Consider the following 57671-nt stretch of genomic DNA (forward strand, 5'->3'; position numbering starts at 1 on the left):
TACACCCGCACCGGGGGCGCGGCCTGGTCCTGGCCCTCGGCGAATTCTGCCAGTTGCTGAAGGTAGGCCGGTGGGAAGCAGGCAATGTCGATGCGTTGCTCGTGCAGCACCTGCCAGGTTTCTTCTGCCGTCCACAGACGGTTTTCACGCACCACCAGACAGCCACCGGATGACAAGGTCGACAGCCAGCGTTCCTGGGCACCGTCGAAGGCGAATGACATGAACAGCAACTCGCGGGTGGTTAGATCCATGTCATACAGCGAGGCAATGGCCTGGCAGTGCATGCGGATCTGCTCGTGGCTGACCGCTACCCCTTTGGGCTTGCCGGTAGAGCCAGAGGTATAGATGAGGTAGACCAGGTTGTCCGGCTGCAGGTTCACTTGCGGCGGCGTCAGCGGCGAGGCGTCGAGTACCTGGGTGTCCAGCTCGACACAACACTGCACCTGGGCGAAACGCGGCCTGAGCTCGCGGGTGGTGATCAGCGCATGCATGCCGGCGTCAGCGACGATCCATTGCAGGCGCTCCTGGGGGTAATCGATGTCCAGCGGGACATAGGCCGCACCGGTCTTCATCACGGCGAGGAACGCCACGATGACCTCGACCGAACGCTCCAGGGCGATGCCGACGGTGGCCTCTGGCCGCGCCCCCAGGGCGATGAGCCGATGCGCCAGGCGATTGGCCCTTTCCTCCAGCTCGCGATAGGTCAATTGCTGCCCTGCGCAGACCACCGCGACGGCATCGGGGCAAGCCGTGGCATGTACGGCAATCTGCTCGGCCAGCAGCGGCTCACGCTGCGGGCTGCCGGCCAGGCGGTTACGCGTGGCGGCCTGTTGCAACTGCGCCGGGGTCAGCATATCCAGGCTACCGAGCGTAGCCTGCGGGTCATCCAGCATCGCATTCAACAAGCGCTCGAAGCTACCACGCAATGCCTCGGTGGCGGCCTCGCTGAAGCAGCTGCGCAGGTACATGAACTCCACCACCAGGGTGTTGCCCAGCTCCACGCACAAGTCCATGGCGTAGTTGGTAACGCCGCGCGCACTGACCTCACCGAACTGCAGGGAGTCGCTACTGTTTTCCGCCAGGCGCTCATCGACCGGGAAATTCTCGAACACGACGATACTGTCGAACAACGGCTGGCCCGGGCGCCCGGCCCAGCGCTGGACATGGGCAAGGGCCGCGTGCTCATGGTCGCGCATCTCGACGTTGTACGCCTGCAGCTGCTGCAACCATGTCTCGACCCGTTGCCCGGGCTCGGGCGCCTGCACCACCGGCAAGGTATTGATGAACAACCCCAGCATTTCATCGGCGCCCGCAAGGCTCGGTGGGCGCCCTGCCACCGTCGCGCCGAAGCACACCGTGGACTGCCCGGTGTAGCGTTGCAACACCAGCAACCAGGCCGCCTGTATCAGGGTGTTCGGGGTCACCCGCAGCTTTTGCGCCTGCTCACGCAGGCGTCGGGTCCTGGGCATGTCCCAGCGCAGGTACAGCGCTGCATGGCCGTCCAGCTCAGGCGCAGGGCGCGGCAGCACGCTGCCAGTCAGCAAGGTCGGGGTTTCCAGGCTGCCGAGTGTGGCGCTCCAGAACCGTTCGAGTTGTTCCTGGGGTTGCGCGCCAAGCCAGCGGATGTAGTTGCCGAACTGCACCACCGGGCGTTCCGGCACTTGCCCGTGATAGGTCTGCAGCACCTCGCCCAGCAGGCGCGAATCGCTCCAGCCATCCATCAGGATGTGATGGCGCGTCCAGATCAGGTGCACGCCGCCATCTTCCAGGCGCACCAGCGTCAGGCGCATGAGCGGCGCACTCGCCAACTGGAAGCCTCGGGCAGCTTCTTCTGCCGCCAATGCCTTGAGTGCCTCCGGCGCGCAGTCTCGCTGCCGCCAATCGAGCACCTGCAACGGCAAGGCCACGTCGTGCAGCACCAGTTGCATCGGCTCGTGCAGTTGCGGGTCGGACCAGAAGGCCGTGCGCAGAATGTCATGCCGGGCAATCACCTGCCGCCACGCATCGGCGAAGCGGTCAATGTCCAGCCCGGCAACCGAGACTGCGGTCTGGTTGATGTAAAGGCCGGCTTCTGGCCCTTGCAGGGTATAGAACAGCATGCCCTGCTGCATCGGCGAAAGCGGATAGAGGTCAGCGATCTGCTCCATCGGAACCGGCAGTCGCTGCCGTTGTGCCGGGGTCAGCGCCGCCAACGCATCCGCTGCCGAAGCTGCAGGCGGGTCGCCATCCTGCGCGGTGCGGTGTTGCCGTGCGATCGAGGCCAGGCGCTGTACGGTCTGATGCTCGAAAAGCTCCCTGGGGGTAAACTCGAGGCCGGCCTTGCGCGCTCGGCTGACCAGTTGCAAGGATGCGATCGAATCACCGCCCAGCTCGAAGAAGTTATCGGTCAGGCCGACCCTCTCCAGCTTCAGTACCTGTGCCCAGATCGCCGCGATCTGTTGCTCCAACGCGCTCTGCGGGGCGACGTACTCGCCCTGCAACTGGCTGGCATCCACCTGCGGCAGGGCCTTGCGGTCGAGCTTGCCGTTCGGCGTCAGCGGCAGCTGATCGAGCAGCAGCAGGTGCGCCGGCACCATGTAGTCCGGCAAGCCAGCCTTGAGCGCAGCACGCAGGCTGTCGCGCAACGCGCCCTGCTCTTGCGTGCTGTCGGCAGGCACCACGTAGGCCACCAGTTGCTTGCCGCTCGGCCCGTCCTGGGCCAGCACCACTGCCTCCTGCACGCTCGGCAGCTGCAGCAGGTGTGCTTCGATCTCGCCCAGCTCGATGCGCAGGCCGCGGATCTTCACCTGGTGGTCGATACGCCCGGCGTAGTCGATCACCCCGTCGGCGCGGTAGCGCGCCAGGTCGCCGGTGCGGTACAGGCGCCCGCCGTCGGTGCTGAACGGGTCTGGCACGAAGCGTTCGGCGGTCAGCGCCGGGCGCTGGTGATAACCACGGGCCAGGCCGACACCGCCGAGGTACAGCTCACCGGCACTGCCGCGCACCGCCGGGTGCAGGCTGCCGTCGAGGATGTGGGTCTTGAGGTTGTCGATCGGCTGGCCGATCGGCACGCTGATGGTTTCATCCGCCTGGCAGGTCCAGTGGGTGACGTCGATGGCCGCTTCGGTCGGCCCGTACAGGTTGTACAGGCTCGCCGCCGGCAAACGTTGCAGGGCCTGGCGGGCCAGTTCGGCCGGCAGCGCTTCGCCGCTGCACACCACGCGCCTGAGGCTGACGCAGCGCTCTACCGCCTGGTGGGTCATGAACGCCTGCAACATCGACGGCACGAAGTGCAGCGTGCTGATGCCGTAGTGGTTGATGGCCTCGACCAGCAGCTGCGGGTCGCGGTGTGCCCCCGGCTGGGCGATGACCAGGCGCGCGCCGGTCATCAACGGCCAGAAGAACTCCCACACCGACACGTCGAAGCTGAACGGGGTTTTCTGCAGCACGCTGTCGCTGGCGTCCAGGCCGTAGGCCTTCTGCATCCAGCACAGGCGGTTGACCAGCGCCCGATGGCTGTTGCCAGCGCCTTTCGGGCGACCGGTGGAGCCAGAGGTGTAGATCACGTAGGCGAGGTTCAGCGGCGCTACATCGGTGTCCGGGTTGGCATCGCTGTAGCCGCTCAGGTCTTCGCTATCGAGCTCCAGGCAACGCAAGCCGGCCGGGATCGGCAGGGTGTCGCGCAGGTGCGACTGGCTCAGCAACAAGGCGATGCCGCTGTCGTCGAACATGTAGCGCAGGCGCTCCTGCGGGTACTCCGGGTCCAGCGGCACGTAGGCGCCGCCGGCCTTGACGATGCCCAGCAGGCCGATGACCATTTCCAGGCTGCGCTGCATGGCGATGCCGACCAGCACGTCCGGGCCCACGCCCAACTCGCGCAACCGGTGCGCCAGCTGGTTGGCACGGCGGTTGAGTTCGGCATAGCTCAGGGCCTGCTCGCCGAATACCAGCGCCGGGGCGTTCGGGGTGGCGAACACCTGGGCTTCGATCAACTGGTGAATGCTGCTATCACTCGGGAACACCGCATATGTGGCGTTCCAGTCCAGGAGCAGTTGGCGCTGCTCATCGGGGCCCTGCATCGGCAGCTCGGCCAGTGCCTGGCCGGCATCTGCCAGCATGGCCCTGATGAGGTTGCCCAGGTGCTGCGCCACCTGCTCGATCGCCTGGCCAGACCAATGGCTGCGATCGTGGCTGTACTGGATCGACAAAGTCGCCCCCGGGCTCACCAACAGCGTCAACGGGTAGTTGGTCTGCTCGCGATTGGTCACCTCGCCAAAGCGCAGGCCATCGGGCGCGCCCTGTTGCAGCGCTTCGGCCACCGGGTAGTTCTCGAACACCAGCAAGCTGTCGAACAACGCGTCACCGGCCTGCCCGGCCCAGCGTTGCACGTCATACAGCGGGGAATGCTCGAATTCGCGCGCCGCCAGGTTGCTCGCCTGCACCTGGGCCAGCCACTGCGCGACGGTCTGTTCCGCACGCGGCGTGCCGACCACCGGCAGCGTGTTGATGAACAGGCCAATCTGCTCTTGCACCCCTGGCAGGTCAGTCGGCCGCCCAGCCACCGTAGCGCCGAAGCAGACGCTGGGCTGGCCGCTGTAGCGATGCAGCAACAGCAGCCAGACAGCCTGCAGCAAGGTATTGACCGTGACCCGATTAGCCCTGGCGAAGGCCTCGATCTGCCGGGTTTGCTGGCGGTCGAAGCGCTGCTGGTACTCGCCCTGGCCACACGCTGAACCGCCCAGGCCAAGGCCAGGGATGCTTTGCGCCAGACAGGTCGGTGCCTCCAGGTCTGCCAGTTGGCCCTTCCAGAATGTTTCAGCGGCGCCCGCATCCTGACGCTGCAACCAGGCGATGTAGTCGCGGTAATGCGTTGCCTGCACCGGCATCGGTTGCCCGGCATAACGCTGCAACACCTCCCCCAGCAAGCGCGAGGTACTCCAGCCATCCATCAGGATATGGTGGTTGGTATAGATCAGGTGGTGCCGATGCCTGTCGGTACGCACCAGCACCAGGCGCAGCAATGGCGCCTCGGCCAGGTCGAAGCCACGCTGGCGCTCGTCATCGGCCAACTGCTGCAACGCGGCTTCCAGCTGCTGGGTGTCGCGCCAGTCCAGTTCGGTGAACGGCGAGCCGACGGTGCGGTGCACGATCTGCACCGCTCGCTCCAGCTCTGCCTGCCATACGAAGCCGGTTCGCAATATGTCGTGGGCTGCCAGTACATCCAGCCAGGCCTGCTTGAAGCGCTGTGGGTCGAGGTGATCGACATCGACCCGCATCTGGTTGATGTAGTTACCGCTGCCTTGCTCGTACAGGCTGTGGAACAACATGCCTTGCTGCATCGGCGACAACGGATAGACATCGGCAATTTGCGCGGCAGCCACCGGCAGGTTGTCCAGTTGCGCCTGGGTCAGCCCGGCCAGCGGGAAGTCCGAAGGGGTCACCCCGCGATTATGCGCCTGGCAGCAGTGCTCGATCAGGGCCTTGAGCTCATCTGCGTAGGCATCGGCCAGACGCTGGACGGTCGACGGCTTGAAGCGTTCGCTGCTGAATGTCCAGTTGAGCTTCAGTTCCCCGGCAAAGACCTGGCCATTGATGGCCAGCTGGCTGCTCAGGGACGCAGCGTCATCGTGGTTCTGGCCAGCGCTTTCCGGCGCCGGCGTCAGCAGCCCGGTTGCCGCGTCGAAACTGCTGTCGAACTGGCCCAGGTAATTGAAGACGATCTCGCCTGCCGGCAGTTGGCCAAGCAGCTGACAAGCCTCGCTTCCGCCAAGGTAACGCAATACGCCATACCCAATCCCTTTGTCGGGAACGGCGCGCAACTGTTCCTTGATGGTCTTGATCGAACCCGCCCATTGCGCCTGTGGGCTGAGCTTGAGCGGATACAGGCTGGTGAACCAGCCTACCGTGCGGGTCAGGTCGATGCCGTCGAACAGCTCTTCCCGGCCATGCCCCTCCAGGCGCACCAGCACCTGTGCCCGCCCGGTCCAACGCGCGATCACCCGTGCCAGCGCGGTCAGCAGCAGGTCATTGATCTGGGTGCGATAGGCCGCCGGCGCTTCATGTAACAGCTTGTGCGTCCAGCTTGCGTCCAGGCGCGTCGCGACAGAGGCCGCGCAACGCTGCAGGTTGGCACCTTGCGGGTTGTCACAGGGCAGCGCATCGTCAACGCCTTGCAACTGCTCGTGCCAGTAAGCCATTTCATGCTGCAACGCGGGCGTTGTCGCATAGCCCTGCAACTGCTCTGCCCAGGCCTTGAACGCGCTGGTCTTGGCGGGCAATACCGGGATCTGGCCGGCGGCCAGGGACTGGTAAGCCTGTTGCAGGTCTTCGAGCAGCACCCGCCAAGACACCCCGTCAACCACCAGGTGGTGGATGACCAACAGCAACCGCTGGCTGCCATCGGGCAGCTCGCCCAACACTGCCCGCAGCAGAGGCCCTTGCTCCAGGTTCAGGCTGCGCTGGGCTTGGTTGCCGGCCTGCTCCAGTGCTTCGGCATGTTCAACCTGGCGGCACCACAACAGTTCATGCTGCGCGGTGCCGAACACGGCCTGCCAGGCACCTTCGGCGTGGCTGAAGCGCAGGCGCAGGGCGTCGTGATGGTCGACAACGCAGCGCAACGCCGCTTGCAGGTGATGTTCATCGAGCGCCTCGCGGGTGTGCAGCATCAGCGACTGGTTCCAGTGATGCCGCGCGACCACGTCTGCTGCGAAGAACCACTGCTGAATCGGTGTCAGCGGCATGCTGCCCTCGACCTGCCCCTGGTCGATTGCGGTGCCGGTTTCTTGCCGGGCGATCGCAGCCAACCCTTGTACTGTCTGGTGCTGGAACAGCTCCTTGGGAGTGAAGCGGATACCCAGCTGGCGGGCACGGCTGACTACCTGCAACGACATGATCGAATCGCCGCCCAGTTCGAAGAAGTTGTCGGCAAGGCCGACTTGCTCCAGCTTCAGCACGTCGGCCCAGATGGCTGCGATCTGCTGCTCCAGTTCGGTCTGCGGCGCTATGTACTCACCCTGCAGCACGCTGGCATCTGGCACCGGCAAGGCCTTGCGGTCGAGCTTGCCGTTGCCGGTAAGGGGCAGCAGCTCCAGGAACAGCAGATGCGCGGGCAGCATGTGCTCAGGTAGGCTGGCCTTCAGTTCGGCACGCAGGCTATCACGCAGTTGCGCCTGCCGTTCGATACTGTTCAGCACACCAGCATCGGCAGGCACCACATAGCCCACCAGCTGCTTGCCACTGGCGCCATCCAGCGCCAGCACCGCAACCTGGCGCACGGCAGGCTGTGCGAGCAGGCGCGCTTCGATCTCGCCCAGCTCGATACGGAAACCGCGAATCTTAACCTGCTGGTCGATACGCCCGATGTATTCGATGACCCCGTCGGTACGGTAACGGGCCAGGTCGCCAGAGCGGTACAGGCGCCCGCCCTGGTCATCGAAGGGATTGGGTACGAAGCGCTCGGCTGTCAACCCGGGGCGGCCGTGGTAGCCCCGCGCCAGGCCCGCCTGGCCAATCAGCATTTCCCCCGTGCAACCTGGCAGAATCGGGTTCAGGTTTGCGTCGAGCAAATACCACGACAGGTCGGGGATGACCTCGCCGATCGGGCTGCTGGCGCCGTGGTGCAAGTCGTCCAGGGTGATCGGCCGGTACGTCACGTGTACGGTGGTTTCGGTGATGCCATACATGTTGATCAGGCGCGGCTGGTGGTCGCCAAACACCTCCAGCCAGGGTCTCAGGCTGCTGACCTCCAGGGCCTCGCCACCAAACAGCACATGCCGCAGGGCCAGTTGCTGCCCCGCCTTCGCCGCCTCGCAGGCAACCGCAACAAGCGGTTTGAACGCCGAGGGCGTCTGGTTGAGTACGGTAACCTGCTCGCGTACCAGCAAGGCGTGGAAGTCTTCGCTGGAACGCGCCACATCCGTGGGCACGATGACTGCCTTGCCGCCATGCAGCAATGCGCCGTACAGCTCCCATACCGAGAAGTCGAAGGCGTAGGAGTGGAACACCGTCCATACGTCATTGGCAGCGAAATGGAACCAGTGCCGGGTGGCGGCAAACAGGCGCACCACGTTCCGATGCGGCAGCAGCGTACCTTTGGGCTTACCGGTGGAGCCCGAGGTGTAGATCACATAAGCCAGGTTGTCGGCATTCACCTCGCAGGCAGGGTTGACCTCGCTATAGCCGCCGAGGCCGGTATCGCCGTCCAGTTCCAGCACATGCACACCTGCCGGTATTGGCAGCGTGTCACGCAGGTGCTGCTGGGTCAGCAACAGGCGGATACCGCTGTCCTCGAATAGATAGGCGAGGCGGTCCTGTGGGTACGCCGGGTCCAGCGGCACGTAGGCAGCACCGGCCTTGAGAATGCCCAGCAGGCCAACAACCATCTCCAGGCTGCGCTCGACGGCCAGGCCGACCAGTACATCCGGCCCGGCCCCCAGCTCCAGCAGTTTGTGCGCCAGCTGGTTGGCCCGGCGGTTGAGCTCGGCGTAGCTCAGAGTCTGCTCGCGGCAGACCAGCGCTATCGCATCCGGTGCAGCTTCGACCTGGGCCTCGATCAGGCGATGAAGCGGCTGTTCGGCGGGGAACTGCATCGGTGACGGGTTCCAGGCCTGTACGGCCTGGTCCTGTTGCGCCTGGCTGAGCAGCGGCAGGTCGGCCACGCGCTGCCCGGGCCGGTGCACGATCGCCTCAAGCAGGTTGACCCAGTGAAGTGCCATCCGTTCGATGGTTGCGGCATCGAACAGGTCAGTCGCGTAGCTCAGGGCGGCGTCGAGGCCATGCTCGTATTCGAAAGTGTCCAGGGTCAGGTCGAACCTGGCCGTATCGTGGGCCCAGGTCAACCCCTCCACCTGCAGCCCTGGCACGCTGCGCTGCCCACCCTTGGCCTGCACCTGGTGGTTGTACAGCACCTGGAACAGTGGGCTGTGGCTCAGGCTGCGCTCGGGCTGAAGGGCCTCCACCAGTTGCTCGAACGGCAAGTCCTGATGGCTCTGCGCCCCCAGCACGCGCTGCTTGACCTGCTGGAGCAGGTCGCTGAAGGTCAGCGGCAGGTCGAACTCGGCACGCAATACTTGGGTATTGACGAAAAAGCCGATCAGCCGTTCGGTTTCGACCCGATTACGGTTGGCCACCGGTACCCCGACGCGGATATCCGCCTGCCCGGAATAGCGGTGCAGCAAAGCCTGGAAACTGGCCAGCAGCACCATGAACAGCGTCGCCCCCTGCCCCTGGGCCAGCTGCCTGAGCGAATGCACCAGGGCTTGCGGCAGGCGAACCTCATGCCGGGCGCCTCGGTGGCTACTGGTCGCGGCACGCGGGCGATCGGTGGGCAACTCGAGTACTGGCTGGTCATCACCAAGCTCTGCCTTCCAGTACGCCAGCTGCCGCTCGCGCTCACCCGCCTCCATCCACTGCCGCTGCCAGATCGCGTAGTCGGCATACTGGACCGGCAGCGCCGGCAGCTGCGGCGCCTGGCCTTGGCTATACCCGGCATACAGCTGCATCAGCTCGTCGATCATCAGCGGCATCGACCAGCCATCGGAGACGATGTGATGCAGCGTCACCAGCAGCACATGCTCGTCCTGCCCAAGGCGCAGCAAGCTGACCCGCAGCAGTGGCCCGTGCTGCAGGTCGAACGGGCGGCGTGCCTCGGCCTCGACGTGCTCGCGCACGCTGTGTTCATCGGCGCCGGCCAGCGTCTGGATCACCAACGCCACGCTGTGCTTGGGGTGAATGACCTGGACGGCGCCCTGCCCGTCATCGCTGAAGGTGGTGCGCAAGGTTTCGTGGCGGACCACCAGCGCGTCAAAACTGCGCTGCAACGCCTCGACATCCAGATGGCCCTGCAGGCGCAAGGCCGCCGGGATGTTGTAGAGCGGTGCGGCAGGCTCAAGTTGCCAGAGAAACCACTGCCGCTGCTGGGCGTATGAAAGGGGGACAGGGGCTGCAGGCTCGCGCCTGAAGATCGGGGTGACCCCATACAGGTTCACCCCCTGCTGCTTGAGCAAGGCTGCCAGGGCCTGGCGCTCTTTGGTGGACAGTAGCTTTACAGACTCAAGCAGCTCTTGCACAGTCAAAATCTCCTAAGAAACCAGCTTTTCAATTTCCTCCGTAGTTAGACGTTTCAGGGCCTCCAGGGATTTAGCCAGCTCATTCTGCACAGGGTCCGCCTGTGGCGTGAGCTGCTCAAGCTGCGCGCAGTAGCCGCCCAGATCGGGGCTTTCGAACAGCGCTTTCAGGCCGACCGCCAAGCCGAGCTGCTCCTGCACGCGGCTGGTCACCTGGGTGGCGATCAGGGAGTGGCCACCCAGCAGGAAGAAGTTGTCGCCCAGGCCAACCCGGTCGACTTTCAGCACATCCACCCAGATCGCCGCCACCTGCTGCTGCAAGGGCGTACGCGGTGGCACGTGGGCCTCCTCCGCCAGGGCAAGATCCGGGCGCGGCAACGCCTTGCGGTCCAGCTTGCCATTCGGCGTCAGGGGCAGCTTGCCCAGCAGCACCAGGTAAGAAGGCAGCATGTATTCCGGCAACTGCCTGCGCAACGCACTGCGCAGTTGCTCACGCAGGGCTGCCTGCGCAGCGGCATCGGCCATCACCCCAGGCTCGTCAGGGACTGCATACGCCACCAGCTGCTGGCCACCGGGGCCATCAACGGCCATGACCACGGCTTCGCGCACCGCCTGCTGTTGCAGGCGCACCTCGATCTCGCCCAGTTCGATGCGGAAGCCGCGAACCTTTACCTGATGGTCCACCCGGCCGACATACTCCAGCACCCCGTCAGGCCGATAACGGGCCAGGTCACCGGTACGGTAGATGCGCCCGCCGTGGGCATCGAAGGGGTTGGGGAGGAAACGCTCGGCGCTGAGCCCCGGGCGCTTCAGGTAACCACGGGCCAAGCCGGCACCGGCCAGGTACAACTCACCGACGGCACCCACCGGCACCGGCTGCAGGGCAGCGCTGAGCACGTAGGCAGCACTGTTGTGCAAAGGTCGGCCGATGTTCGCCTGGCCACCGGCCACCCTCAGCGTGCAGGTGGAATAGGTGGTGTCCTCGGACGGGCCATACAGGTCGTACACCTCGTGTACGTGCGCCAGGCGGTAGAGGTCATCGACAAGCGATTGCTTCAGCGCTTCGCCACACAGGTTGATGGTGTTGACCGACGCGGGAATATTGCCGGTTTCGCACAGCTGCCTGATTGCCGATGGCACGGTGTTCACCAGCCGCACCCGGTCCTTCGCCGCCAGGTTCGGCAGTTCGAGGGCATTGCCGGCCAACACCGCATAACCACCCGCCGAGAGGGTGACGAACAGTTCCCACACCGACAGGTCGAAGCAGATCGAGGTGGAAAACAGCACGCCACACAGGTCTGCCTGGTCGTATACCGATAGCGACCAGCCGATCAGTGCCGCCACACTGCGGTGCTCGATCTGCACGCCCTTGGGCTTGCCCGTCGAGCCTGAAGTGTAGATGCAGTAGATGAGGTTGCGGGCACTGCTCACGCAGGCCAGGTCAGTGTCCGGGTAGCCGTCCAGCGGCACCTGGTCCAGCAGCAGCGCGCGCGAGCGGAACTGCTCCGGCATGCGGTCAAGCACGCTGGTCTGCGACAGCAACAGGATCGCCTGGCTATCCTCGAGCATGTACTCCAGGCGGTCCTGCGGATATTCCGGGTCCAGCGGCACATAGGCGCCCCCCGCCTTGAGAATGGCCAGCAGGCTGACGACCATCTCCAGGTTGCGCTGCATGGCGATGCCCACCAGCACATCCGGGCCCACACCCTGCTCGCGAAGCTTGTGCGCCAGCTGGTTGGCCCGGCAGTTGAGCTCGGCATAGCTCAGCGTCTGCGCGCCGAAGATCAGTGCCGGGGCGTCCGGGGTTCGCGCTACCTGCGCCTCGAAAAGCTGGTGAATGCAGCTGGCATCCGGGTAGCTGGCCTGAGTCGCGTTCCATCCTGCAATGATCTGCTGGTGCTCGGTGTCGTCCAGCAGGGCCAGCTCGGCGATACGCTGGTTGGGCAGCTCGACGACGGCGTGCAGCAGGTTCTGCCAGTGCCGGGCCAGAGAGCGGGCCGTCGCGGCATCGAACAGGTCGGTGGCGTAGACCAGCGCAGCACCGATACCGGTCTCGTGCTCAAAGGTTTCCAGGGTCAGGTCGAACTTGGCGGTGTGGTTGTCCCACGCCACGGCGCTCACTTCCAACCCCGGCAGCGTGTGGCGCTCGCCCCTGGCCTGGGTCTGGTGGTTGTACATCACCTGGAACAATGGGCTGTGATTCAGGCTGCGCTCCGGCTGCAGGGCCTCTACCAGTTGTTCGAAAGGCAGGTCCTGATGGGCCTGGGCCTCGACCACCCGTTGCCGGACCTGGCCGAGAAAGTCGGCAAAGGTCAGCGGCAGATCGAACTCGGCCCGCAGGACCTGGGTGTTGACGAACAACCCGACCAGGCGCTCGGTTTCCACCCGATTGCGGTTGGCCACCGGCACACCGACGCGGATATCCGCCTGCCCTGAATAGCGGTGCAGCAGGACCTGGAAGCTGGCCAGCAGCAGCATGAACAGCGTCACCCCCTGTTGCTGGGCGAACCGCTTGAGCGCTCGCGCCTGGTCTGCCGGCAAATCGATGGCCAGGCGTGCCCCCCTGAGGCTGCTGACCGTTGGCCGCGGGCGGTCCAGCGGCATCTCCAGCAGCGGATCCTCGCCGCCCAGCTGGCCGGTCCAGTAGGCCAGCTGGCGCGCCTGCTCCCCGGCCTCCATCCAGCTCCGCTGCCAGATGGCGTAGTCGGCATACTGAATGGGTAGCGCGGGCAGCTGTGCATCCCGGCCCTGGCTGCAGGCCTCATACAGGCGCACCAGCTCTTGCACCATCAATGGCATGGACCAGCCATCGGCGATGATGTGGTGAACAGTCAGCACCAGCACGTGCTCGTGCGCATCGAGCGCCAGCAGCCTGACCCTCAGCAGCGGCCCTCGCTCCAGGTCGAAGCCTTGGCGCGCCTCACGCTCCACCTGCTCGCGCAAGGCTTCCTCGCCCGGCGTATCCAACGGCTCAGGGGCCACCGGCAACACCAGGCGTGGGTGAACCACCTGCTGCACCTGCTCCTCTTGTTGATGGAAGGTGGTACGCAGCGCATCGTGCCTGGCCAGCAGGCCATCGAAGGCACGCTGCAGGGCTACAAGGTCCAGCTTGCCCGTGAAGCGCAGGGCCGAGGAAATGTTGTATACCGCGCTGTCCGGGTCCAGTTTCCAGAGAAACCACTGGCGTTGCTGGGCATAGGAAAGCGGCAACTGCGCGAAGTCTCCGCACACCTGCGGAATGGGCAGTTGCGCCAGGCTGCTGCCCTTGGACGCCAACTTTTCCAGAAACAGCTTGCGCTGCTCCAGCGGCAGCCGAATGAAGCGCTGGACCAGGTCGGTATTGCGGGTATCGGTGCTCATTTCAAACTGCCTCAAGCTCATTCATGAAGTCGTGGAACTCGTCCAGGTCTGCCGTGCGGTCGCGGGTTGCAGCGCTGACAGCGGTGGCGTAATCGCGAAGGTTTTCGGTCTGGAACAGCAGTGCCAGTGGTATGTCCGCAGCCAGTTCCATCTGCAAGCGCGCAACCACTTGCGTGGCTAGCAGGGAATGCCCGCCGAGCTGGAAAAAGTTGTCCGCCAGGCCGACCTGTCCCAGCTTCAGCACCTGCGCCCAGATCGCCGCGATCTGTTGCTCCAGCGCGCTCTGCGGGGCGACGTACTCGCCCTGCAACTGGCTGGCATCCGCCTGCGGCAGGGCCTTGCGGTCGAGCTTGCCATTCGGCGTCAGCGGCAGCTGGTCGAGCAGCAGCAGGTGCGCCGGCACCATGTAGTCCGGCAAGCCAGCCTTGAGCGCAGCACGCAGGCTGTCGCGCAACGCGCCCTGCTCTTGCGTGCTGTCGGCAGGCACCACGTAGGCCACCACTTGCTTGCCGCTCGGCCCGTCCTGGGCCAGCACCACTGCCTCCTGCACGCTCGGCAGCTGCAGCAGGTGTGCTTCGATCTCGCCCAGCTCGATGCGCAGGCCGCGGATCTTCACCTGGTGGTCGATACGCCCGGCGTAGTCGATCACCCCGTCGGCGCGGTAGCGCGCCAGGTCGCCGGTGCGGTACAGGCGCCCGCCGTCGGTGCTGAACGGGTCTGGCACGAAGCGTTCGGCGGTCAGCGCTGGGCGCTGGTGATAACCACGGGCCAGGCCGACACCGCCGAGGTACAGCTCACCGGCACTGCCGCGCACCGCCGGGTGCAGGCTGCCGTCGAGGATGTGGGCCTTGAGGTTGTCGATCGGCTGGCCGATCGGCACGCTGATGGTTTCATCCGCCTGGCAGGTCCAGTGGGTGACGTCGATGGTCGCTTCGGTCGGCCCGTACAGGTTGTACAGGCGCGCCGCCGGCAAACGTTGCAGGGCCTGGCGGGCCAGTTCGGCCGGCAGCGCTTCGCCGCTGCACACCACGCGCCTGAGGCTGACACAGCGCTCTACCGCTTCGTGGGCCATGAACGCCTGCAACATCGACGGCACGAAGTGCAGCGTGCTGATGCCGTAGTGGTTGATGGCCTCGACCAGCAGTTGCGGGTCGCGGTGCGCCCCTGGCTGGGCGATGACCAGCCGCGCGCCGGTCATCAGCGGCCAGAAGAACTCCCACACCGACACGTCGAAGCTGAACGGGGTTTTCTGCAACACGCTGTCGCTGGCGCCCAGTGCATAGGCCTTCTGCATCCAGCACAGGCGGTTGACCAGCGCCCGATGGCTGTTGCCAGCGCCTTTCGGGCGACCGGTGGAGCCAGAGGTGTAGATCACGTAGGCGAGGTTCAGCGGCGCTACATCGATGTCTGGGTTGGCATCGCGGTAGCCGCTCAGGTCTTCAGTATCCAGCTCCAGGCAGCGCAAGCCGGCCGGGACCGGCAGGGTGTCGCGCAAGTGCGACTGGCTCAGCAGCAAGGCGATGCCGCTGTCGTCGAACATGTAGCGCAGGCGCTCCTGCGGGTACTCCGGGTCCAGCGGCACGTAGGCGCCGCCGGCCTTGACGATACCGAGCAGGCCGATGACCATCTCCAGGCTGCGCTGCATGGCGATGCCGACCAGCACGTCCGGGCCCACGCCCAACTCGCGCAACCGGTGCGCCAGCTGGTTGGCACGGCGGTTGAGTTCGGCATAGCTCAGGGTCTGCTCGCCGAATACCAGCGCCGGGGCATCCGGGGTGGCGCACACCTGGGCCTCGATCAGTTGATGAATGCTGCACTCGTCCGGGTAGGCTGCCTGGGTGGCATTCCAGCCTTCGACCATCCGTTGCTGCTCCGCCTGATCCAGCAGCGGCAGCTCACCGATGAAGGCATCCGCATTCTCCACCAGCGCCCGCAACAGGTTGGCGAAGTAACCCGCCAGGTGGCCAATGCTGTCATCGCTCCATAGCGCACGGTCGTGGCTATAGTGCATCGATAACGTCGCGCCCAGTTCCACCACCAGGGTCAGCGGATAGTTGGTCTGCTCCTGCACCGCGACATCGCCGAAACGCAGGCCAGCGGGCGCACCCTGTTGCAGCGCTTCGGCCACCGGGTAGTTCTCGAACACCAGAATACTGTCGAACAGGGCGTCACCGCCCTGCCCGGCCCAGCGCTGCAGGTCGTACAACGGCGTATGCTCGAACTCGCGCAGGGCCAGGTTTTCAGCCTGCACCTGGCCGATCCACTCGGCCACGCGCTGCTCGGCACGCGGCGCCCCGATCACCGGCAGGGTGTTGATGAACAGGCCGATCTGCTCCTCTACCCCTGGCAGGTCTGCCGGGCGCCCGGCGACAGTGGCGCCGAAGCACACGCTGGCTTGCCCAGTGCAGCGCTGCAACAGCAGCAGCCAGGCCGATTGCACCAGGGTATTGACGGTGACCCGGTTGGCCCGGGCAAAGGCTTCGATGCGCGCAGTCTGCTCGCGGTCGAAGGCCAGGCGGTGCTCGCCGTAGCCGCTTGCGCCGCTGCTACCGACAATGGCCTGGGCCAGGCGGGTTGGTGCGTCCAGCGCCGCCAGGCGCGCCTTCCAGAAGGCTTCGGCAAGCGCCGCGTCCTGGCCTTGCAGCCAGGCGATATAGTCGCGGTAAGGCCTGGCCTGCGCTTGCGGCAGGTGGCCGGCGTAGCGCTGCAGCACCTCCCCGAGCAGGCGCGAGGTGCTCCAGCCGTCCATGAGGATGTGGTGGTTGGTGTAGATCAAGTGGTGGCTGCTATCGCTGGTGCGCACCAGTACCAGGCGCAGCAGCGGCGCGCTGGCCAGGTCGAAACCGCGCTGGCGTTCAGCCTCGGCCAGGGCCTGCAAGGCCTGCTCCAGTGCTGGCTGGCCACGCCAGTCGTGCTCGCTGCACGGCAACGTGACGGTCTTGCATACCACCTGCACGGCCTGCTCCAGCGCGCCCTGCAGGACGAAACCGCTGCGCAGGATGTCATGCGCCTGCAAGGTAGCCTGCCAGGCCTGCCGGAAACGCTGCACATCCAGCCCGTGCACATCCACCCGCAGCTGGTTGATGTAGTTGCCGGCCTGCGCGTCGTAAAGGGTATGAAACAGCATGCCCTGCTGCATCGGTGACAGCGGGTACACATCGGCGATCTGCTGCGCCGGCAGCGGCAGGCTGTCCAGCTGCGCCTGGGTCAGTGCAGCCAACGGGAAGTCCGCCGGGGTCACCCCCTGGTGCCGGCCATCGCAACAGTGTTCGACCAGCTCCACCAAGGCCTGCTGGTAGGCCTGGGCCAGCTTTTCGAGGGTGGCCGGGTGGTACATGTCGGCGCTGTAGGTCCACTCCAGGAACAACTCGCCGCCGTATACCTGGCCGGTGATGCTCAGCCAGTTGCCCAGCGCTGCACCGGCACATTGGCTGCGGCCTGCGCTTTCCCCGCTTGGGGTGAACAGGGCGCCGGCTTCGGCATCGAAGCTGGTATCGAACTGGCCAAGGTAGTTGAAGGTAACCCGCGCCTGGGCGGCACGCCGCAGCTGGTCACGGACATCGGCATCGCCAAGGTAGCGCAGCAGGCCATGGCCGAGGCCTTTGTCCGGCACCGCGCGCAGTTGCTCCTTGATCGTCTTGATCGACTGGCCCAGGTCGTGGCCGGGCGTGAGGCGCACCGGGTACAGGCTGGTGAACCAGCCCACGGTGCGGCTGAGGTCGAGGTCGTCGAACAGGTCTTCGCGGCCGTGGCCTTCCACCTGCACCAGCACCTCGGCGTGCGTACTCCACTGGCACAAGGTCCGTGCCAGCGCAGTCAGCAGCAGGTCGTTGACCTGCGTGCGGTAGGCGGCCGGGGCCTGCCTCAGCAGCTTGGCGGTGCACTCGGCATCCAGCCGGGTGGTGGCGGTGCGGGCATGGCTGTTGGCCAGGCTGCCCTGGGGGTTGTCCCGCGGCAGTTCGGCGTGGTCGCCGGCCAAGGCCTGCAGCCAGTAGTCGCGCTGTGCCTGCAGCGCAGGGCTGCTGGCATGGCTGGCCAGGCGTTCGGCCCAGGCCTGCACCGAGGTGGTCTTGGCCGGCAGGCTCACGGTCTGGCCGGCCAGCAGCTGCTGGTAGGCGGTTTGCAGGTCTTCGAGCAGCACGCGCCATGACACGCCGTCGACCACCAGGTGATGCACCACCAGCAGCAGACGCTGTTGGCCATCGGCAACGTCGAACAGTTCGCCACGCAATAGCGGCCCGTGCTCCAGGTTCAGGCTGGCTTGCAGCTGGTTGCCAGCGGCGTCCAGTTCACTCAGGGCATTGAGGTTGCGCTGCTGCAACAGCGGTGCATCGTCCAGCGGCTGGAAGCGCGCCTGCCATTGCTCGGCGGTGCGAGTGAAGCGCAGGCGCAGGGCGTCGTGCTGTGCGACCACCGCGCGCAGGGCGGCCTCCAGGTGCTTCACCTGTACCGGGCTGGTCGGCTTGAGCAGTACCGACTGGTTCCAGTGCGCCGGTTGGGCGATCTGCATTTCGAAGAACCGCGCCTGCGCTGGCAACAACGCGGCCTCGCCGCTGCTAGCGGCGTCTACGCCTGCCGCTCCAGGCGCTGGCTTGGCCTCGCTGCGCTTGGCCACCTGCGCCAGCTGGGCGATGGTCTGTTGTTCGAACAATTGCTTGGGGCTGATCCGGATGCCCTGACGCTTGGCCCGGGCGATGATCTGCAGGCTGAGGATCGAATCGCCGCCCAGTTCGAAGAAGTTGTCACTGCTACCGACCCGCTCCAGCTTGAGCACATCGGCCCACACCGCCGCCAGCGTTTCCTCGATATCACCCTGCGGCGCCACATAGCCACGGCTGACTGCACCGGGTACCGGCAACGCACGCTTGTCGAGCTTGCCGTTGGCGGTCAGCGGCAAACGTTCCAGCAATACGATCTGCGCCGGCACCATGTAGTCCGGCAAGCGTGCCAGCAGCAGCGCCTGCAACGCTTCAGCGGTCACCCCCGCTGCGGCGACCACGTAGGCCACCAGCTGCAGGCGCTCGGCGTCACCCTCCAGCGGCAAGGCCAGCACCACGGCCTCGCTGACAGCGGGCAGGCCGGCCAGCATCCGGCCGATTTCGCCGGGTTCCACGCGATAACCGCGGATCTTCACCTGGTCATCGGCGCGGCCGATGAACTCGATCAGGCCATCGGCCGTAAGCCGTGCGCGGTCGCCGGAGCGGTACAGACGGGCACCACCCTCGGCCGGCACGAAGCGCTCGGCAGTCAGTGCTGGCTGGCCCAGGTAGCCCTGGGCGACGCCCTGCCCGCCCAGGTACAGCTCACCGATCACCTGCGCCGCCAGCGGGTTGAGGTAACCGTCCAGCAGCTGGACGCAGGCGTTGCCCAGCGGGCGCCCGACCGGCACCGTGCGGCAGCCTGGCAATGGCTGGCCCGGCTCGAAGGTGAGCACGCCGACGGTGGTTTCGGTCGGGCCGTAGTGGTTGATGACCCGGCAGCCCGGGCGCAGCGCGCGAACCTTTTCCAGCAGGCCCCAGCTGCACGCCTCGCCGCCGAGGATCAACGCTGCGGCCGGCAGCACGTCGGCAGCGCGGTCCGCTTGCAGCAAGCCTTGCAGATGGCTTGGCACCAGTTTCAGTACGCCGACCTGATGCTGCGCCATGTAGCTGGCGAAGCCGTCCGGGTCGAACGCCAGTTCCTGCGGCAGCAGGTGCAGCAGGCGGCCCGAGGCCAGGGCACCGAACAGTACGGTGTGGCCCAGGTCGGCGGCAGTGGTGGAGACCATCGCCATGCTCGCTGCAGCTGGCAGTTGCAGGCGCTCGAGCAGCGCCTGGATGTAGCTGGCCAGCGCCCCATGGCTGACCACCACGGCCTTGGGCTGCCCGGTCGAGCCCGAGGTGTAGATCAGGTAGGCTGGCTGTTCAGCGGCAATGGCCAGTTCTACCGGGCGGTCGCTGCAGATTGCCCATTGGGCATGATCGCAGGCGATTACCTGTACGCCATCAAGGCCGGCGAAGCGCTGGTCGCCCGGTTCATGCAACAGCACGGCAGCGCCACTGTCGGCAAGCAGTTGCTGCAAGCGCTCCTGGGGCTGTTGGGGGTCCAGCGGCAGATAGGCGGCGCCGGTCTTGAGCACCGCCAGCAAGGCACTGACCCACTCGATGGAGCGCGGCTGGCACAAGGCAACGATGCTGCCGGTACCGACACCGCGCTGGCGCAGGTAATCGGCCAGGCGGTTGGATGCCGCTTCCAGCCCGGCCTGGGTCATGAACCGTTCACCGGCGCGCACACCGCCATGCGCCTGACCTCGCACCATGGCCTGGCGCCACAGGGCAAGTACATCGCCGTGCGGGTAGGCATGCGCGGGCGCCGGCGTCAGCGCCGGCAGCTCCGGGCTATCGACAATTGCCCGCTGCAGATCGCCGGTCAGTGCATCCAGCACCCGCCGCAGCGAACCGGCCATGCGTTCGATGGTGGCCTGTTCGAACAGCTCGGTGGCATAGGTGAAGTAGCCTTCGATGCCGTCGGCCTTGTCGGAAAAGTCGAATGCCAGGTCAAAGCGGGCATCGCCATCGTTCCGCGCGAAACCTTCCACCTCCAGCGTCCCCAGGCGCTTGCGCCCCGCGTCGCGGGCGGCCACGTGCTGGTTGATCTTGAACTGAAACAGCGGGTTGTGGGCCAGGTTGCGCTCCGGCAGCAAGGCATCGACCAGCTGCTCGAACGGCAGCTCCTGGTGCGACTGGGCCGCGCCGATCACCGTCTGTACCTGGTCGAGCAAGGCGGCGAAGGTGGCGCGCTCATCCACTTGCACACGCAACACCTGGGTATTGATGAAGAAGCCGATCAGGCCCTCCAGTTCCTTGCGGTTGCGCCCGGCGTTGGGCGCGCCGATGCGGATGTCGGCCTGGCCACTGTAGCGCGACAGCACCACCGCCATGGCCGCCAGCACCAGCACGAACACGGTGTAGCCGCCTTTGCGTGCCTGGCTGCGCAGGGCTTCGGCCTGCGCGCCTGCGATGTCCACGCGCAGCACCGCCCCGCGCTGGCTGGGCGTGGCCGGGCGCTCGAAGTCCAGCGGCAGGCTCAGCACCGGCTGCTCATCGCCCAGTTGCGCCTGCCAGTAGGCCAGCTGGCGCTGCGCCTCCCCGGCTTCGAGCCAGGCGCGCTGCCAGATGGCGTAGTCGGCGTACTGGATCGGCAAGTCTGGCAACTGCGCCTGGCGGCCCTCGGCCAGGGCGCTGTACAGCTGGACGAACTCCTGCACCAGCACATCGCTGGACCAACCGTCGGCGATGATGTGGTGCATGCTCAGCGCCAGCACATGGTGTTCGGCCTCCACGCGTAGCACGGTCACCCGCAGCAGCGGGCCGGCCTGCAAGTCGAAGGGCTGCTTGAGGGCAGCGTCAACGGCTTCGCTCAGCGACGCTTCGCTGGGCGTCTCGGCGAATTCCACCCACTCGATCGGCAGCGGGCAGTGGTCGAGGATGTCCTGGTAGAACTCGCCCTCCTGCGCGGCGAAGCGCGTGCGCAGCGACTCGTGGCGTTGCACCAGCGCATCCAGCGCCTGTTGCAGCAGCGCCGGGTCCAGCGCGCCTTTCAGGCGGACGGCCAGCGGCACGTTATAGGCCGGGCTGTCGGGTTCCAGCTGCCAGAGGAACAACAGGCGCTGTTGGGCGTACGACAGCGGAATACGGGTCAGGCCCTGACGCGCCGGCACGATGGGCAGCAGGCGGAAGCTTTGCCCGCTGGCCTGCATCTGCGCCAGGATCTGCTGGCGTTGCTCCACGGAAAGGCCAACGAAACGTTGGGCGATGCGTTGTGCTGCAGTGAATTCCATGTCAGGCCTCGGTGAATGCGTTCATCATGTGTTCGATATCGCTCAGGCCGTCATCAGTCAGCGACAGGCCCTGCTCGTCCAGTGCCTGGGCGAACGCGCGCAACTCGGGGTGGGTGAAGATCAACTGCAGGGGCATGTCCAGCCCCAGCTCCAGGTTGATCCGCGATACCACCTGGGCAGCCAGCAACGAGTGCCCGCCCAGTTCGAAGAAGTTGTCGTTCAGGCCAACCCGGTCAACGTTCAGCAATTGCGCCCAGAGGCTCGCCAGTTGCTGTTGCCGCGCGGTCTGCGGCGCCTCGTAGGCGTGTTGCGACTGGCCCAGGTCAGGCAGGGGCAGCGCCTTGCGGTCGAGTTTGCCGCTGGGGGTCAGCGGCATGTCCGCCAGGGTCACCAGGCAGGCCGGGACCATGTAGTGCGGCAGGCTGGCCCTGAGGTGCTGCTGCAACGCCAGACGCAGGTCACCGTCGTGGCCATCGGCCGGCACGGCATAGGCGCACAGTTGCTTGCCGCTGGGCAGGTCGATGGCCACCACGGTGGCTTCGCGCACGCCCGGGTGCGCCCGCAGGCACTGCTCGATCTCGCCCAGTTCGATACGGAAACCGCGCACCTTCACCTGGTGATCGACCCGGCCGCGATAGGCCAGCTGGCCGTTCTCGTCGTAGTAACCAAGGTCGCCGGTGCGGTACAGGCGGCCACCGCCGAGCGGGTCGAACGGGTCGGGGATGAAGCGCTCGGCGGTGAGCGACGGCTGCTGGTGGTAGCCACGCGCCAGGCAGCCAGCGCCGCCAATGAACAACTCGCCAGGCACGCCGGTCGGGGTCGGTGCCAGGCACTCGTCCAGGGCATACAGGGTGCGGCCCGGCAAGGCGCGGCCAATGGGCACACCACCCTGGCCGATCTGCGCCGCAGTCATCTGCGAACAGTCGTAGGTGGTGGCGACCACGGTGGCTTCGGTCGGGCCGTAGGTGTTCAGCAGGCGCACCGCTGGCGGGCCATCGGCCAGCCAGGCGCGCAAGGCATCTTCCGGCACCGCCTCGCCGCCGACATGGATCTGCCTCAGTGGGCCATAGGCCTCGGGGCCGTGGCGCTCCAGGGCCAGCAGGCGCCAGTAGGCAGCCGGCAGGTCGGCCACGGTCACGCCGTGGCGGTTGATCTCATCCAGCAGGGTGGCCGTGCCCCATATCCGCGCATCGCGCAGGACCACACAGGCACCCTGGGCCAACGGTGGGAAGAACTGCTCGATGAAGCCGTCGAAGCTGATGGTGGCGAACTGCAGCACGCGGTCGTCCGGGCCCAGGCGCGAATACTGCGCAGCCACCTGGCAGAACAGCGCCAGCGCGTGATGGTCGATGGCCACGCCCTTGGGCATACCGGTGGAGCCGGAGGTGTAGATCATATAGGCCAGGTTGTGTGGTGCAGCCAGGTTGGCCAGCGGCTCGGCGGGCCAGGCCTGCAGCCACTCGCTACCGGGCTCCAGCAGCACGCAGGGCAACTGCTTGCCCGCTTGCAGGCGCTCACGCGAGGGCGCGTCGGCCAGCAGCAGGCCGATGCCACTGTCTTCGATCATGCAGGCCAGGCGCTCTTGCGGGTAATCCGGGTCCAGCGGCACGTAGGCGCCGCCCGCCTTGTGAATGGCGATCAACGCCAAGGCCATGCCCAGGCCACGCTCGACGGCCACGCCCACCAGGCGCTCCGGCCCCACGCCCATGGCGCGCAGACGGTGCGCCAGCTGGTTGCTGCTGCGGTCCAGTTCGGCGTAAGTCAGTTGCTGGTCGCCGCAGATCAATGCTGGCGCATCGGGCCGCGCCCGCGCCTGGCGCTGCAGCAGTTGGTGCGCGCACAGGCCGCCAGCGGCCTGCTGTGGCGGGTTCCAGCCGTAGATCAGTTGCTGGCGCTCGGCAGCGCCGAGCAAACCCAGCTCACCAATGCAGCGCTGTGGCTCGGCGCAGATAGCCTCCAGCAGCGCCAGCCAGTGCCCGGCCATGCGTTCGATGCGCGCTGCGTCGAACAGGTCGGTCGAGTAGTTGAACGATGCCGTCACCCCGTCGGATCGCTCCAGGGTGTTGAGCGAGATATCGTATTGCGCGCCCGGCTCCTGCAGGTCCACTTCCCTGACCTGCAAACCGTGCAGCGCATCGCTGGCCACCTGCTCGCCGAGGTCGCGCAGGTGGTTGTAGAGCACCTGGAAGAACGGGTTCACGCCCTGCTCGCGCTCCGGGTACAGCGCCTCGGCCACCTCGAGGAAGGGCACGTCCTTGTTGGCCTGGGCCTGCAAGGTGGTTTCCCTGATCGCCGCCAGCAATTGTGCGAACGGCTGGCTGCCATCGACATCGATGCGGGCCACCACCACGTTGATGAAGAAGCCGATCAGGCCTTCCAGCTCCTGGCGGTTGCGATTGGTGACCGGCACGCCGATGTTGAGCCTGCCCTTGCGGCTGTAGCGCGCCAGCACGATGGCATAGGCCGCCAGGAACACGTGGAACAGCGTGGCATTGGCGGCCAGCGCCAGTGCCCGCAAACGTTCGCTGAGGGCCTGCGGCAAGCGCACGTCGAAGCGGCTGCCACGGTAGCTCTTGGCCTGTGGGCGAACACGGTCGGCCGGCAGTTCGAGCACCTCGAAGTCGTCTTCCAGCTGCGCCTTCCAGTAGTCGATCTGGGCCTGCATCTGCCCTCCGGCCAACCACTTGCGCTGCCAGGCGGCGAAGTCGGCGTACTGCACCGGCAGCGGTTCGGGAGTGTGCGCCTGGCCGCTCGCTGCGGCGTTGTAGGCGGCGGCGAACTCGCGCACCAGCAAGCTCATCGACCAGCCGTCGGAAACGATATGGTGCAGGGTCAGCGACAACAGGTGCTCCTGCTCATGCACTTTGAACAGGCGCGCACGCAGCAGCGGGCCACTCGCCAGGTCGAACGGCACGAAGGCCTCGTCTTCCAGCTTGCGCATCTGCGCGGCATGGTCGTGGCCGCCGAGGTCTTCGAAACCGATCAGTACCGGGGCCGCTGGCAGGATGCGCTGCCAGGGCAGGCCTTCGGCTTCCACGAACACCGTACGCAGCGATTCGTGGCGGGCCACCAAGGCGTCCAGCGCTGCCTGCAGCGCTGCACGGTCGAGGTTGCCCTGCATGCGCACCGCCATCGGCGTGTTGTAGGCCAGGCTGTGCGGGTTGAGCTTCCAGAACAGCCACTGGCGGTGCTGCGACCGCGACACCGGCAGTGGTTGCTGGCGGTCGAGGATTTCGATGGCCAGGCCGGCGCCCTGTTCAGCCTCGGCCACTGCCTGGGCGAAGCGCTGCAGGTCGACGGTGTCGAACAAGCTGCGCAGCGGAATATCCCGCCCCAGCTGCTGGCGTACCCGCGACACGGCTTGGGTGGCCAGCAGCGAATGCCCGCCGAGAGCGAAGAAGTTGTCGTTCAGGCCTACCTGCGGCACCTGCAGCACCTCGGCCCAGATCCGCGCCAGCTGGAGCTGCAGCGGGGTCTGTGGTGGCTGATAGACGTTCTGGCTGGCGACCGGCTCCGGCAGCGCCTTGACGTCGACCTTGCCATTGGCGGTGACCGGTAGGTGTTCCAGCACCATCAGCTGGCTCGGCACCATGTGCTCGGGCAACAGCCGCGTGAGGGCGGCACGGATCGACGCCTGCCAGGCCAGGCTGTCTGTCGCTGGCTGGGTGGACACCAGCCAGGCCGCCAGCTGCAGCTGCGGCGCCTGGCCATGGACACGGACCAGGGCGTTGGCAACGCCGTCGAGTGCGCGCAGCTGGTTTTCGATTTCACCCAGCTCCACGCGGTAGCCTCGGATTTTCACCTGGCCGTCCATGCGCCCGGCAAATTGCAGCTCGAGGCCTTGGCGCACCCAATCGCCGCTGCGGTACAGGCGCTGGCCCTGGCTGCCGTTCGGGTCGGGGACGAATCGTTCGGCGGTGAGTGCGGGGCGGTTCAGGTAACCCCGGGCCAGACCGGCACCACCAATGTACAGCTCGCCCTTGGCCTTGGCCGGCAGCGGTTGCAGGCAAGGGTCGAGCAGCGCAACACGGGTGTTGGCCAGCGCTTGACCGAGGCTGGCTTGCCCGTTCAGTTCGGCCACCAGTACGCCGACGGTGGTCTCGGTCGGGCCGTAGTGGTTGAACACGCTGAGCGCCGGCGCCAGCTCACGGACCTTGGCCAGCAGGCCCGGGCCGCTGGCTTCGCCGCCGAGTACCAGGCACTGCGCCGGCAACGCCGAACGGCCAGCCGCCAGCATCGCCTCCAGGTGCGACGGCACGATCTTCAACGCATCCACCTGGTGCTCGACCAGATAGGCCGCGAAGCCTTCGGCATCGAGCACCTGCTGACGAGACAGCAGATGCAGGGTATGGCCACCGCACAGGGCGCCGAACAGCATGGTGTGGCCAAGGTCCGCGGCCGGGGTCGAGACCTGCGCCATGCTGCGGATACGCTCGACCGGCAGGCGCGCGCTGATACCATCGACATAGTTGGCCAGGGCCGCGTGGCTGATCGCCACGCCCTTGGGCTGGCCGGTGGTACCGGAGGTGTAGATGACATAGGCGAGGTTGCCCGGGGCCGGGGCGACACGGCTGCCGCTGCCGCTTGCGGATTGCGTCCAGTCCAGGTGCTGCACAGCGTCGGGAAGTTCCGCCTGCCAGTCACCAGGCGCCAGCAGCAGCTGCGTGCCACTGTCGCGGAGCAGGTAGGCCAGGCGCTCGGCGGGTTGCTCGGGCTCCAGTGGCAGGTAGGCGCCACCGGCCTTGAGCACACCGAGGATGCTGGCGAGCATGCCGACGCTGCGGTCAGCCAGTACGCCGACCAGCGTGTCCGGCCCGACCCCGACTTCGACCAGCCGGTTGGCGACGGCCTCGGCGCGGCTGTCGAGCTCAGCGAAGCTGGCCTGCTCGCCCGCGGCCATTACCGCCTGGCGCTCGGGGTGACGGCTGGCAGCGGCGGCAAAGCGCTGGTGGACCAGCAGGGTTTCGCCAGCCTGCACAGGCGCGTCAACGGCAGCGGCCAGGCCGGGCAATGGCAGCTCGCCGACTGCGCCAGGCGCTTCGTCAGCCAGGCCCTGCAGCAGGGCCAGCCACTGCTCGCCGAGGGTTGCGATGGTGGCCGCATCGAACACATCGGTGGCATAGGTGAACGCCGCATGGAGTTGCCCCGCTCGCTCGTGCGTATCCAGCGCCAGGTCGAAGCGCGCACTGTGCCTGGCCAGCGCGATCGGCGCCAGGCTCAGGCCGCTGCGGGTTTCGATGGCCTGCACATCGGCCACCTGCGCCTGGTGGTTGAACAACACGCGGAACAGCGGGCTGTCGCTGCTGCGCGGCAGGTCCAGGGCCTCCACCAGCTGTTCGAACGGCAGGTCCTGGTGGCTTTGTGCGCCCAGCGCAGTTTCGCGCACGCGCCGCAACAGGCCGGCAATGTCCAGCAATGGGTCAATCTCGGTGTGCAGCACCTGGGTATTGATGAAGCAGCCGATCAGCCCCTGGCTTTCCGCTCGGTTGCGGTTGGCGATGGGCACGCCGACGCGGATCGCCGATTGGCCGTTGTAGCGCTGCAGCAGCAGCTTGAAGGCGGCCAACAGGACCATGAACAGGGTGACATTGTGTTTGCGTGCCAGGCCGCGCAGGCGGTCGGCGACATCGGCGGCAATGACGAACTCGTGGCGCGCACCGCGATAACTGGGGCGGCCCTGGCGGCTGCGGTCCAGTGGCAGCTCCAGCGGCGCATGGTCGTCGCCCAGGTGTGCCTGCCAGTAGGCCAACTGGCGTTCCTGCTCGCCGGCCTGCAGCCAGCAACGCTGCCACAGGGCGTAGTCGCGGTACTGGATCGGCAGCGGCTGCAGGCCGGCATCGGTGCCGGCCACGGCGGCGTCGTACAGGCGCAGGAATTCGTCGATGAGCACATTCATCGACCAACCGTCGGCGACAATGTGGTGCAGGGTCAGCAGCAGGACGTGTTCCTGCTCGGCCAATTGCAGCAGGCGCACGCGCAGCAGCGGGCCGCTGACCAGGTCGAACGGGGCCAGGGCTTCGGCTTCGGCGATGGTCTCGATGGCAGCTTGGCGGGCGTCCTCGTCCAGCTCGGCCAGGGCATCCTGGTGCAGCTGCAGCGGGGCTGCAACGGCGTCCACCTGCTGGCGTACGTCATCGCCGTCGGCGACGAAGCGGGTGCGCAGGGTTTCGTGGCGGGCCACCAGGGCATCGAAGGCCTGCTGCAGGGCAGCCAGCTCCAGTGGGCCGTGCAGGCGTACGGCTAGCGGCAGGTTGTAGGCCGCGCCCTGTGGGTCGAGCTGCCAGAGGAACCACATGCGCCGCTGGGCGTACGACAGCTGGTCACGCTCGGCTACCCCGACGCCGGGTGCGATCGGCAGCACGGAGAAGTCCATGCCCTCGCCCTGCAGTGCCTTGAGGAACAGGCGGCGCTTGTCGGGAGCGAGCGCGATGAAGCGGCGGGCGAGCTGGAGGGTTTGATCAGCATTCATGTCGAGCGGTGTCCTGGCAGTCGAGCGGTAACTGTCAGACGAAGGCATCGGGGGCTGATTTAGGGGCGGCGGGTGATCGTCTTGAGGGGGTGGCGCCAGGGAGATCGAGCGCCGCCCGCGCGGCGCATCGCGAGCTGCGCTCGCTCCTACGTTTGTTTCGGGCCAGTCATTCCTGGGGGATTGGCGCGCGAACGCTTTGGCGCAAGGCGGGATATCGCGTCGTATGACCAGGCCGCCGCGCGCGCCTGTCACAGGCGTTACTGGCCCGAAACAAACGTAGGAGCGAGCGCAGCTCGCGATGCGCCGCGCGGGCGGCGCTCGATCGCCCAGGCACCACAAAACCCCAACCATGCACCTGTCAGCCCAACCCCTCACGATGCCCCTGCGCCATCGCTACCACCACCTTGCGCTTGCCGGTAAACGGCGACCGCGCATGCGCCGCGAGCATGTTGTCGAGCATCAGCACATCGTTTTCCAACCATGGGAAGCTGATGGTGCATTCATCCAGCACCCCGCGCACCTCATCGAGCAACGAATCCTCGATGGCCGTGCCGTCGCCGTAATACACGTTACGCGGCAGGTCCTCCTCCTCGACAATGTCCATCAACGACTCGCGCACCTCTGGCTGCAGGTTCGATACATGGAACAGGTGCGCCTGGTTGAACCACACGTCCTCGCCGGTCGACGGATGCCGCGCCACCACCTGGCAGCGCTGGCGGGTGCGCAATTCACCGTCGTCCTTCCAGATGCACTCGATGGCATGCGCCCGGCAGTAGGCCTCGACCTGGCGCGGGTCTTCGCTGTTGAACACCTGCGACCATTCCACGTCCAGGCCGTTGCCATAGTTGCGCACGTATATCAGCCCTTTCTCCACCAGCCGCTCACGAATGCGTGCCGGCATGCGCCGGTACACCTCGCGGCTGTCGGCGATCGGTGTCTCGCCACCGGTCTCGGCGGGGATCACGCTGTAGAACCAGATCTTCATCGGCCATTCCCGGGTGTAGGCCTGCTCGTTGTGCAGGGGGATGCGCTGGTGCGCCGGGTACTCGGTGGAGGTGTACACACCCTGGGTCACGTTGCTGCGCGGGGTAGACCCGAACTCGTAGTTGAGCAGCGGGTGGCCAAAGGCCGCGGCGAACTGGCGGAAGGCTTCGGCGCCCGCCACCTCGAAACCACGAAACAGGATGCCGCCGGCCTGCAGCAGATGGCGGTCCACCAGCGGCTGCAGCTCGGCAAACGCTTCCAGCAGGTCGATGCCCGGCTCCGGCGCGCGTACCAGCAGCGGCAGGTTGCCGCGTGCGGCGTCCAGGGGTTCGATCGCGAAGCTCAGCAGTTCACTCATGTCCGGTCACCTCAAGCCAGGGCCGCGTTGGCGGCGAAATCGGGATGTGCGCCATGGCAGCGCCTGACTAGATGAACGAGCGGCCCTGAGGGAAATTCACCGGCGCCCCAGCCGCAGGTAAAGCCAGGGCGCGCCGGTTCGTCTGAACGATGTGCACCCTTTTATCGCCCAGGAACCGTACATGACTCGCCAGCTCCTGCTCCTAACCCTGCTCGCCGCAGCGCCGACCGCCTGGTCGGCGCAACGATGCGCCGTGGAAATCCATGGCACCGACCAGATGACGTTCGACAAGGCCGCCATCAGCGTGCCGGTGGCCTGCAGTGCGTTCACGGTCACCCTCACCCACCCTGGCGCCATGCCGAAGAACGTGATGGGGCACAACTGGGTGCTGAGCACCCAGGCCGACATGCAGGGCGTACTGGATGACGGCCAGAAGGCTGGCGAGGTGCAGGACTACATCAAGCCTGGCGACAGCCGGGTGATCGCCCACACCCGCCTGATCGGCGGCGGCGAGCAGGACAGCGTCACCTTCGATACCAAGCTGCTGAAAGCCGGTAGCGCCTACAGCTTCTACTGCTCGTTCCCGTTCCACAGCACCTTGATGAAGGGCACCCTGACCTTCGGCAGCTGACCCACTCCACCAGCGAGATCACGCTTCATGAAAACCTCTTCTCCCGGGGCCATCCGCGAACTGCTGGGCCTGCTTCAACCCTACCGCACGGCGGTGCTCGCCTCGGTGTTGCTGGGCATGCTCGGCGGCCTGGCAGTGACCGCCCTGCTGGCCACCGTCAACCAGGGCCTGCATGCACCGGGCGGCATGAGCCAGGGCCTGCTGCTGGCCTTCGCCGGCTTGTGCCTGCTGGCCCTGGTCAGCAGCGTGGCCGCTGACAGCGGCACCAATTACGTCGGCCAGAAGGTCATCGCCCGGCTGCGCAAGGACCTCGGGGCCAAGGTGCTGTCGGCGCCCATCGAGCAGATCGAGCGTTACCGCAGCCACCGCCTGATCCCGGTGCTGACCCGCGACGTCGACACCATCAGCGACTTCGCCTTCGCCTTCGCCCCGCTGGCCATCTCGCTCACCACCGTGACCGGCTGCCTGGCCTACCTGGCGTGGTTGTCGTGGCCGATATTCCTCATTACCCTGGCGGCGATCGGCATCGGCAGCGGCGTGCAGTACATCGCCCGGCAAAAAGGCGTGGCCGGCTTCAACGCCGCGCGCGATGCCGAGGACAACCTGCAGAAGCACTACACAGCCATCGCCGAAGGCGCCAAGGAGCTGCGCATCGACCGCCGCCGCCGCCACGCCATGCTGACCCGCAACATCCAGGGCAGCGCCGATTTCATCGCCAGCACGCATATCCGCGCCATCAACATTTTCGTCGTGGCCAAGAGCCTGGGTTCGATGCTGTTCTTCGTGGTCATCGGCCTGACCCTGGCGTTGCAGTCGCTGTGGCCAAGCAACGACCCGGCGGTGATGAGCGGCTTCGTGCTGGTGCTGCTGTACATGAAAGGCCCGCTGGAAACCTTGATCAGCAACCTGCCGATCCTCGGCCGTGCCCAGGTGGCGTTCCGCCGTATTGCCGACCTGGCCGAGCGCTTCTCGTCGCCCGAGCCACACCTGCTGCTGGAACCACCGGCCAGGCGCGCCGCCCCGGCCAGCGCGCACCTGGAACTGCGCAACGTCGAGTACGCCTACCCACCAGTGGACGGCCACGAACCGTTCCGCGTAGGGCCGGTGAACCTGAGCATCGAGCCGGGCGAGATCCTGTTCATCGTCGGCGAGAATGGCTGCGGCAAGACCACGCTGATCAAGCTGCTGCTGGGCCTGTATACCCCGCAGCGCGGCGAAGTGCGCCTGAACGGCAAGGCCGTCGGCCCGCAAGGGCTGGATGACTATCGCCAACTGTTCACCACGGTGTTCGCCGATTACTACCTGTTCGACGACCTGCCCGAGCACGAACACAGCCTGCCTGGTGATGCCACGCGCTACCTGGAACGGCTGGAAATTGCCCACAAGGTGAGCGTACGCGATGGCGCCTTCACCACCACCGACCTGTCGACCGGGCAACGCAAGCGCCTGGCGCTGGTCAACGCCTGGTTGGACGGGCGGCCGGTGCTGGTGTTCGACGAATGGGCGGCGGACCAGGACCCGACCTTCCGCCGGGTGTTCTACACCGAACTGCTGCCGGACCTGAAGCGCATGGGCAAGACCATCATCGTGATCTCGCATGATGACCGCTATTTCGATACGGCGGACAAGCTGGTGCACCTGAGCAGGGGTCAGATAATCGAAGCGCTTGAGCCGGCATGAACCGGCAGCAGAAGCTGTAAAGCCGTGGTCAACGACTTCTATAGCCTCTCTCTAATCGCTCTATAATTCGCTATAAACCGCTTTCCTGCAGGGCCTTGCCTTGGGATAGCCGCATAGCGTCAGGGGGCTGCGAAACAGCCCCATCAGGCAGGATTCAGAACAACCAGCGATACAGCAGATAGGCCACCAGCACCGCCAGCACTGGCCGTAGCACGCGGTAGGCCTTGGGGTTGGCGCGCTTGAACTGCTTCACCTGGGCACTGATGCGGTTGCTGAAACGCTTGCTCCAGGCATAGGCCTGGTTGATCCCGCCCACGCGCTCCTCGTCGGTGTTCTGCGGTGCGGTGGCACGGCCGAGGAAGGCGCTGACCTTGCGGTTGATGCGGGTCATCAGGGGGCTGCTCAGCGGGCGTTCGATGTCGCAGAACAGGATTACCCGGGTAACGTCGGTCTCGTTCTTGACCCAGTGCACGTAGGTCTCGTCAAACATCACATCTTCGCCATCACGCCAGGCGTATTCCTCGCCATCGACGTAGATGCGGCAGGCGTCGGAGTTAGGCGTGGACAGCCCCAGGTGGTAGCGCAAGGAGCCGGCGAACGGGTCGCGGTGCGGGTTCAGGTGGCTGCCACCCGGCAGCAGGGCAAACATCGCGCCCTTGACGTTGGGGATGCTGCTGACCAGCTCGACGGTACGCGGGCAGAGGGCTTCGGCCGAGGGCAGCGGCTTGTCGTACCACTTCAGGTAGAAGCGCTTCCAGCCTTTCTTGAAGAACGAACCGAAACCGGCGTCGTTATCCTTTTCGGCGGCGCGGATATAGCCCTCGTCAAACAGGCGCATGGCCTCTTCACGAATTTCCTGCCAGTTGTCCTTGAGCACATCCAGTTCGGGGAAGCGCTGGCGATCCAGGTAAGGCTTGGATGGCACCTTGGAAAACAAGTACATCAGGCTGTTATAGGGGGCGAACAGCGCCGAATGGTTGACGAACTGGCGCAACACCGGCAGGCGAGCCTTGCCGCGCAGGTGCACGAACAGCACACTGCCGAAAAACACCAGCAAGACACCCGCCTTGGCTGCAAAGGAAACGGTCATGCTTTCACTCCTTGAGGAAGAGACAGCGCCAGGGCCCTGCACTCCGGTAAATCATCCTGCCATCATAAACCGCTGCCGCCGGTGTAAAAACAACCCGGGCGGCAACTCATTGATGAAGATTTTGCAATGAACCCGGCCAGCGAACGTTGCGCCGGGTCAGCGACAAGGCCAATTACTGCTGGTTTTCCTGCTCGCTGAACATGTCGGCGAACAACATGCTGGACAGGTAGCGCTCACCGGAGTCGGGCAAGATTACGACGATGGTCTTACCCTGCATCTCCGGTTTTTCGGCCAGGCGCACGGCCGCTGCCATCGCCGCACCACAGGAAATACCACAGAGGATGCCCTCTTCCTGCATCAGGCGGATGGCCATGGCCTTGGATTCCTCATCGGTCACCGTCATCACCTGGTCGACCATCGACAGGTCGAGGTTCTTCGGCACGAAGCCGGCGCCGATACCCTGGATCTTGTGCGGGCTGGGCTTGAGTTCCTCGCCGGCCAGGGTCTGGGTAATCAGCGGGGATGCCAGGGGTTCCACGGCCACCGACGTGATCGCCTTGCCCTGGGTCTGCTTGATGTAGCGCGACACACCGGTGATGGTGCCACCGGTGCCCACGCCTGCCACCAGCACATCGATCGCACCATCGGTGTCGTTCCAGATTTCCGGCCCGGTGGTCTTCTCGTGGATGGCCGGGTTGGCCGGGTTTTCGAACTGGCCAGGCAGGAAGTACCGGGCCGGGTCCGAGGCGACGATTTCGTTGGCTTTCTCGATCGCGCCCTTCATGCCCTTGGCCGGGTCGGTCAGCACCAGCTCGGCACCCAGCGCCTTCAACACCTTGCGCCGCTCCAGGCTCATCGAGGCGGGCATGGTCAGCATCAGCTTGTAGCCACGGGCAGCGGCGACGAAGGCCAGGCCGATGCCGGTGTTACCGGAGGTGGGCTCGACGATGGTCATGCCGGGCTTGAGCTTGCCGCTGCTCTCGGCGTCCCAGACCATGTTTGCGCCGATGCGGCATTTGACCGAGTAACCCGGGTTGCGCCCTTCGATCTTGGCCAGGATGGTCACGCCGCGTGGGGCGATGCGGTTGATCTGCACCAGCGGCGTATTGCCGATGGAATGGGCGTTGTCTGCAAAGATACGGCTCATGGCAGGGGTCCTTGGCATGAAAGACAGCAGGGAAAGACCTCAAGGGTAAGCCCGCCCCGGTAGCCCGTAAAGCCCGTTCGAACTCAGCGAGCCGCGTTGCGGTCAACCGCACATGCTGCCTTGGAGACACGCTGATGAGAGCCCGTTACCGCTGGCCGTTGATCGGCCTGGCCAGCCTGATCGTGCTGTTGCTGGCGCTGCACCTGGCCCTGCCCTACCTGGTGCGCGACTACCTCAACGACAAGCTGGCCGACATGGGCGATTACCGTGGCCAGATAACCGACGTCGACCTGGCCTGGTGGCGCGGCGCGTACCAGATCAACGGGCTGAAGATCGTCAAGACCACCGGCAAGGTGCCGGTGCCGTTCCTCGACGCCCCGCTGATCGACCTGTCGGTGAGCTGGCATGCCCTGTGGTACGACCGCGCGGTGGTAGCCGAAGTGGTGTTCGACCGGCCTGAACTGAACTTCGTCGACGGCGGCAACAAGCAGAACTCGCAGACTGGCCAGGGCACCGACTGGCGCCAGCAACTGGAAAAACTGCTGCCGATCACCCTCAACGAGGTACGCATTGATGATGGCGTGCTGACCTTCCGCAATTTCAACTCGAAGCCACCGGTCAACCTCAAGGCCACCCAGTTGAACGCCAGCATTCGCAACCTTACCAACATTCGCGACGAACAAGGCCGACGCGACGCCAGCTTCGATGGCACGGCGCTGATCGTGGGCGATGCCAAGGTGGAAAGCCGCGCCACGTTCGACCCGTTCAGCAACTTCGACGACTTCGAGTTCCGCCTGCGCGCCACCGGTATCGAGCTGCGCAAGCTCAATGACTTCGCCAGCGCCTACGGCAAGTTCGACTTCAACGCCGGCCACGGCGACGTGGTGATAGAAGCCGAGGCCACCAACGGGCGCTTGACCGGGTACATCAAGCCGCTGTTGCGGGATGTGGATGTGTTCGACTGGCAGCAGGACGTGCAAGAAAAGGACAAAGGCTTCTTCCGCTCGATCTGGGAAGCGCTGGTGGGCGCGACCGAGACAGTCCTGAAAAACCAGCCGAAGAACCAGTTCGCCACCCGGGTGGAATTGCATGGCAGCGTACGCAAGCAGAATATCAGTGCGTTCGAGGCGTTCCTGCAGATCCTGCGCAACGGGTTCATCGAAGCGTTCAATGCGCGCTATGAGCGTGACGCGCCGGATTCCGACTGAGATGGCGTGACGGGGCATTCAGGGACTGAATACCCGGTCTGCGTTTCCAGTCGGCGAACCCCGCGTTATAGTCGGTGACAAATCGAAAACAGGTATTGGGCTTTCGCGGGCACGCCCGCTCCCACAGGTACCCCACAGATCCGCAAGGTTGTGCAATGCCTGTGGGAGCGGGCGTGCCCGCGAAGAGGCCCTGACAGGCATACGGCAGAGGACAGACCCCATGAAGTTCGAAGGCACCCGCGACTACGTCGCCACAGACGACCTGAAACTGGCGGTAAACGCGGCCATCACCCTCGAACGCCCCTTGCTGGTCAAGGGCGAACCCGGCACCGGCAAGACCATGCTCGCCGAGCAGCTGGCCGCCTCGTTCGGCGCACGGCTGATCACCTGGCACATCAAGTCCACCACCAAGGCCCACCAGGGCCTGTACGAGTACGATGCGGTCAGCCGCCTGCGCGACTCGCAGCTGGGCGTGGACAAGGTCCACGACGTGCGCAACTACCTGAAGAAAGGCAAGCTCTGGGAAGCCTTCGAGGCCGATGAACGGGTGATCCTGCTGATCGATGAAATCGACAAGGCCGACATCGAGTTCCCCAACGACCTGCTGCAGGAACTCGACAAGATGGAGTTCTACGTCTACGAAATCGACGAGACCATCAAGGCCAAGCAGCGCCCGATCATCATCATCACCTCGAACAACGAGAAGGAACTGCCAGACGCCTTCCTGCGCCGCTGCTTCTTCCATTACATCGCCTTCCCCGACCGCACCACCCTGCAGCAGATCGTCGACGTGCACTACCCCAACATCAGCCAGGCGCTGGTCAGCGAAGCGCTGGATGTGTTCTTCGACGTGCGCAAGGTGCCAGGCCTGAAGAAAAAACCGTCCACCTCCGAGCTGGTCGACTGGCTCAAGCTGCTGATGGCCGACAACATTGGTGAAGCGGTACTGCGCGAGCGCGACCCGACCAAAGCCATCCCACCGCTAGCCGGGGCCCTGGTGAAGAACGAGCAGGACGTACAGCTGCTCGAACGCCTGGCCTTCATGAGCCGGCGCGGCAACCGCTGACAGGAGCCGGGCCATGCTGCTCAACCTGTTCAATGAAATGCGCGCGGCCAAGGTGCCGGTGTCGGTGCGCGAACTGCTCGACCTGCACCAGGCCCTGCAGAAGCACGTGGTGTTCGCCGACATGGACGCGTTCTACTACCTCGCCCGCGCCATCCTGGTAAAGGACGAACGCCATTTCGACAAGTTCGACCGGGCTTTCGCGGCCTACTTCAAGGGCCTGGAAAACCTCGACCGGCACATCGAGGCGCTGATCCCCGACGACTGGCTGCGCAAGGAGTTCGAGCGCTCGCTGAGCGACGAAGAGCGGGCGCAGATCCAGTCGCTCGGCGGCCTGGACAAGCTGATCGAGGAATTCAAGAAGCGCCTCGAAGAGCAGAAGGAACGCCACGCTGGCGGCAACAAGTGGATCGGCACCGGCGGCACCAGCCCGTTCGGCTCGGGCGGTTTCAACCCCGAGGGCATCCGCGTGGGCGAGGCCGGCAAGCGCCAGGGCAAGGCGGTGAAGGTGTGGGACCAGCGTGAATACAAGAACCTTGACGACCAGGTCGAGCTGGGTACGCGCAACATCAAGCTGGCGTTGCGCCGGCTGCGCAAGTTCGCCCGCGAAGGCGCCGCCGAGGAACTGGACATCGACGGCACCATCGACCACACCGCACGCGATGCCGGGCTTCTGAACATTCAGATGCGCCCCGAGCGGCGCAACACGGTCAAGCTGCTGTTGCTGTTCGACATCGGCGGTTCGATGGATGCCCACATCAAGGTCTGCGAAGAGCTGTTTTCGGCGTGCAAGACCGAATTCAAGCACCTGGAGTACTACTACTTCCACAACTTCGTGTACGAGTCGGTATGGAAGAACAACCTGCGCCGCACCTCGGAGCGGTATTCCACCTTCGACCTGCTGCACAAATACGGCGATGACTACAAAGTGGTGTTCGTCGGCGATGCGGCCATGGCGCCCTACGAAATCACCCAGCCAGGTGGCAGCGTCGAGCACTGGAACGAAGAAGCCGGCTACGTGTGGATGCAGCGCTTCATGGAGAAATTCCGCAAGATCATCTGGATCAACCCGTACCCGAAGCAGGCCTGGGACTACACCGCATCGACCCATCTGGTGCGCGACCTGATCGAAGACAAGATGTACCCGCTGACCTTGCAGGGGTTGGAAGAAGGGATGCGTTACCTGTCCAAGTGATGTTGCCAGTGCTGGCCCTTTCGCGGGTGAACCCGCTCCCACAGGTATTGCGCAAGCCTTGAGGCCTGTGGGGTACCTGTGGGAGCGGGTTCACCCGCGAAGAGGCCGGAAGCCTTAACGCCAACGGTCCAGGTATGCCTGCTGCTCCCGCCACGCCTCGTCCTGCACCACCGCCCTGAAGCGCACCACCGCTCCCGGCATGCACTGCGCCAGCTGTGCCAGCGCCAGCGGCGTCAACGCCCCCAGCCGCGGATAGCCGCCAATTGTCTGCCGGTCATTGAGCAGCACGATCGGCTGCCCGTCCGGCGGCACCTGTACCGCGCCCAGCGGAATGCCCTCGGAAATCATCGGCGCCCCCTGATGGACCAGCTGCGGCCCCAGCAGGCGGATGCCCATGCGGTCGGCGCGGCTGTCCAGGGTCCACTCGCGATTGAACGCCTCGAACAGGCTGGTACCGCTGAACTCGCCAATCTGCGCGCCCATCACCAGGTCGAGCACTGGCTTTTGCAGGTATTGCGGCCGCAGCGCTGGCGGCACCTCGCGCAGCGTCGTTGCGCTGCCGGCGAAGGTCAACAACTGGCCCTTGCCAAGCGCAGCCCCGCGGCCATCGATGCCGCCCAGTGCTTCGCGTACCACCGTGGCACAACTGCCCAGCACGTCCGCCCCGAGGACCCCCCCAGGTGCCGCCAGGTAGGCCCGCACGCCCTGCTTCGGCTGCTGCAGGGTCAACCGCTGCCCCTTGGCCAAGACAAAGCTGCGCCACGGCGCCAGCGGCTGGTCATCGACCCGCGCGTCCAGGTCGGCACCGGCCAGCGCCAGCACGCAATCCTGTTCGGCCACCACGCAGAAACCACCCAGCGCCACCTCGGCCACCGGCGCCGCCAACGGGTTGCCCAGCAGCCAGTTGGCCCAGTGCATCGCCACCCAGTCCAGCGCCCCGCCCTGGGTCACGCCCAGGTGGCGCACGCCGAAGCGCCCGGCATCCTGCAGCTGGCACAGCGGCGTACTGGCCTCGATCATCAATTGCTTCATCCTTGCGCCTCCACATCACCGCCCAGAGCCAGGAACTCGCTGCGCGAAACCGGCACGAAGCGCACCCGGTCGCCGGGTTGCAACAGGCTGTAGCCCTCGCGCTCGCGGTCGAACAGGCGCACCGGGGTACGCCCGATCAGGTTCCAGCCACCCGGCGACACCGCCGGATAGGCTGCGGTCTGGCGTTCGGCAATGCCGACACTACCCGCCGCCACACGCTTGCGCGGGGTGCTTAGGCGTGGGCTGGCCAAGCGTTCGTCGACCAGGCCCATGAAGCCGAAACCAGGGGCGAACCCCAGGGCGAACACCGGGTACTCACGCGCGCTGTGCAAGCGGATCACCTCGGCTTCACTCAAGCCGCTGCGGGCCGCCAGCAGCGGCAGTTCCGGGCCGACGCTGGGGTCGTACCACACCGGGATCTCATGGCGGCGCCCAGCGCTGCCCGTGTCTGGCTGCACGCCTTCCAGCGCACCAAGGATCAGCGCCCTCGCCTCCCCCGGTGGCAGGTCGAACTGCACCATCAGCGTGGTGTAGGACGGCACCAGGTCCAGCAGGTGCTCGCCGAATGCCGCGCGCAAGCGCTGGCTGGCGGCGAGCAGCCAGGGCATGTTGGCCTCGTCGATGCGTTCGAACAGGCGCACCATCAGGCTGTCGACGGCCACCACCTCGATCCGTGGGTTCATGGCGACTCCAGCGCTTCGAGGGCCTGGCGAATCTGCCGTACCGCCGCCACCGAGCTGTCGTTGTCGCCGTGCACGCAGAGGGTGTTGGCCTCAAGTTGCAACGCGCTGCCATCGTCCGCCCCCAGCGTTTCGCCACGGGCAAGGCGCACGGCCTGGTCCACTACCAGTGCCGGGTCGTGGTGCACCGCACCGGGCAGGCGCCGCGACACCAGGTGGCCACTGGCGGTGTAGGCGCGGTCGGCGAACGCCTCGAACCACAGCGGCACGCCAATTTCATCGCCCAGCGCCTGGGCCGCACGATTGTCGGCGGTGGCCATCAGCATCAACGGCAGGTCGTCGCCGTAGGCCGCCACAGCCTCCAGCACGCTGCGCAGCTTGAGCGGGTCGGCCATCATGTCGTTGTACAGCGCGCCATGGGGTTTCACATAGGCCACGCGGCCACCCTGAACTTTGCAGATACCGTCCAGCGCACCGATCTGGTAGTGCAGCAGGTCGCGGATTTCCTCCGCGCTGCAGGCCATGGAACGGCGACCGAAGCCGACCAGGTCCGGGTAGGCCGGGTGTGCGCCAATGGTCACCCCGTGCTCCAGCGCCAGGGCCACGGTGCGGCGCATGGTGCCAGGGTCGCCGGCGTGGTAGCCGCAGGCGATGTTGGCGCAATCGATAAACGGCATGACCTCGGCATCCAGGCCCATGCGCCAGCTGCCGAAACTCTCGCCCATGTCGCAGTTGAGTAGCAGGCGTTTCACCGCTCGGCCTCCCATGTGGTTGTTCATATGCCTACCTTACCGCGCCTGCAGCTGTTTGCCGCGGGTTTCCGGCAGGCTCAATGCGGCCAGGATCACCACGCCGTAGGACACCGCGGAGAACACGCCGATGCCCAGGCCCAGCGGCACCTTCTGGCCGAGCACGCCGATCAGCAGTGGGAACAGCGCCGCCACGACCTTGCCGATGTTGTAGCAGAAGCCCTGCCCCGAACCGCGGATACGGGTGGGGAACAGCTCGGTGAGGAACGCGCCCATGCCGCTGAAGATGCCCGAGGCGAAGAAGCCCAGCGGGAGCCCCAACCACAGCATCACGTCATCGCTGACTGGCATTTGCGTGTACAGCAGCACGATGACGAACGAGCCCACCGCAAACAGGATGAAGTTCTTCTTGCGCCCGAGCAGGTCGGACAGGTACGCGCTGACCACATAACCGATGTAGGAACCGACGATCACCATGGCCAGGTAGCCACCGGTGCCCAGCACACTCAGGCCGCGTTCGCTCTTGAGGAACGTCGGCAGCCACGAGGTGATGGCGTAGTAGCCGCCCAAAGCACCGGTGGTCAGCAGCGACGCGCGCACGGTGGTCCAGAGCATGCCCGGGGCGAAGATCTCGTAGAAGCGCGAAGGCACCTCGGCGCTTTCCACGGCCTTGGCCTCGCGATACACCTCGGGGTCCTTGACCAGGCGGCGGACGAAGATCACGAAGATCGCCGGCACCAGGCCCAACAGGAACAACGCACGCCAGGCCTGCTCTGCCGGTAGCCAGGAAAACAGCAGCGCGTAGAGAATGGCGGTGAGGCCCCAGCCAAGCGCCCAGCCGGACTGCACCATGCCCACCGCCTTGCCACGGTCCTGGGCACGGATCACCTCGCCGATCAGCACTGCGCCGGCGGTCCATTCCCCCCCGAAGCCAAAGCCCATCAGGGTACGGGCGATCAGCAGCTGCTGGTAGTTCTGGGCGAAGCCGCAGAGGAAGGTGAAGAAGGCGAACCACAGCACGGTCAGTTGCAGGGTGCGCACCCGGCCGATGCGGTCGGAGAGGATGCCGGCAATCCAGCCGCCGGCGGCCGAGGCGATCAGCGTGCTGGTGTGGATCAGCCCGGCCTCGGTGGTGCTGATGCCCCACAGCATGATCAGCGTGGGGATGACGAAGCTGAGCATCTGCGTGTCCATGCCATCCAGGCCATAGCCGATCTTGCAGCTCCAGAAGGTGCGTCGTTGCTGGGAATCGATATCGCGGTACCAGGCGAATGGCCCGGTCGATGAGGAGGGACTGACCTGCTGCTGCACGCCGGTGGGGTTCATGGTTGCCTCGGCTTGTTGGTATTGTTTTACGGGCGACACAGGGTCGCGGCCTGGGCATCATTGTTCAGAGGCCACGCCAGCTGCGTCCAACGAGAAAAACCGCCGGTCTGGAACAAGAAAAACTGATCATGAACCTTCGTTTCCTCGAAACCTTCGTCTGGGTTGCCCGGCTCAAGAGCTTCCGCCTGACCGCGGAAAAGCTGTTCACCACCCAGGCCTCGGTGTCCAGCCGTATCGCCGCACTGGAGGCCGACCTGGGGGTGAAGCTGCTGCTGCGCGACTCGCGCGGGGTCAGCCTGACCCCGGAAGGGAGCAAGGTGCTGGAGTATGCCGAGCGCATGCTGGACACCGCCAAGGCCATGAAGCAGTCACTGGACAGCGACCGGGCCAAGGTCGGGCGCATCCGCATCGGGGTGATGGACACGGTGATCCATACCTGGATGAGCGCGCTGGTGGCCGAGCTGAGCGAACGCTACCCGCAGGTGGAGATCGAACTGGTGGCCGACACCGCACTGAATCTGCGCGAGCAGTTGCAGAAGGGTTTTCTCGACGTGATCCTGCAGACCGACCTGGTGCGCGAGCAATCGATCCGCAGCCTCGACCTGGCGCGCTACCCGATGGGCTGGATCGTGGCGGCAGGCTCGCCGCAGCACCGCGACTATGCCTCCCTGGCCGAACTTGGGCGTGAGCGCATCATCACCTTCTCGAAGAACTCACGGCCGCACCAGGAGGTGCTGAGCCTGCTACAAGGCGCGGGTGCCGAAACGCCGCGCTTGAACTGCGTGAATTCGGTGGCGGCGATTACCCGGTTGCTGCGCGACGGCTTTGGCATTGGCGCGTTGCCGCCGGCGCTGGTGGATGCCGAGTTGAGCCGCGGTGAGCTGGTGTTGCTGCAAGGGCTGCAACCGCCGCCAAGCCTTGAGCTGGTAGTGGCCTGGCAGACCGGGGTGGCGTTGGTGGATGAGGTGGTCGGGGTGTGCCGGCAAGTGCTGCAAGGGTATGCGCGGGATGTGGGCGGGCAGCGGATTGTATTGGTCTGAGCGTTTGGCTTTCTCGCGGCCGGCTGACGCGGTCCCTGTAGGAGCGGCCTTGTGTCGCGAAAGGGCTGCAGAGCAGCCTCGGCAATTGCTGCATCGCTGCTGAACCCTGGGGCCGCTTTGCGGCCCTTTCGCGACACAAGGCCGCTCCTACAGGGACCGCGTCAGGCCACGGATGAGTGCAGGTGAATCAGCGCCAGCTCTCTTTCACCGCCCTGCGCCGCCCACCCAGGATCAGCCAGCCAATCCCCAACAGCAGGCTTTCCACCACGAAAGCCAGGACGAACCCTGCACCCAGCCCCCAGCCAACCGCCTCGGGTACCAGCAATATCTGATAGCTGTAGCTGTTCAGGGTCTCTTCCCGCATTTGCGGGTCGGCCTGCACCAGCACGTGCCAGGTACGTTCGGCCCATGAGCCTTGCAACGCCTGCCATTCGCTTTCCAGCAGATCGTTACGAATCATCAGGCTTTCGATGCTGTTGGCATCACTGAGGAATACCGGGTCGTCGCTGCTGCGGTAGTGCCGCAGCAGCGCCTGCAAGTCACCGTTGAAGAAGCGCTCGGCCGTCTGCCGGAAACCATCCAGTGCCTCGCGCGATTCGAACAGGTGCGCCTCGACCCGCTGGCTGTAATCCTTAACCAGCCCCGGGACCTGGATGCCGGCCAGCAGGCCGAAGGTGAACAGCAGCAACCGCAGGTAACTTCTGAACATGCAGCGTCCTTAGCTCTGGCCGTGCGCCACGCATTCGCCGTGCCGCCACAGGGCCCATTGTCCCGGCGCGTAGCGCTGCCAGGTCTCGTTCTCGGTCAGGGCCTCGGTAGCGATGACCGTGACCACGTCGTTGGGGGTGGTTTCGGTGTGAAAATCAACGATCAGGTCGACATCCTTCAACCGCGCCGCACCAAAGGGTGCACGCCGCGTGATGTGCACCAGCTTGGTCGAGCAGAAGCAGAACAGCCAGTCGCCGTCGCTGAGCATGCAGTTGAACACGCCCAGAGACCGGTAGCCGGCACAGGCTTCGACCAGCACCGGCAGCAGCTGTTCAACCGCAACCGGCTCGGGAAAGCTGCTACGAATGCGGTTGAGCAGGTCGCAGAAGGCCGCTTCGCTGTCGGTGTCGCCCACCGGCCGGTAGAAACCGGCCTGGCCCTTGAAGTCGCCCAGCTGGCCATTGTGCGCGAAGCACCAGTTGCGGCCCCACATTTCCCGCACGAAGGGGTGGGTGTTGGCCAGGCACACCTTGCCGACGTTAGCCTGGCGGATGTGGCCGATGACCACTTCGCTCTTGATCGGGTAGCGCTGCACCAGGTTGGCCACTTCCGACTCGCTGCTGGCGGCCGGGTCCTGGAACAGGCGCAGGCCACGCCCTTCGTAGAAGCCGATGCCCCAGCCGTCGCGGTGCGGGCCGGTGCGGCCACCGCGCTGCATCAGGCCGGTAAAGCTGAAAACGATATCGGTGGGAACGTTGGCACTCATGCCCAGCAGTTCGCACATCGGCGTGTCTCCGCTTACAGACGGGGCTCGACCCGGCCACCGCCACGCAAGGCGGCAGGGCGTGGGTCGTCAAGGTAGCGGTCGCGGCGCTCGGCGGCCAACGGCGCCTGGGCAGCGAGCGCGTCGTCTTCGGCAGCCTGGCGCTGGGCCGCGGTCTCGGCCTGGGCGCGGCGTTCGCGGGCGCGTTTTTCCAGCGGCCAGCGCAGCGCCACGAAGAGGAAGTACAGGCTGAAGGCGAACATGCCGTACATGGCAAAGTCCGACACCGCGCGCCAGGCGTTGTTGCCGACCTTGAAGGCGATGTCCAGTGCGGTAATGGCAATGGCCGGGGCAAAGCTGTCCTTGGCCGGGTCGACGATGGTCGGGGTCAGCAGCAGCACCGCCAGCACCACCCGCAACGGTTCGCGCAGCCAGCGCCACATCCAGCCGGTGAGTTTGAAGCCCACCAGCAGGCAGCCCAGGGCGGCAACCGCGTATAGGCCCCAGGCCAGGGTGTAGTCGTTCTCGGTCATGGTGATCGTGCAAGCCAGGCAAAGAGATGCCTATGATAAACACTTTTCCAGGCGCAGACAGCGTCTCCCTGTCCCCAGCCAAGAGTTCCCCGATGCCGAACAAGCCTCAGCCACCCATCGCCCATGCCGACAACGCCACCGACCCCTATGCCTGGCTGCAACGGCGCGACAGCCCCGAGGTGCTGGCTTACCTGCAAGCCGAAAACGCCTACCAGGAAGCCTGCCTGGCCGACCAGGCCGCGCTGCGCGAGCAATTGTTCGAAGAGATCAAGGGCCGTATCCTGGAAACCGACCTGTCGCTGCCGACGCCCTGGGGCCCCTACCTCTACTACACCCGCACCACCGCCGGCGACGAGTACCCGCGTCACTACCGCTGCCCGCGCCCGGCCGACGACTCCAACACCGTCGATGCAAGCCAGGAGCAATTGCTGCTCGACCCCAACGCCCTGGCCAATGGCGGCTTCCTGTCGCTGGGCGCGTTCAACGTCAGCCCTGACCATCGCCTGCTGGCCTACAGCCTCGACACCAGCGGCGACGAAATCTTCACCCTGTACGTCAAGGACCTGGCCAGTGGCAACGTCACCACCCTGCCCTTCGACGACTGCGACGGCAGCCTGACCTGGGCCAACGACAGCCAGACGTTGTTCTTCGCCGAACTGGACGACACCCACCGGCCCTGGCGCCTGCGCCGCCACACCTTGGGCAGCGCTGGCGCGCAGACCGTGTTCGAAGAGCCCGACGGGCGCTTCTTCCTGCACTGCTACCGCACCAGCTCCGAGCGCCAGCTGGTGCTGCTGCTCAACAGCAAGACCACCAGCGAAGCCTGGGTACTGGATGCCGAAACGCCGCTGGCGCCCTTTACCTGCCTGGCGCCACGGGTCGAGGGCCACGAGTACTTCCCCGACCACGGCCAGCTCGACGGCCAGTGGCGCTGGTTCATCCGCACCAACCAGGACGGCATCAACTTCGCCCTGTACCACGCACCGGCCACACCGGTGCCAAGCCGCGCGCAATGGCAGGTGCTGGTGCCGCACCGTGAGGCGATCATGCTCGAAGGCCTCAGCCTGAATGCCACGGCACTGACCCTGAGCCTGCGCGAAGGCGGCCTGCCGATCATCGAGGTACGCCCCCAGGGCCTGCCGGCCTACCGTGTCGAGCTACCCGACGCGGCCTACAGCTTGTACGTGCAGGACAGCCTGGAGTTCGCCAGCCCGCGCCTGCGCCTGCGCTACGAAGCGCTCAACCGCCCGGCCCAGGTGCGCCAGCTGGAACTGGCCACTGGCGCCCAGGTGGTGCTCAAGCAAACCCCGGTACTGGGGCCGTTCGACGCCGATGACTATGTCAGCGAGCGCCTGTGGGCCACGGCAGCGGACGGTACCCAGGTGCCGATCAGCCTGGTCCGCCGCCGTCAGGACCTGGGCCAGACCGTGCCGCTGTACCTGTACGGCTACGGCGCCTATGGCGAAAGCCTCGACCCGTGGTTCTCGCATGCGCGCCTGAGCCTGCTGGAGCGCGGCGTGGCCTTTGCCATTGCCCACGTGCGCGGCGGTGGCGAGCTGGGCGAAGCCTGGTACCGCGCCGGCAAGCAGGAGCACAAGCACAACAGCTTCGGCGACTTCATCGCCTGTGCCGAGCACCTGATCGCCGTGGGCGTGACCGCCGCCGATCGCCTGGCCATCAGCGGCGGCAGTGCCGGTGGCCTGCTGATGGGCGCGGTGCTCAACCTGCGCCCCGAGCTGTTCCGTTGCGCGGTTGCCGAAGTGCCGTTCGTCGACGTGCTCAACACCATGCTCGACCCTGAGCTGCCGTTGACCGTGACCGAGTACGACGAATGGGGCAACCCTGAAGAACCAGAGGTGTACGAGCGGATCAAGGCCTACGCGCCGTATGAAAACGTGAAGGCGCAGGCCTACCCGGCGATGCTGGTGGTGGCTGGTTACAACGACAGCCGCGTGCAGTACTGGGAAGCGGCCAAGTGGGTGGCGCGGCTACGCACGCGCAAGACCGACAGCAACCTGCTGCTGCTCAAGACCGAGATGGGCGCCGGGCACGGCGGGATGAGCGGGCGCTACCAGGGGCTGAAGGACGTGGCCCTGGAATATGCGTTCGTGTTTGGCCAGCTGGGTGTAGCTTGAGCTGGCTGGGGGCGCTTTGCGCCCCTTCGCGACACAAGGCCGCTCCTACAACCGATCGCAATCCTGAGCTGCGCCCCAGGCTCGCCCCCCCAAGTCAATCATCCGGTACCACCGGCTTCTGCGGCTCCTGCCGCAACCCCGGCAAAGGCTGGTCTTTCGGCGGCCCAGGCACCGGCATGGGCGGCAACAACGGTGCCCCGGGCTGGCTGTCGTAGGCCTTGGGCGGTGTACTCGGGGTGATCTGCGGGTAGGGCGTGGGCGTTGGTGTACCCGGTGCACCGGGCACTGGCGTGGTCAACCGGGGCGGTGTGCTGGCAGCTTCGGCCATGGGCAGGCCAGCCAGCACCAGCACGGCGAGGATCGCGCGAAACATCAGCAACCTCCTGTCGGGAACCTTCCTACAGGCTACGCCGATATTCCGGTTTTCGCCTGTCCGCCAGCCGTGCAAGCGCGCTAGACTCAGGGGCATAACCGTCATTCGCCTGACCAGAACGAAGGAAACACCATGAGCTCCACCTCTTCCGCCGCCGCTACTGCGCGCCTGGACCGCATTCTGGCCGATGCCAAGCGCGACAAGGAAATGGGCTACCGCGACAAGGCCCTAAAAATGTACCCGCACGTGTGCGGCCGCTGCGCCCGCGAGTTCTCCGGCAAGCGCCTGAGCGAGCTGACCGTGCACCACCGCGACCACAACCACGACAACAACCCGCAGGACGGCTCCAACTGGGAGCTGCTGTGCCTGTATTGCCACGACAACGAGCATTCGCGCTACACCGACCAGCAGTACTTCAGCGAAGGCTCCACCAGCACGCCGAGCATCGCCAAGGCCACCCACAACCCGTTCGCCGGGCTGGCAGGCATGCTGAAGAAGGACTGACCATCGATTGGCCCCCCGCTGCTACCGGGCAGCCCGTATAATCGCGCTTTTTTGCGAAGGGCCCCGGTACGTGGCAAACAAACGATACAGCTGCATCGGCCTGTTCAACCCCAAGTCGGCGGAAAACGTCGGCTCGGTCATGCGCGCCGCGGGTTGCTACGGTGTCAACTCGGTGTTCTATACCGGCAAACGCTACGAACGCGCCCGTGACTTCGTCACCGATACCAAGCGCGTGCACTACGACATCCCGCTGATCGGCATCGACGACCTGCAACGCATCATCCCGCTGGGCTGCACGCCGGTGGCGGTGGAGCTGGTGGAAGGTGCGCGGCCATTGCCGGAATACACCCACCCGGACCGGGCCATCTACATCTTCGGGCCCGAGGATGGCTCGTTGAGCGAGGATGTGCGGGGCTGGTGTGAAGAGACCATCTACATTCCGACCGAAGGTTGCATGAACCTGGCGGCGACAGTGAACGTGGTGCTGTATGACCGCATGGCCAAGGGCCTGAATACCCGTTCGGGGCCCAAGTTCAAATAGCCGACTGAACGATGGCGGCAGCCGGCAGGTCAGCTGCTTACACGTCACACGGAGGCCTCGCCATGCTGGATATCCATTCGGCTGCAACATCGCAGGACAACAACGTTCATGGGCTTGAGCGCGCCAGTTCGCTGGCGGGCGGCGCCTTGATGGTCAGCAAGGGGCTGCGCCACGGCGGCCTGGTCGGCCTGTTGCAGGTTGCCGTGGGCGGCCTGGCGCTGGCCCGCGGCTTCACCGGGCACTGCGCGACCAAGGCCTGGTGGCAGCGCCACCGGCAGGAATATCACCGCTTGCGCTCGGACATCGAGCGCAGTGCCTCCGAACTGCAGGCCTTGAAGGCCAGTGCCGAGGCGGCGACGCGCGGGGTGACGGTGACCGGGAAGGACCCGTTGGCTGGCAGTTGATCCTGCATTGCCTGTGCCGGCCCTTTCGCGGGCGCGCCCGCGAAAGGGCCGGCACAGGCAATGCAGAGGCCTAGCGCAACGCCTTGCTCTGCAACACCTCCGACTGCCGCCCCAGCACGTTCTCGCTGATCTGCACGAAGTCTTCGGTGCTGACACCGGGCAGGCGCATCAGCCCGCGCACCACATCGTCGAGCGAGCGCCTGGCCTGGGTGTGGATGCGAATTTCCGTGTCCAGCGCCTGCAACAGCATTACCCCGCGCGCCACCTGCGCCGGGCTGGCATGCTCGCCTTTGAGCCGGGTGACCTTGGCGCCCTGCTTGCTCAGACGCGCCTGCCAGGCCTGGTAGCGGTCATCGCTTATCCCGCCCGAACGGCGCAGCAGCTCGCTGGCGTAGTAGTCGGTCAGGCTTTCCACCAGCCAGTCGCTGCCGTCGCGCCCATGGATCTGCGCAAACAGTTGCACCACTTCGCGCAGTAGAGGGCTGCTGCCGTTCTCGCTCACCATCGGCCGGCCGCTGTGCAGGTACAACGACCCGTGTGCCGCCGCGGCGCCGCGCCACATGCCATCACGGGCGCCGACCAGCAGCAGTTTTGGCGGGTTACGCGGGAACAGCGCCTGCAATTGCGGCCAGACGAAGGTGAGCAAGGTCAGGCTGTCCATGCGCCGCATGCCCTGCCCCACCGGCGCGGCCACCGTCACCTCGGTATCGCCCAGGCGCGCGCGGCGGCTGCCCAGGTCGCCGGCAAGCATCCAGCCGGTCGGGCGGTCGAACAGGCGCGATACGTTGTCGATGCGGAACTTGTCCTTGCCGATGCGTGGCCAGGCGGTTTCGACGCTGTTCCAGCCCTCGGGCAGGTCGAACGCCAGGCGCGCCACCAGTTCGGTGCCATCCTGCTGGTCGAGGTGCGCCGGCGGTACCAACTGGTCGCCGAGGAACAGCGCCCAATGCGGGTTGATGCGCGACGAATAGGCACCGCCGCGCTTCTGCTCCAGCTGCACACGGTAGCTGAGGCTGGTCTTGCCGGCAGCCGGCTGCCACACGCCACGCTGGCCCTGCGCCTGCCACTTGCCGTCAGCCTGGAAACCGCTGTAGGCCCCGGCCTTGCCCAGGTCGAAATCGAGGCTGCGCACGGCACTGCCGTCGGCCAAGGTAAGGCGGACTTCCGCCTGGCCGGTGGCCGGCAGCAGGCGCACCTGGTAGTCCAGGTCGACCTTCTTCGCCCAGGCTGGCGAGCAGGCGACAAGGCCCAACAGCAACAACAGCTGGCAACGCATAGCGAAACTCCTTGTATCCCGCACAGCGGGCAGCGCCGGTCAGCTGGCGCGGAAAATCAGGTGGTCTTCCCAGTCGTCTTCGTGCACCTCGTGCTCGCTGAGCATACGCCCAGCCTGGGAAATGCGCTGTTCATGCACCTGCTGGCGGTCACCACAAACCAGGTGATGCCAGGCCGGCAGGTCCTTGCCTTCGCTGACCAGGCGGTAGCCGCAGGTGCTCGGCAGCCACTTGAACTGGTCGGCCTTGCCCGGGGTGAGCTGAATGCAATCTGGCACCTGGGCGAAACGGTTGGGGTAATCGCTGCACTGGCAGCTGTTCAGGTCCAGCAGCTTGCAGGCGATGCGGGTGTAATAGACGCTGTTGTCGTCCTCGTCCTCGAGCTTCTGCAGGCAGCACAGGCCGCAGCCGTCACACAGCGACTCCCATTCCTGCGGGCTGAGTTGCTCAAGGGTCTTGCGCCGCCAGAACGGTGCGTTTTCAGCGATCATGACACGGATATCCTGCATTCATCTTGGCGCCGCGGCGCGCGGCGGCGCCAGTCTAGAGCCTGGCCCGCGGCAAAGCCAGACCGCTTGTCAGTGGCGACGCAAGGCAGTAGCGTGCGGGTTTCCCGTCCGTTTGCAGGAACCGCCATGAGCGCCAACCCTCGCGTTGCCGATTACGCCATCAACGAACAATTCATCAACCGCTGGTCGCCACGCGCTTTCACCGCCGAGCCGATCAGCGAAGAGACCCTGCTGAGCTTCCTCGAAGCCGCACGTTGGGCGCCGTCGGCGAACAACTCGCAGCCCTGGCGCTTCCTCTATGCCCGCCGTGACACCCCGCACTGGGAGCGCTACCTGAGCCTGCTGGTGCCGGCCAACCGCAATTGGGCGCAGCGCGCCTCGGCGCTGGTGCTGATCATGTCCAAGACCACCTTCGCCGCCCCCGGTGCCACGGAAGAAAAACCAGCGCTGTGGCATACCTTCGACACCGGTTCGGCCTGGGGTCACCTGGCCCTGCAAGCCAGCATCAGCGGCTGGCACACCCATGGCATGGCCGGCTTCGACCAAGCCCTGGCTCGCCAAGAGCTGAAAGTGCCGGAAGGCTATGTGCTGCACGCTATGGTGGCGATCGGCAAGCTGGGCGACAAGGCCAGCCTGGACGAGGCCCTGCAGGCGCGCGAAGTGCCAAGCCCGCGCAAGCCGCTGAGCGAGCTGGCGGCCGAGGGTGATTTCAGCCTGTAAGGCCTGCTTTTTGCGATACCGGCCTCTTCGCGGGCTTGCCCGCGAAGAGGACGTACAGGTATTACCAATCAGTAGCCACGTGCAAAGTCCACTTCGCCCCGCAACCCTTGCCCCGCCACATACGCCTGCAGATTATCGACAAACAACCGCACCATCGCCGTCGGCGAGGTGGGTGCCGAGCTGTGCCCGGTCAGCAACAGGCCCCAGGCGGTCCAGAACGGGTGCTGCCTGGGCAGTGGCTCCTGGCGGCAGACATCGATCACCGCCCCGGCCAGGTGGCCGTCCTTTAACGCCGCGACCAGGTCGGCGTCGACCACCGCCGCCCCACGCCCGGCATTGATGAACAGCGCGCTGGGCTGGAAGCACTTGAACAGCGCCGCGTCATACAGGTCGTGGGTGGCCGGGGTGTCCGGCAGCAGGTTGAGCACATAGTCGACCTGGCCAACCAGGCGCGGCAGGTCGGCCAACGCGGCCACTTCGACAAACGGCGCCTGTTCCCGCGCGCTGCTGGCGACACCGTACAGGATCACGCCAAACGGCTGCAGGAACTCGGCCACCCGCTGGCCAATGTCGCCGGTGCCGACGATCAGCACCTTGCGCCCTTCCAGGGTCCGCCCCGGGCGGTCGTCCCAACGCCGTTCGACCTGGCTGACCAGGCGCGACAGCACCTCGCGCTCGTGGCCAAGCATGTAGGTGAGCATGTACTCGGCCATGACCTGGCCAAAGATGCCCACGGCGCGGGTCAGGCGATAGTCGCGCGGCAGGCCCTCGGCCAGCAGCGGAGTGATGCCGGCCCAGGTGGATTGCATCCAGGCCGGCTTGTGGCCCTGGCGCAACAGGCTGGCCAGCAGGTCGGGCTGGCCCAGCCACACCGGGCACTGCGGTGCCTGGCGGGCCAGTTCGGCGGAGTCGCCGCTGGTCAGCACTTCCAGCTCAGGCGCGGCGGCACGCAGGATCTCGGCGTAACGAGCATGATCATGCTCAGCAATCAGTACACGCATGATCAGGCCGGGTCGTTACGGCGCAGCAACTCTTCGGGCAGGTGCTCGATGTAGTCGTCTTCGGGGGGCGGCATTTGCAGGTGGTAGCCCTGGTTGTCGAGGTTTTCCAGTACCTTGGCGATGTCTTCGCGGGCCAGCTTGCGCTCGGGGGTCAGCACCAGGTCGAAGGCGTGCATGGGGGTGCCGAAGAATGGCAGCAGGCCTTCGGGCACGCGCTGCAGGCCATCGGCCTTGAGCACGTACAGGTACATTTCGTTCTTGCGTGGGCTCTTGTAGATCGAGCAAATGCGTTTCATCGGGTCTCTCCGGCGCCTGCCAGGCTGTCCAGCAGGGCCTGGCCCATGCGCTCACGGCGCCAGCCGCGCAGCGAATCGGGCAGTTGATAAGGGCCATTGGGGTAGCCGCTCTTGAGCAGCGCTTCCAGGGCTTTCTTGCGCAGCATCAGCTCGGGGGCGATGCCCAGCCGCTCGCCTTCGGCCTGGCCGATGGCACGCAACTGCTTGAGGATGCCGGCAGCCTCGATCGGCAGCGGCTCGGGCAAGGCCGGCGGCCACTGCTCGGGTGGCAGGCTGGCGGCACGCTTGATCAGCTGGATGAGGAACTCACCGTCCTGGCGAATGGTGCGCGGGTGCATCTCGTCGATCTTGGCCAGCGCCGACAGGTTGTTCGGCTGGCTCTTGGCCATCGGCCACAGCGAGTGCTCCTTGAGGATGCGGTTGCGCGGCACATCGCGGTTGCGCGCCTCGCGCTCACGCCAGGCGCACAGTTCGCGCAGCACCGCCAGTTGCTGGGGCGCCAGCTTCCAGGCCAGCTTGACGTCGCGGTACAGGCTTTCGGGCTCGACTTCGCGGCGCAGCTGGGCGACCAGCTCGGCGCCGTCTTCCAGCACCCAGGCGTACTTGTCGTCGGACAGGCGCGGGCGCAACACGCTGAACAGCTCGGCCAGGTGCACGGCATCCTCGGCGGCATAGCTGACCTGGGTGTCGGAGAGCGGGCGCTGCAGCCAGTCGGAGCGGGTTTCACCCTTGGGCAGATCGATGCCCAGCACTTCCTGCACCAGGCGCGAATAGCCCATGGAGAAGCCCAAGTTCAGGTAGCCGGCTGCCAACTGGGTGTCGAACAGCGGTTGTGGCAGCTTGCCGGTCAGGCGCAGCAGCACTTCGAGGTCTTCGCTGCAGGCATGCAGCACCTTGACCACGCTGCTGTCCTCGAGCAGCTCGGCCAAGGGTTGCCAGTTACCGATCAGCAGCGGGTCGATCAGGAACGCACGCTGGCCGTCGCCGATCTGGATCAGCCCGGCCTTGGGGTAGAAGGTGTCGACCCGCATGAATTCGGTATCGACGGCGACGAAGGGCAGTTCGTGCCAGTTCCGGCAGTGTTCGGCCAGGCTCTGGTCGTCACGGATCCAGTGTATTTCGATGGCCACGAGGCTCTCCCACTAACATTGGCGCGCAGTATATACGGCGCGGGCACTGCTGGTGAAACCCGGGCCATCCTTGATATCGATCAGTGGTGCTGTTGTGCATACTCAGAAGATCGCGCGATCACTGTGGGAGCGGGCAAGCCCGCGAAGCAGGCATCACGGTGGCTGGCACGGGCTTCGCCCGTGTTCGCGGGCACGCCCGCTCCCACAGGGCCGCAGCCACCTCCCCGATCACTGCTTCGCCGCCAACCACGGCCGGCAGCTGGCGAACAGGTCCAGCGACTGCTGGTAGACCTCGGTGTGCACCTGCAACAGGCCGAGCATCGAGTGGAACAGGTTGTCCTGCGACAGCGGGGCGTCGCTGAGCTTGGCCAGGCAGTCGGTATCGATGCCGAAGTCGTCCTTGTAGCTGTCGGAGAACCAGGTCAGCAATGGCACGTGCTTCTGCTGCTCGGGGGCGATGGCGTAGGGCGTGCCGTGCAGGAACAGGTTGTATTCACCCAGCGACTCGCCATGGTCGGACAGGTAGATCATCGCCGTGTCGACCTTGTCCTGCTTGCTGCGCAGGGTGTCGATCAGCGCGGCCAGCACCTTGTCGGTATAGGCCAGGGTGTTGTCGTAGCCGTTGACGATTTCCTGCTGGCTGCACTGGTCCAGGGCATTGCTCTGGCACACCGGGGCAAAGCGCTGGTCGGCAGCCGGGTAGCGTTTGAAGTATTCCGGGCCATGGCTGCCCATCTGGTGCAGCACCAGCACGGTGTCCTTGTCGAGGTTGTCGATCAGCTCGCCCAGGCCCTGCAGCAGGATCTGGTCATGGCACTCACCGTCCGCGCACAGTTGCGCGTCCTTGAGGTTGCTGACGTCGATGAATTGCACGCGATCGCAGGTGCCCTTGCAGCCCGACTGGTTGTCGCGCCATTGCACGGCCAGGCCGGCACGCTGGAGGATGTCCAGCAAGCCTTCGCGGTTCTTCGCCACGCGGGCATCGTAGTCCTTGCGCGGCATGCCGGAGAACATGCACGGCACCGAAACGGCGGTTTCCGTGCCGCAGGAGTGCACATCGGAGAACGCCAGCAGGCCCTGCTCGCGGGCAAGGTTCGGCGTGGTGTCGCGGTCATAGCCCAGCACCCCGAAATGGTCGGCCCGCGCACTTTCGCCCACTACCAGCACCGTCAGCGACTTGCGCTCATGTTTTTGCCAGGCGGCATCGCGCCTGGCATCTTCGCCGTAGTGCTGGAATGGCTGCGCAGCACTACCGACGCGCTCGCTGACATAACCGAAGGACGCCCCGACGATGTTGCTGGGGGTCAGCATCAGGCGCAGTTCGTGGTGATTGCGGAACAGCGACGCCAGGCCCTGGTAGTTGACCAGCGCCACCGACCCCAGGGCCACGACACAGGCACCGCCGACCACCAGCTTGCCGAACAGCTCGCGGTGCCAGGCGCGGTAGGCGATCGGCGCTTTCCATACCAGGATCGACGGCAGTACCCCCAGGCCGAGGATATACAAGGCGAATTTCAGCGAGAGCAAGTCACGCACTTCCGCCACATTGGTTTCGGCAATATTGCGGAACATGCCCGCATCAATAAGTACGCCATACTGGTTCATGAAGTAGGCAACACCGGCGCCACTCAGGAACAACACAATGAGTACCGGCTTCAATATGAAGCGGAAGGCCAACAGGGTCAGAATCAGGTTGAATGCGAACAGCATCATCACGGCAAACGCCAGGATCAGCCATAGGCCCGGCAGACCGGGGGGGACGACCTGTTCAAGATGTTGCCAGAGGAAGACATTGAAGCCGATCAGCAGGTAAAGGCTGGCCAGCAGCGTGACCCATTCAGTCCGCAGGGATTTGAAGTTCGGCATCAGTGTTCGCATTCAAGGGTAAGGACCAGCCCGAGGGCCTGGGCGGCACCGCGGAAACTTGGCCGAACTCTAGAAAGCGCACCATCAATTTTTTGTGAAAAAGACGCCAACAAATCCGTTAGCCGGCGCCTTGAACATTAAAAGAAGTTCATGAAAGCGCGGTTCAGCCTGGCAGGCGCAGCTTGGCGTAAGGTTCCCGATCGATGTCCAGCACTTCCACGCACAGCTGGATATCCACCCCTGGCCGCCCGGGGAGGGCTTCGCGCAGTACCTCGAGCAGGCTGCTGGACAACAGCGCCTTCACTTCCGGCGAACGCCCGCTGAGGATGGCCAGGCGTACATGGACAAAGGCCCGCTCGCCCGGCGAGGTACCTACCCGGAAGTGCCGGAAGGCTTCGGCACGGCTCTTGATGTCCGCCTCATCGGCGAACTGGCCACTGCCGACCAGGGCGTGGTTCAGGCGCAGCAACAGCACATCGACATTGAGCTCGCGCAGGTTGTCGCTGTATTCCAGGTTGAGGTGAGGCATGGCGCAGGTTCCGGGTCACGGGGAGATGCGACAGCCTACCCCAGTCCCCTACCTGCGCAAAGCCGACTATCCTCAAAGGTCAGGACCATTCGCCAACCCCGACAGAGGTGAAGAAATGCCAGTTCCGCATGATCTGCTCGCTGACCTGCACGTTACCGCCGATGCATTCCAGGCGCTCATGGACAAGGACCAGACGCTGCATTCGCTGCACAAGGAATACAACGCCAAGGACAAGGAGGTGTTGGCCGCCGAAGGCAACGGTACCAACGACGAGGCCGTCAACCGCTTGCGCAAGGAGCGGCTGCTGATCAAGGACAAGATCGAACGGATCATTCATCCGCCCAAATCCTGACCGGCCTCCACGGGCCCGTGTAGGAGCGGCCTTGTGTCGCGATGGGCTGCGTAGCAGCCCCAAATTTACCGCGAAGGCATAAGTTTTGGGGCTGCTGCGCAGCCCATCGCGACACAAGGCCGCTCCTACACTCTGTTCATCACACGCCAGCAACCAGCGCGTTCAACGCACCATCCAGGTCCTCGACCAGGTCGCGGTAATCCTCGATGCCCACCGACAACCGCAGCAGGTTCTCGCTGATGCCCATCACGCTCTTCTGCTCCGGGCTCAGCGAGCAGTGCGACATGCTCCAGGAGTGGTTGATCATGCTTTCCACCCCGCCCAGCGAGTCGGCCAACACGAAGATCTGCAGCGCCTCCACCAGGCGGTTGAGCGCAGCCCGGTCGCCCTTGACCTTCATCGCCACCACTGCCCCGCCACTGCGCATCTGCCGCTTGCACAGCTCATGCTGCGGGTGGCTTTCCAGCCCTGGGTAATACACCTGTTCGACCTGCGCGTGGCCTTCAAGGAAGCGCGCCACCTGCAGGGCATTGGCGCACTGGCGTTCCATGCGCACATCCAGCGTCTTCAGCCCACGCAGGGCCAGGTAGCAGTCGAACGGCCCCTGCACGCCGCCAATGGCCATGCTGATACGGCGCAGGCGCGCCAGCAGTGCATCATTGGCGGCTACCACCACGCCACCGGTCAGGTCGGAATGGCCGCCGATGTACTTGCTGGCCGAGTGCATGACCAGGTCCACGCCCAGGGTGATTGGGCGTTGGTTCCATGGCGAACAGAAGGTGTTGTCGATGCAGGTGAGGATGCCCCGCGCCTTGGCCAGGTCGCACACGGCCTTGATGTCGACCAGGTGCAGCAACGGGTTGGTCGGCGATTCGATCCAGATCAGCTGGGTTTCCGGCCGGATGGCAGCGGCCACGGCCTCGAGGTCGTTGAGGTCGACGTAGGTGGTGGTCAGGCCCGAGCTGCGGCTACGGTAGTCTTCGAGGATACGGAAGGTGCCGCCATACACGCCGTTCATCACCACCACATGGGCATCCTTGGGCAGCAACTCCAGCACCGTGGCAGTGGCGTTAACACCCGAGGCACAGGCCACCGCGCCTACACCTTCTTCAAGGGCGGCGACACAGGTTTCGTAGGCATGCCGGGTGGGGTTGCCCACCCGGCTGTAGGAATATTCTGGCTTGTCATCCAGGCTGCGTTTGGTGAACGAGCTGGCGGTGACGATCGCCGGGAAAATGGCATTGTCAGCGACGCTGAACTGCTCGCCGGCATGAATGGTACGGGTGGCGAAGTTACGCGGCTTGTCGGACATGGTCAGGCCCATTGGCAGAGTGAAAGTTGCCACTATCGCACAACCCAAATCGTCTGGCCTTGGGGTAATCTGTGAAAAATTTCCCTGCACGGCCCGCACGCGACATGGACAGCTTCGACCAGCACATTCTCACCCTGCTTCAGCACGACGCCGCAATCTCGCTCAAGGACCTGGCCGAGGCCGTCAATCTGTCCACCACCCCCTGCTGGAAGCGGGTCAAGCGCCTGGAAGAAGAAGGCTACATTGTTGGCCGCGTGGCCTTGCTCGACCCGCAACGGCTGGGGCTCGGGCTGACGGTGTTCGTCCAGCTCAAGACCCAGCGCCACGACAGCGCCTGGCTGGAGCAGTTTGCCGCAACCGTGACCGGGTTCGAGGAAGTGATGGAGTGCTATCGCATGTCGGGGGACTGGGACTACATGCTGCGGGTGGTGGTGGGCGATATTGCAGCGTACGACCGCTTCTATAAAAAGCTCATCACCCGCACCGAGGGGCTTTCCAACATCACCTCCAGTTTTGCCATGGAACAGATGAAGTACACCACGGCGTACCCGGTATCTCGCTAACTGGATGGGGCTGCTGTGCAGCCCTTTCGCGACGCAAGGCCGCTCCTACAGGGATCGCACCGTCCTGCAGGCGCGTGCAAACGAGCCAATCAGCTTGCAGTGTTGAGCGCTGCGATCCGGTTCCCGGCCTGGGCCTTCTCGACCTTGATCGCGACGAACTTCGAGGTTGGCGTATAAGTGCCCTCGCCATAGCTGTCCAGCGGCACCAGCGGATTGGTTTCCGGGTAATAGGCCGCCGCCTGCCCTTGCGGCACGTCGTAAGCCACCAGGCGGAAGCCCGACAC

At 65.5% G+C, this 57671-nt stretch carries 37 protein-coding genes (2 of these 37 cut by a window edge); 13 read left to right on the forward strand and 24 right to left on the reverse strand.

The annotated features are described in order from the left end of the window. From HU763_RS17820 to HU763_RS17840, 5 genes are all read right to left on the reverse strand, one after another. Positions 1-9941, reverse strand: partial view of an amino acid adenylation domain-containing protein gene (locus HU763_RS17820; RefSeq protein ID WP_476705420.1) — the 5' portion only. It extends 1765 nt beyond the left edge of the window; only the first 9941 of its 11706 coding nucleotides appear in the window; the start codon lies at positions 9939-9941; its stop codon lies off the left edge, out of view. Between the two features lie 117 nt (positions 9942-10058). Beyond that, positions 10059-13403 (reverse strand): non-ribosomal peptide synthetase, encoded by a 3345-nt coding sequence (locus tag HU763_RS17825; protein ID WP_186690728.1) that lies wholly within the window; start codon positions 13401-13403, stop codon positions 10059-10061. Position 13404: 1 nt separating this feature from the next. Next, positions 13405-21222, reverse strand: a complete 7818-nt coding sequence (locus tag HU763_RS17830) for a non-ribosomal peptide synthetase (RefSeq protein WP_217884016.1) — start codon at positions 21220-21222, stop codon at positions 13405-13407. Position 21223: 1 nt separating this feature from the next. Beyond that, positions 21224-27691 carry a non-ribosomal peptide synthetase gene (locus HU763_RS17835; RefSeq protein ID WP_186687807.1) on the reverse strand — a complete coding sequence of 2156 codons (6468 nt, stop codon included), beginning with the start codon at positions 27689-27691 and terminating at the stop codon, positions 21224-21226. Positions 27692-28049: 358 nt separating this feature from the next. Then, complete coding sequence (locus tag HU763_RS17840) at positions 28050-29033, reverse strand: TauD/TfdA family dioxygenase (protein ID WP_186687810.1); 984 nt, start codon at positions 29031-29033, stop codon at positions 28050-28052. A gap of 181 nt (positions 29034-29214) precedes the next feature. On the opposite strand from HU763_RS17840, the gene azu reads away from it, so the two are divergent. Together azu and HU763_RS17850 are read left to right on the forward strand one after the other, a co-directional pair. Further along, on the forward strand, positions 29215-29664 hold the full coding sequence (gene azu, locus HU763_RS17845; protein ID WP_186687812.1) for an azurin: 450 nt from the start codon (positions 29215-29217) through the stop codon (positions 29662-29664). 27 nt (positions 29665-29691) lie between these two features. Next, positions 29692-31344, forward strand: a complete 1653-nt coding sequence (locus tag HU763_RS17850) for a cyclic peptide export ABC transporter (protein ID WP_186687815.1) — start codon at positions 29692-29694, stop codon at positions 31342-31344. 154 nt (positions 31345-31498) lie between these two features. Here HU763_RS17850 and HU763_RS17855 read toward each other — a convergent pair whose 3' ends face one another. Then, entirely contained in the window at positions 31499-32434 is a 936-nt protein-coding gene (locus tag HU763_RS17855; protein WP_186687818.1) for an aspartyl/asparaginyl beta-hydroxylase domain-containing protein, read from the reverse strand. Between the two features lie 172 nt (positions 32435-32606). After that, on the reverse strand, positions 32607-33581 hold the full coding sequence (gene cysK, locus HU763_RS17860; RefSeq protein ID WP_186687821.1) for a cysteine synthase A: 975 nt from the start codon (positions 33579-33581) through the stop codon (positions 32607-32609). Positions 33582-33715: 134 nt separating this feature from the next. Between cysK and HU763_RS17865 the strand changes: the two genes are divergently transcribed. The 3 genes from HU763_RS17865 to HU763_RS17875 all read left to right on the forward strand — a co-directional run bounded on the left by HU763_RS17865 (position 33716) and on the right by HU763_RS17875 (position 37047). Further along, positions 33716-34789 carry an AsmA family protein gene (locus HU763_RS17865; RefSeq protein ID WP_170031397.1) on the forward strand — a complete coding sequence of 358 codons (1074 nt, stop codon included), beginning with the start codon at positions 33716-33718 and terminating at the stop codon, positions 34787-34789. Between the two features lie 220 nt (positions 34790-35009). Continuing rightward, positions 35010-35855 carry an AAA family ATPase gene (locus tag HU763_RS17870; RefSeq protein ID WP_186676126.1) on the forward strand — a complete coding sequence of 282 codons (846 nt, stop codon included), beginning with the start codon at positions 35010-35012 and terminating at the stop codon, positions 35853-35855. 13 nt (positions 35856-35868) lie between these two features. After that, positions 35869-37047, forward strand: a complete 1179-nt coding sequence (locus tag HU763_RS17875; RefSeq protein ID WP_186687825.1) for a vWA domain-containing protein — start codon at positions 35869-35871, stop codon at positions 37045-37047. Between the two features lie 114 nt (positions 37048-37161). Here HU763_RS17875 and HU763_RS17880 read toward each other — a convergent pair whose 3' ends face one another. Genes HU763_RS17880 through HU763_RS17895 form a run of 4 tightly spaced genes read right to left on the reverse strand, consistent with a single transcriptional unit; the run spans position 37162 to position 40834 of the window. Continuing rightward, positions 37162-38079, reverse strand: a complete 918-nt coding sequence (locus tag HU763_RS17880; protein ID WP_186687828.1) for a 5-oxoprolinase subunit C family protein — start codon at positions 38077-38079, stop codon at positions 37162-37164. Beyond that, positions 38076-38762, reverse strand: a complete 687-nt coding sequence (gene pxpB, locus HU763_RS17885; protein WP_186687840.1) for a 5-oxoprolinase subunit PxpB — start codon at positions 38760-38762, stop codon at positions 38076-38078. The genes HU763_RS17880 and pxpB overlap by 4 nt, the downstream gene beginning before the upstream one ends. Next, on the reverse strand, positions 38759-39538 hold the full coding sequence (locus HU763_RS17890; protein WP_186687842.1) for a 5-oxoprolinase subunit PxpA: 780 nt from the start codon (positions 39536-39538) through the stop codon (positions 38759-38761). The genes pxpB and HU763_RS17890 overlap by 4 nt, the downstream gene beginning before the upstream one ends. Positions 39539-39547: 9 nt before the next feature. Beyond that, the gene (locus tag HU763_RS17895) at positions 39548-40834 is read right to left on the reverse strand and encodes an MFS transporter (protein WP_186687844.1); all 1287 of its coding nucleotides are present in this window, start codon (positions 40832-40834) and stop codon (positions 39548-39550) included. A 128-nt stretch (positions 40835-40962) separates the two neighbouring features. Between HU763_RS17895 and HU763_RS17900 the strand changes: the two genes are divergently transcribed. Further along, positions 40963-41874 carry a LysR family transcriptional regulator gene (locus tag HU763_RS17900; protein WP_186687847.1) on the forward strand — a complete coding sequence of 304 codons (912 nt, stop codon included), beginning with the start codon at positions 40963-40965 and terminating at the stop codon, positions 41872-41874. Positions 41875-42061: 187 nt separating this feature from the next. Here HU763_RS17900 and HU763_RS17905 read toward each other — a convergent pair whose 3' ends face one another. Genes HU763_RS17905 through HU763_RS17915 form a run of 3 tightly spaced genes read right to left on the reverse strand, consistent with a single transcriptional unit; the run spans position 42062 to position 43878 of the window. Next, positions 42062-42583: a DUF2937 family protein gene (locus HU763_RS17905; RefSeq protein ID WP_186687850.1), complete on the reverse strand. Its 522-nt coding sequence runs from the start codon at positions 42581-42583 to the stop codon at positions 42062-42064. 9 nt (positions 42584-42592) lie between these two features. After that, positions 42593-43366: a class II glutamine amidotransferase gene (locus tag HU763_RS17910; protein ID WP_186687852.1), complete on the reverse strand. Its 774-nt coding sequence runs from the start codon at positions 43364-43366 to the stop codon at positions 42593-42595. A gap of 14 nt (positions 43367-43380) precedes the next feature. Next, the gene (locus HU763_RS17915) at positions 43381-43878 is read right to left on the reverse strand and encodes an MFS transporter (protein WP_186687855.1); all 498 of its coding nucleotides are present in this window, start codon (positions 43876-43878) and stop codon (positions 43381-43383) included. A 92-nt stretch (positions 43879-43970) separates the two neighbouring features. On the opposite strand from HU763_RS17915, the gene HU763_RS17920 reads away from it, so the two are divergent. Beyond that, positions 43971-46013, forward strand: coding sequence for a S9 family peptidase (locus HU763_RS17920; RefSeq protein ID WP_186687857.1), 2043 nt, complete (start codon positions 43971-43973; stop codon positions 46011-46013). A 94-nt stretch (positions 46014-46107) separates the two neighbouring features. On the opposite strand, the gene HU763_RS17925 is transcribed toward HU763_RS17920, so the two are convergent. Then, entirely contained in the window at positions 46108-46386 is a 279-nt protein-coding gene (locus HU763_RS17925; RefSeq protein WP_186687859.1) for a hypothetical protein, read from the reverse strand. Positions 46387-46518: 132 nt separating this feature from the next. On the opposite strand from HU763_RS17925, the gene HU763_RS17930 reads away from it, so the two are divergent. The 3 genes from HU763_RS17930 (at position 46519) to HU763_RS17940 (ending at position 47835) form a co-directional block, all read left to right on the forward strand. Further along, positions 46519-46890, forward strand: coding sequence for a YajD family HNH nuclease (locus HU763_RS17930; protein ID WP_003259546.1), 372 nt, complete (start codon positions 46519-46521; stop codon positions 46888-46890). Positions 46891-46960: 70 nt separating this feature from the next. Beyond that, positions 46961-47431 (forward strand): RNA methyltransferase, encoded by a 471-nt coding sequence (locus HU763_RS17935; protein ID WP_028693028.1) that lies wholly within the window; start codon positions 46961-46963, stop codon positions 47429-47431. 62 nt (positions 47432-47493) lie between these two features. Continuing rightward, the gene (locus HU763_RS17940) at positions 47494-47835 is read left to right on the forward strand and encodes a YgaP family membrane protein (protein WP_170031429.1); all 342 of its coding nucleotides are present in this window, start codon (positions 47494-47496) and stop codon (positions 47833-47835) included. Between the two features lie 70 nt (positions 47836-47905). Here the strand turns inward: HU763_RS17940 and HU763_RS17945 are convergent, their stop codons facing one another. Both HU763_RS17945 and HU763_RS17950 read right to left on the reverse strand, forming a co-directional pair. Beyond that, positions 47906-49111 (reverse strand): hypothetical protein, encoded by a 1206-nt coding sequence (locus HU763_RS17945; protein WP_170031433.1) that lies wholly within the window; start codon positions 49109-49111, stop codon positions 47906-47908. Positions 49112-49150: 39 nt separating this feature from the next. Further along, complete coding sequence (locus HU763_RS17950) at positions 49151-49600, reverse strand: YcgN family cysteine cluster protein (protein WP_170031436.1); 450 nt, start codon at positions 49598-49600, stop codon at positions 49151-49153. Between the two features lie 144 nt (positions 49601-49744). On the opposite strand from HU763_RS17950, the gene HU763_RS17955 reads away from it, so the two are divergent. Next, a complete protein-coding gene (locus HU763_RS17955) occupies positions 49745-50338 on the forward strand; it encodes a nitroreductase family protein (protein WP_186687861.1) in 594 nt (197 codons plus the stop codon). 68 nt (positions 50339-50406) lie between these two features. Here HU763_RS17955 and HU763_RS17960 read toward each other — a convergent pair whose 3' ends face one another. From HU763_RS17960 to HU763_RS17980, 5 genes are all read right to left on the reverse strand, one after another. Then, a complete protein-coding gene (locus HU763_RS17960) occupies positions 50407-51339 on the reverse strand; it encodes a D-2-hydroxyacid dehydrogenase (RefSeq protein ID WP_186687863.1) in 933 nt (310 codons plus the stop codon). A gap of 2 nt (positions 51340-51341) precedes the next feature. Next, positions 51342-51635 (reverse strand): YcgL domain-containing protein, encoded by a 294-nt coding sequence (locus HU763_RS17965; RefSeq protein WP_170031445.1) that lies wholly within the window; start codon positions 51633-51635, stop codon positions 51342-51344. After that, positions 51632-52765: a ribonuclease D gene (gene rnd, locus HU763_RS17970; RefSeq protein WP_186687865.1), complete on the reverse strand. Its 1134-nt coding sequence runs from the start codon at positions 52763-52765 to the stop codon at positions 51632-51634. The genes HU763_RS17965 and rnd overlap by 4 nt, the downstream gene beginning before the upstream one ends. A gap of 228 nt (positions 52766-52993) precedes the next feature. Next, entirely contained in the window at positions 52994-54631 is a 1638-nt protein-coding gene (locus tag HU763_RS17975) for a phosphoethanolamine transferase (RefSeq protein WP_186687868.1), read from the reverse strand. 163 nt (positions 54632-54794) lie between these two features. Continuing rightward, positions 54795-55160, reverse strand: coding sequence for a 5-carboxymethyl-2-hydroxymuconate Delta-isomerase (locus HU763_RS17980; protein ID WP_186687871.1), 366 nt, complete (start codon positions 55158-55160; stop codon positions 54795-54797). Positions 55161-55275: 115 nt separating this feature from the next. Between HU763_RS17980 and HU763_RS17985 the strand changes: the two genes are divergently transcribed. Then, on the forward strand, positions 55276-55512 hold the full coding sequence (locus tag HU763_RS17985) for an HP1242/YdcH family protein (protein WP_170031457.1): 237 nt from the start codon (positions 55276-55278) through the stop codon (positions 55510-55512). Positions 55513-55651: 139 nt separating this feature from the next. On the opposite strand, the gene HU763_RS17990 is transcribed toward HU763_RS17985, so the two are convergent. Beyond that, on the reverse strand, positions 55652-56836 hold the full coding sequence (locus HU763_RS17990) for a trans-sulfuration enzyme family protein (RefSeq protein WP_186688135.1): 1185 nt from the start codon (positions 56834-56836) through the stop codon (positions 55652-55654). 92 nt (positions 56837-56928) lie between these two features. Between HU763_RS17990 and HU763_RS17995 the strand changes: the two genes are divergently transcribed. Further along, positions 56929-57387 (forward strand): Lrp/AsnC family transcriptional regulator, encoded by a 459-nt coding sequence (locus tag HU763_RS17995; RefSeq protein WP_186688134.1) that lies wholly within the window; start codon positions 56929-56931, stop codon positions 57385-57387. An 89-nt stretch (positions 57388-57476) separates the two neighbouring features. On the opposite strand, the gene HU763_RS18000 is transcribed toward HU763_RS17995, so the two are convergent. Beyond that, a protein-coding gene (locus HU763_RS18000) for an FdhF/YdeP family oxidoreductase (protein ID WP_186687874.1) crosses the window boundary here: on the reverse strand, positions 57477-57671 show its 3' end. 2136 nt of this gene lie beyond the right edge of the window; only the last 195 of its 2331 coding nucleotides appear in the window; the start codon falls outside the window, past its right edge; it ends in the stop codon at positions 57477-57479.

Source organism: Pseudomonas anuradhapurensis, assembly GCF_014269225.2.
In the GTDB taxonomy this organism is placed as follows: domain Bacteria; phylum Pseudomonadota; class Gammaproteobacteria; order Pseudomonadales; family Pseudomonadaceae; genus Aquipseudomonas; species Aquipseudomonas anuradhapurensis.

What these genes read in the sequence shown, in the direction of transcription:
- HU763_RS17975 (WP_186687868.1), bottom strand. Translation starts at nt 54,631, where the DNA reads ATGCCGAACTTCAAATCCCTGCGGACTGAATGGGTCACGCTGCTGGCC.
- HU763_RS17900 (WP_186687847.1), top strand. Translation starts at nt 40,963, where the DNA reads ATGAACCTTCGTTTCCTCGAAACCTTCGTCTGGGTTGCCCGGCTCAAG.
- pxpB (WP_186687840.1), bottom strand. Translation starts at nt 38,762, where the DNA reads ATGAACCCACGGATCGAGGTGGTGGCCGTCGACAGCCTGATGGTGCGC.
- HU763_RS17980 (WP_186687871.1), bottom strand. Translation starts at nt 55,160, where the DNA reads ATGCCTCACCTCAACCTGGAATACAGCGACAACCTGCGCGAGCTCAAT.
- HU763_RS17915 (WP_186687855.1), bottom strand. Translation starts at nt 43,878, where the DNA reads ATGACCGAGAACGACTACACCCTGGCCTGGGGCCTATACGCGGTTGCC.
- HU763_RS17955 (WP_186687861.1), top strand. Translation starts at nt 49,745, where the DNA reads ATGAGCGCCAACCCTCGCGTTGCCGATTACGCCATCAACGAACAATTC.
- HU763_RS17875 (WP_186687825.1), top strand. Translation starts at nt 35,869, where the DNA reads ATGCTGCTCAACCTGTTCAATGAAATGCGCGCGGCCAAGGTGCCGGTG.
- HU763_RS17990 (WP_186688135.1), bottom strand. Translation starts at nt 56,836, where the DNA reads ATGGGCCTGACCATGTCCGACAAGCCGCGTAACTTCGCCACCCGTACC.
- HU763_RS17910 (WP_186687852.1), bottom strand. Translation starts at nt 43,366, where the DNA reads ATGTGCGAACTGCTGGGCATGAGTGCCAACGTTCCCACCGATATCGTT.
- HU763_RS17850 (WP_186687815.1), top strand. Translation starts at nt 29,692, where the DNA reads ATGAAAACCTCTTCTCCCGGGGCCATCCGCGAACTGCTGGGCCTGCTT.
- HU763_RS17870 (WP_186676126.1), top strand. Translation starts at nt 35,010, where the DNA reads ATGAAGTTCGAAGGCACCCGCGACTACGTCGCCACAGACGACCTGAAA.
- HU763_RS17930 (WP_003259546.1), top strand. Translation starts at nt 46,519, where the DNA reads ATGAGCTCCACCTCTTCCGCCGCCGCTACTGCGCGCCTGGACCGCATT.
- HU763_RS17985 (WP_170031457.1), top strand. Translation starts at nt 55,276, where the DNA reads ATGCCAGTTCCGCATGATCTGCTCGCTGACCTGCACGTTACCGCCGAT.
- HU763_RS17840 (WP_186687810.1), bottom strand. Translation starts at nt 29,033, where the DNA reads ATGAGTGAACTGCTGAGCTTCGCGATCGAACCCCTGGACGCCGCACGC.
- HU763_RS17950 (WP_170031436.1), bottom strand. Translation starts at nt 49,600, where the DNA reads ATGATCGCTGAAAACGCACCGTTCTGGCGGCGCAAGACCCTTGAGCAA.
- HU763_RS17960 (WP_186687863.1), bottom strand. Translation starts at nt 51,339, where the DNA reads ATGCGTGTACTGATTGCTGAGCATGATCATGCTCGTTACGCCGAGATC.
- HU763_RS17880 (WP_186687828.1), bottom strand. Translation starts at nt 38,079, where the DNA reads ATGAAGCAATTGATGATCGAGGCCAGTACGCCGCTGTGCCAGCTGCAG.
- HU763_RS17905 (WP_186687850.1), bottom strand. Translation starts at nt 42,583, where the DNA reads ATGTTCAGAAGTTACCTGCGGTTGCTGCTGTTCACCTTCGGCCTGCTG.
- HU763_RS17830 (WP_217884016.1), bottom strand. Translation starts at nt 21,222, where the DNA reads ATGGAATTCACTGCAGCACAACGCATCGCCCAACGTTTCGTTGGCCTT.
- HU763_RS17865 (WP_170031397.1), top strand. Translation starts at nt 33,716, where the DNA reads ATGAGAGCCCGTTACCGCTGGCCGTTGATCGGCCTGGCCAGCCTGATC.
- HU763_RS17945 (WP_170031433.1), bottom strand. Translation starts at nt 49,111, where the DNA reads ATGCGTTGCCAGCTGTTGTTGCTGTTGGGCCTTGTCGCCTGCTCGCCA.
- azu (WP_186687812.1), top strand. Translation starts at nt 29,215, where the DNA reads ATGACTCGCCAGCTCCTGCTCCTAACCCTGCTCGCCGCAGCGCCGACC.
- HU763_RS17925 (WP_186687859.1), bottom strand. Translation starts at nt 46,386, where the DNA reads ATGTTTCGCGCGATCCTCGCCGTGCTGGTGCTGGCTGGCCTGCCCATG.
- HU763_RS17920 (WP_186687857.1), top strand. Translation starts at nt 43,971, where the DNA reads ATGCCGAACAAGCCTCAGCCACCCATCGCCCATGCCGACAACGCCACC.
- HU763_RS17855 (WP_186687818.1), bottom strand. Translation starts at nt 32,434, where the DNA reads ATGACCGTTTCCTTTGCAGCCAAGGCGGGTGTCTTGCTGGTGTTTTTC.
- HU763_RS17825 (WP_186690728.1), bottom strand. Translation starts at nt 13,403, where the DNA reads ATGAGCACCGATACCCGCAATACCGACCTGGTCCAGCGCTTCATTCGG.
- cysK (WP_186687821.1), bottom strand. Translation starts at nt 33,581, where the DNA reads ATGAGCCGTATCTTTGCAGACAACGCCCATTCCATCGGCAATACGCCG.
- HU763_RS17835 (WP_186687807.1), bottom strand. Translation starts at nt 27,691, where the DNA reads ATGAATGCTGATCAAACCCTCCAGCTCGCCCGCCGCTTCATCGCGCTC.
- HU763_RS17895 (WP_186687844.1), bottom strand. Translation starts at nt 40,834, where the DNA reads ATGAACCCCACCGGCGTGCAGCAGCAGGTCAGTCCCTCCTCATCGACC.
- HU763_RS17890 (WP_186687842.1), bottom strand. Translation starts at nt 39,538, where the DNA reads ATGAACAACCACATGGGAGGCCGAGCGGTGAAACGCCTGCTACTCAAC.
- HU763_RS17940 (WP_170031429.1), top strand. Translation starts at nt 47,494, where the DNA reads ATGCTGGATATCCATTCGGCTGCAACATCGCAGGACAACAACGTTCAT.
- HU763_RS17995 (WP_186688134.1), top strand. Translation starts at nt 56,929, where the DNA reads ATGGACAGCTTCGACCAGCACATTCTCACCCTGCTTCAGCACGACGCC.
- HU763_RS17965 (WP_170031445.1), bottom strand. Translation starts at nt 51,635, where the DNA reads ATGAAACGCATTTGCTCGATCTACAAGAGCCCACGCAAGAACGAAATG.